This window comes from Emticicia sp. TH156, from assembly GCF_002855535.1.
GTDB lineage: Bacteria > Bacteroidota > Bacteroidia > Cytophagales > Spirosomataceae > Emticicia > Emticicia fluvialis.
Genome location: NZ_PKRS01000009.1, coordinates 1 through 57,671, shown reverse-complemented (window position 1 = coordinate 57,671; position 57,671 = coordinate 1). Strand labels below are relative to the sequence as shown.

The 57,671-nt window shown below is 41.8% G+C and carries 49 protein-coding genes; 25 read left to right on the top strand and 24 right to left on the bottom strand.

Annotated features, from left to right (window positions below; genetic code table 11):
- The first annotated feature begins 35 nt into the window (after window positions 1-35).
- Both C0V77_RS16975 and C0V77_RS16970 read left to right on the top strand, forming a co-directional pair.
- Window positions 36-593 carry a hypothetical protein gene (locus C0V77_RS16975; protein ID WP_101727554.1) on the top strand — a complete coding sequence of 186 codons (558 nt, stop codon included), beginning with the start codon at window positions 36-38 and terminating at the stop codon, window positions 591-593.
- Window positions 594-762: 169 nt separating this feature from the next.
- Window positions 763-1,818 (top strand): winged helix DNA-binding domain-containing protein, encoded by a 1,056-nt coding sequence (locus tag C0V77_RS16970; RefSeq protein ID WP_101727553.1) that lies wholly within the window; start codon window positions 763-765, stop codon window positions 1,816-1,818.
- Between the two features lie 65 nt (window positions 1,819-1,883).
- Here C0V77_RS16970 and C0V77_RS16965 read toward each other — a convergent pair whose 3' ends face one another.
- Window positions 1,884-3,872: a plastocyanin/azurin family copper-binding protein gene (locus C0V77_RS16965; RefSeq protein WP_101727552.1), complete on the bottom strand. Its 1,989-nt coding sequence runs from the start codon at window positions 3,870-3,872 to the stop codon at window positions 1,884-1,886.
- A 60-nt stretch (window positions 3,873-3,932) separates the two neighbouring features.
- Entirely contained in the window at window positions 3,933-5,636 is a 1,704-nt protein-coding gene (locus C0V77_RS16960; RefSeq protein ID WP_101727551.1) for a PA14 domain-containing protein, read from the bottom strand.
- A gap of 138 nt (window positions 5,637-5,774) precedes the next feature.
- Here C0V77_RS16960 and C0V77_RS16955 point away from each other — a divergent pair, with 138 nt between their 5' ends.
- The 9 genes from C0V77_RS16955 to C0V77_RS16910 all read left to right on the top strand — a co-directional run bounded on the left by C0V77_RS16955 (window position 5,775) and on the right by C0V77_RS16910 (window position 14,109).
- Window positions 5,775-6,671 carry a sugar phosphate nucleotidyltransferase gene (locus C0V77_RS16955; RefSeq protein ID WP_173830564.1) on the top strand — a complete coding sequence of 299 codons (897 nt, stop codon included), beginning with the start codon at window positions 5,775-5,777 and terminating at the stop codon, window positions 6,669-6,671.
- A gap of 15 nt (window positions 6,672-6,686) precedes the next feature.
- Window positions 6,687-7,157 (top strand): GNAT family N-acetyltransferase, encoded by a 471-nt coding sequence (locus C0V77_RS16950; RefSeq protein WP_101727550.1) that lies wholly within the window; start codon window positions 6,687-6,689, stop codon window positions 7,155-7,157.
- A 30-nt stretch (window positions 7,158-7,187) separates the two neighbouring features.
- Window positions 7,188-8,267, top strand: a complete 1,080-nt coding sequence (locus C0V77_RS16945) for a dipeptidase (protein WP_101727549.1) — start codon at window positions 7,188-7,190, stop codon at window positions 8,265-8,267.
- Window positions 8,268-8,385: 118 nt separating this feature from the next.
- Window positions 8,386-8,613: a putative signal transducing protein gene (locus tag C0V77_RS16940; RefSeq protein ID WP_101727548.1), complete on the top strand. Its 228-nt coding sequence runs from the start codon at window positions 8,386-8,388 to the stop codon at window positions 8,611-8,613.
- Complete coding sequence (locus C0V77_RS16935; RefSeq protein WP_101727547.1) at window positions 8,585-9,418, top strand: phosphatidate cytidylyltransferase; 834 nt, start codon at window positions 8,585-8,587, stop codon at window positions 9,416-9,418. The genes C0V77_RS16940 and C0V77_RS16935 overlap by 29 nt, the downstream gene beginning before the upstream one ends.
- A 108-nt stretch (window positions 9,419-9,526) precedes the next feature.
- Window positions 9,527-10,204: a carboxypeptidase-like regulatory domain-containing protein gene (locus C0V77_RS16930; RefSeq protein ID WP_229236305.1), complete on the top strand. Its 678-nt coding sequence runs from the start codon at window positions 9,527-9,529 to the stop codon at window positions 10,202-10,204.
- 217 nt (window positions 10,205-10,421) lie between these two features.
- Window positions 10,422-11,525: a glutamine-hydrolyzing carbamoyl-phosphate synthase small subunit gene (gene carA, locus C0V77_RS16920; protein WP_101727545.1), complete on the top strand. Its 1,104-nt coding sequence runs from the start codon at window positions 10,422-10,424 to the stop codon at window positions 11,523-11,525.
- 159 nt (window positions 11,526-11,684) lie between these two features.
- Window positions 11,685-13,004, top strand: coding sequence for a threonine synthase (gene thrC / locus C0V77_RS16915; protein ID WP_101727544.1), 1,320 nt, complete (start codon window positions 11,685-11,687; stop codon window positions 13,002-13,004).
- Between the two features lie 97 nt (window positions 13,005-13,101).
- Window positions 13,102-14,109: a Gfo/Idh/MocA family oxidoreductase gene (locus tag C0V77_RS16910; RefSeq protein ID WP_101727543.1), complete on the top strand. Its 1,008-nt coding sequence runs from the start codon at window positions 13,102-13,104 to the stop codon at window positions 14,107-14,109.
- 128 nt (window positions 14,110-14,237) lie between these two features.
- Here the strand turns inward: C0V77_RS16910 and C0V77_RS16905 are convergent, their stop codons facing one another.
- The 3 genes from C0V77_RS16905 to C0V77_RS16895 form a co-directional block, all read right to left on the bottom strand.
- Entirely contained in the window at window positions 14,238-15,281 is a 1,044-nt protein-coding gene (locus C0V77_RS16905; RefSeq protein ID WP_101727542.1) for a hypothetical protein, read from the bottom strand.
- A gap of 107 nt (window positions 15,282-15,388) precedes the next feature.
- Window positions 15,389-16,372 (bottom strand): PspA/IM30 family protein, encoded by a 984-nt coding sequence (locus C0V77_RS16900; protein WP_101727541.1) that lies wholly within the window; start codon window positions 16,370-16,372, stop codon window positions 15,389-15,391.
- 104 nt (window positions 16,373-16,476) lie between these two features.
- Complete coding sequence (locus C0V77_RS16895) at window positions 16,477-17,130, bottom strand: hypothetical protein (protein WP_101727540.1); 654 nt, start codon at window positions 17,128-17,130, stop codon at window positions 16,477-16,479.
- A gap of 465 nt (window positions 17,131-17,595) precedes the next feature.
- Between C0V77_RS16895 and C0V77_RS16890 the strand changes: the two genes are divergently transcribed.
- The 3 genes from C0V77_RS16890 to C0V77_RS16880 all read left to right on the top strand — a co-directional run bounded on the left by C0V77_RS16890 (window position 17,596) and on the right by C0V77_RS16880 (window position 22,699).
- On the top strand, window positions 17,596-20,280 hold the full coding sequence (locus C0V77_RS16890) for a DUF1553 domain-containing protein (protein WP_229236304.1): 2,685 nt from the start codon (window positions 17,596-17,598) through the stop codon (window positions 20,278-20,280).
- A gap of 147 nt (window positions 20,281-20,427) precedes the next feature.
- Window positions 20,428-20,949: a gluconate 2-dehydrogenase subunit 3 family protein gene (locus C0V77_RS16885; protein ID WP_101727538.1), complete on the top strand. Its 522-nt coding sequence runs from the start codon at window positions 20,428-20,430 to the stop codon at window positions 20,947-20,949.
- A 34-nt stretch (window positions 20,950-20,983) separates the two neighbouring features.
- Complete coding sequence (locus tag C0V77_RS16880) at window positions 20,984-22,699, top strand: GMC oxidoreductase (protein ID WP_101727537.1); 1,716 nt, start codon at window positions 20,984-20,986, stop codon at window positions 22,697-22,699.
- A gap of 73 nt (window positions 22,700-22,772) precedes the next feature.
- Here C0V77_RS16880 and C0V77_RS16875 read toward each other — a convergent pair whose 3' ends face one another.
- Window positions 22,773-24,035 carry a replication-associated recombination protein A gene (locus tag C0V77_RS16875; protein WP_173830560.1) on the bottom strand — a complete coding sequence of 421 codons (1,263 nt, stop codon included), beginning with the start codon at window positions 24,033-24,035 and terminating at the stop codon, window positions 22,773-22,775.
- A 162-nt stretch (window positions 24,036-24,197) separates the two neighbouring features.
- On the opposite strand from C0V77_RS16875, the gene glgB reads away from it, so the two are divergent.
- A complete protein-coding gene (glgB, locus tag C0V77_RS16870) occupies window positions 24,198-26,165 on the top strand; it encodes a 1,4-alpha-glucan branching protein GlgB (protein WP_101727535.1) in 1,968 nt (655 codons plus the stop codon).
- A 78-nt stretch (window positions 26,166-26,243) separates the two neighbouring features.
- On the opposite strand, the gene C0V77_RS16865 is transcribed toward glgB, so the two are convergent.
- The 6 genes from C0V77_RS16865 to C0V77_RS16840 all read right to left on the bottom strand — a co-directional run bounded on the left by C0V77_RS16865 (window position 26,244) and on the right by C0V77_RS16840 (window position 31,207).
- The gene (locus tag C0V77_RS16865) at window positions 26,244-26,909 is read right to left on the bottom strand and encodes an MCP four helix bundle domain-containing protein (protein WP_101727534.1); all 666 of its coding nucleotides are present in this window, start codon (window positions 26,907-26,909) and stop codon (window positions 26,244-26,246) included.
- Window positions 26,910-27,079: 170 nt separating this feature from the next.
- Entirely contained in the window at window positions 27,080-27,847 is a 768-nt protein-coding gene (locus C0V77_RS16860; RefSeq protein ID WP_101727533.1) for a helix-turn-helix domain-containing protein, read from the bottom strand.
- A 176-nt stretch (window positions 27,848-28,023) separates the two neighbouring features.
- Window positions 28,024-28,776, bottom strand: a complete 753-nt coding sequence (locus C0V77_RS16855; RefSeq protein ID WP_143706118.1) for an alpha/beta fold hydrolase — start codon at window positions 28,774-28,776, stop codon at window positions 28,024-28,026.
- A gap of 27 nt (window positions 28,777-28,803) precedes the next feature.
- Entirely contained in the window at window positions 28,804-29,346 is a 543-nt protein-coding gene (locus tag C0V77_RS16850; RefSeq protein WP_143706117.1) for a hypothetical protein, read from the bottom strand.
- A gap of 118 nt (window positions 29,347-29,464) precedes the next feature.
- Complete coding sequence (gene clpX / locus C0V77_RS16845) at window positions 29,465-30,724, bottom strand: ATP-dependent Clp protease ATP-binding subunit ClpX (RefSeq protein ID WP_101727530.1); 1,260 nt, start codon at window positions 30,722-30,724, stop codon at window positions 29,465-29,467.
- A gap of 123 nt (window positions 30,725-30,847) precedes the next feature.
- Window positions 30,848-31,207 carry a hypothetical protein gene (locus tag C0V77_RS16840; protein WP_101727529.1) on the bottom strand — a complete coding sequence of 120 codons (360 nt, stop codon included), beginning with the start codon at window positions 31,205-31,207 and terminating at the stop codon, window positions 30,848-30,850.
- A 256-nt stretch (window positions 31,208-31,463) separates the two neighbouring features.
- Between C0V77_RS16840 and metF the strand changes: the two genes are divergently transcribed.
- Window positions 31,464-32,423, top strand: coding sequence for a methylenetetrahydrofolate reductase [NAD(P)H] (gene metF / locus C0V77_RS16835; protein WP_101727528.1), 960 nt, complete (start codon window positions 31,464-31,466; stop codon window positions 32,421-32,423).
- Between the two features lie 68 nt (window positions 32,424-32,491).
- On the opposite strand, the gene C0V77_RS16830 is transcribed toward metF, so the two are convergent.
- From C0V77_RS16830 to C0V77_RS16810, 5 genes are all read right to left on the bottom strand, one after another.
- Complete coding sequence (locus tag C0V77_RS16830) at window positions 32,492-33,598, bottom strand: D-TA family PLP-dependent enzyme (protein ID WP_101727527.1); 1,107 nt, start codon at window positions 33,596-33,598, stop codon at window positions 32,492-32,494.
- Between the two features lie 26 nt (window positions 33,599-33,624).
- A complete protein-coding gene (locus tag C0V77_RS16825) occupies window positions 33,625-34,014 on the bottom strand; it encodes a VOC family protein (protein WP_101727526.1) in 390 nt (129 codons plus the stop codon).
- 4 nt (window positions 34,015-34,018) lie between these two features.
- Window positions 34,019-34,489 carry a RidA family protein gene (locus C0V77_RS16820; protein ID WP_101727525.1) on the bottom strand — a complete coding sequence of 157 codons (471 nt, stop codon included), beginning with the start codon at window positions 34,487-34,489 and terminating at the stop codon, window positions 34,019-34,021.
- A 6-nt stretch (window positions 34,490-34,495) separates the two neighbouring features.
- Window positions 34,496-35,803, bottom strand: a complete 1,308-nt coding sequence (locus C0V77_RS16815; RefSeq protein ID WP_101727524.1) for a gluconate:H+ symporter — start codon at window positions 35,801-35,803, stop codon at window positions 34,496-34,498.
- A gap of 76 nt (window positions 35,804-35,879) precedes the next feature.
- Window positions 35,880-37,145 (bottom strand): McrC family protein, encoded by a 1,266-nt coding sequence (locus C0V77_RS16810; protein WP_158237971.1) that lies wholly within the window; start codon window positions 37,143-37,145, stop codon window positions 35,880-35,882.
- Window positions 37,146-37,398: 253 nt separating this feature from the next.
- On the opposite strand from C0V77_RS16810, the gene C0V77_RS16805 reads away from it, so the two are divergent.
- Window positions 37,399-38,343, top strand: coding sequence for an OapA N-terminal domain-containing protein (locus C0V77_RS16805; protein ID WP_101727522.1), 945 nt, complete (start codon window positions 37,399-37,401; stop codon window positions 38,341-38,343).
- 47 nt (window positions 38,344-38,390) lie between these two features.
- Here the strand turns inward: C0V77_RS16805 and C0V77_RS16800 are convergent, their stop codons facing one another.
- The 4 genes from C0V77_RS16800 to C0V77_RS16785 all read right to left on the bottom strand — a co-directional run bounded on the left by C0V77_RS16800 (window position 38,391) and on the right by C0V77_RS16785 (window position 43,719).
- Window positions 38,391-39,914, bottom strand: coding sequence for an ATP-binding protein (locus C0V77_RS16800; RefSeq protein WP_101727521.1), 1,524 nt, complete (start codon window positions 39,912-39,914; stop codon window positions 38,391-38,393).
- A 4-nt stretch (window positions 39,915-39,918) separates the two neighbouring features.
- Window positions 39,919-41,058, bottom strand: a complete 1,140-nt coding sequence (locus C0V77_RS16795; RefSeq protein WP_101727520.1) for an FIST signal transduction protein — start codon at window positions 41,056-41,058, stop codon at window positions 39,919-39,921.
- A 198-nt stretch (window positions 41,059-41,256) separates the two neighbouring features.
- Window positions 41,257-42,330 carry a mevalonate kinase gene (locus C0V77_RS16790; protein WP_101727519.1) on the bottom strand — a complete coding sequence of 358 codons (1,074 nt, stop codon included), beginning with the start codon at window positions 42,328-42,330 and terminating at the stop codon, window positions 41,257-41,259.
- A 180-nt stretch (window positions 42,331-42,510) separates the two neighbouring features.
- A complete protein-coding gene (locus C0V77_RS16785) occupies window positions 42,511-43,719 on the bottom strand; it encodes a sugar MFS transporter (protein ID WP_101727518.1) in 1,209 nt (402 codons plus the stop codon).
- 649 nt (window positions 43,720-44,368) lie between these two features.
- Between C0V77_RS16785 and C0V77_RS16780 the strand changes: the two genes are divergently transcribed.
- The 4 genes from C0V77_RS16780 (at window position 44,369) to C0V77_RS16765 (ending at window position 47,986) form a co-directional block, all read left to right on the top strand.
- Complete coding sequence (locus C0V77_RS16780; RefSeq protein ID WP_229236303.1) at window positions 44,369-45,517, top strand: Gfo/Idh/MocA family protein; 1,149 nt, start codon at window positions 44,369-44,371, stop codon at window positions 45,515-45,517.
- Window positions 45,518-45,617: 100 nt separating this feature from the next.
- Window positions 45,618-46,013 (top strand): four helix bundle protein, encoded by a 396-nt coding sequence (locus C0V77_RS16775; RefSeq protein ID WP_229236302.1) that lies wholly within the window; start codon window positions 45,618-45,620, stop codon window positions 46,011-46,013.
- Between the two features lie 49 nt (window positions 46,014-46,062).
- Window positions 46,063-47,115 carry a sugar phosphate isomerase/epimerase gene (locus C0V77_RS16770; protein ID WP_101727517.1) on the top strand — a complete coding sequence of 351 codons (1,053 nt, stop codon included), beginning with the start codon at window positions 46,063-46,065 and terminating at the stop codon, window positions 47,113-47,115.
- Window positions 47,116-47,281: 166 nt separating this feature from the next.
- Window positions 47,282-47,986 (top strand): DUF1080 domain-containing protein, encoded by a 705-nt coding sequence (locus C0V77_RS16765; RefSeq protein ID WP_101727516.1) that lies wholly within the window; start codon window positions 47,282-47,284, stop codon window positions 47,984-47,986.
- 52 nt (window positions 47,987-48,038) lie between these two features.
- On the opposite strand, the gene C0V77_RS16760 is transcribed toward C0V77_RS16765, so the two are convergent.
- Window positions 48,039-48,401 (bottom strand): DUF4180 domain-containing protein, encoded by a 363-nt coding sequence (locus C0V77_RS16760; protein ID WP_101727515.1) that lies wholly within the window; start codon window positions 48,399-48,401, stop codon window positions 48,039-48,041.
- A gap of 313 nt (window positions 48,402-48,714) precedes the next feature.
- Between C0V77_RS16760 and C0V77_RS16755 the strand changes: the two genes are divergently transcribed.
- The 3 genes from C0V77_RS16755 to C0V77_RS16745 all read left to right on the top strand — a co-directional run bounded on the left by C0V77_RS16755 (window position 48,715) and on the right by C0V77_RS16745 (window position 52,982).
- Entirely contained in the window at window positions 48,715-49,728 is a 1,014-nt protein-coding gene (locus C0V77_RS16755) for a LacI family DNA-binding transcriptional regulator (protein WP_101727514.1), read from the top strand.
- Window positions 49,729-49,817: 89 nt separating this feature from the next.
- Window positions 49,818-51,821, top strand: a complete 2,004-nt coding sequence (locus tag C0V77_RS16750) for a M1 family metallopeptidase (protein ID WP_101727513.1) — start codon at window positions 49,818-49,820, stop codon at window positions 51,819-51,821.
- A 183-nt stretch (window positions 51,822-52,004) separates the two neighbouring features.
- The gene (locus C0V77_RS16745) at window positions 52,005-52,982 is read left to right on the top strand and encodes a ParA family protein (RefSeq protein ID WP_101727512.1); all 978 of its coding nucleotides are present in this window, start codon (window positions 52,005-52,007) and stop codon (window positions 52,980-52,982) included.
- Window positions 52,983-53,073: 91 nt separating this feature from the next.
- Here the strand turns inward: C0V77_RS16745 and C0V77_RS16740 are convergent, their stop codons facing one another.
- Both C0V77_RS16740 and C0V77_RS16735 read right to left on the bottom strand, forming a co-directional pair.
- Entirely contained in the window at window positions 53,074-55,086 is a 2,013-nt protein-coding gene (locus tag C0V77_RS16740) for a M13 family metallopeptidase (RefSeq protein ID WP_101727511.1), read from the bottom strand.
- Window positions 55,087-55,219: 133 nt separating this feature from the next.
- On the bottom strand, window positions 55,220-55,957 hold the full coding sequence (locus C0V77_RS16735; RefSeq protein ID WP_101727510.1) for a hypothetical protein: 738 nt from the start codon (window positions 55,955-55,957) through the stop codon (window positions 55,220-55,222).
- 230 nt (window positions 55,958-56,187) lie between these two features.
- Here C0V77_RS16735 and C0V77_RS16730 point away from each other — a divergent pair, with 230 nt between their 5' ends.
- The gene (locus C0V77_RS16730) at window positions 56,188-57,531 is read left to right on the top strand and encodes a neutral/alkaline non-lysosomal ceramidase N-terminal domain-containing protein (protein WP_158237970.1); all 1,344 of its coding nucleotides are present in this window, start codon (window positions 56,188-56,190) and stop codon (window positions 57,529-57,531) included.
- The last annotated feature ends 140 nt before the right edge of the window (window positions 57,532-57,671 follow it).

Here is a 57,671-nt window from a genome sequence, read left to right as displayed (position 1 = left end):
TTAGTTTATTTTATAGACTGGAATCTGCCTTGCAAATGAAAAACAGGCAAAATAAAAGCCCTAAAGCACTTGTTATTTATAACCAGCTAATCAATTTTTTCTGGTCTACACTGGCTTTTACTCCGGTTATCTATTTTTGTATCCAACATTTGCCGCTCAACGTACTTTACTGGTTTTTGCTTATCAGCTGCGCGGTCATTTTTGTTCCTACTTCATGGCTTGCCCGTATAAGACTAAGTAAAAGCCAACACTTATACAGAAAAATAGGTGTAAGATTTATTAAAAAATATACGCAGGACGGCGACCTGGTAAATAACATTGTTAAAAACAGTCACCCTGAGTACAGGTACATTGAAAGCAAACAATCTTTTAAGAAGGTTTTGGCCAAGTCTGCCATCAATGAGAAGTTCCACTACCTTGTATTTGTCTTTTTTCTTTGTTTAGGCATTTATGCGTTCTTTAAAGGGTTGATAGCATGGGGCATTTTTATATCACTTGCCAATGTTGCCTACAATATCTATCCGATTTTTTTACAACAGTATAACCGCATCAGAATTAACCTGTTGATGCTCCGTAGAAATAACATACAATAAGTTGAATAACTCTTTTGTACTTCTTATAATAAAACTCAATAGGTTTTATTAATTGACGTATCCGATAAGATAATTCCATTCTCAGCGAAACACTTTCGCAAGTACTGTTTCTCTGAAAAATCTGAAACATTTACTGTACTTTTTAAAGCAAACGGATAGTACTTAACTAATGACAAAGGCTGACATCATAACTTCGCGGCTTTATAATCAGCAACTGAGTGAGCCAGCGTTTATTACACCCGAACAGGTGGTATCATGGATGGGCGCTATGCAGTCGCAGGAATATGCGATGGCAAAATGGGCCATTGCATTAAGAGCTAACAATCTGGATGAATCAGCAATTGAACAGGCCTTTAATGAAGGCAAAATTTTGCGCACGCACCTGATGCGGCCAACCTGGCATTTTGTTTCACCAGCCGATATCAGGTGGCTTCTGGCCTTAACGGCTCCGCGCGTGCATGCTTTTAATGCCTATCAGTACAGAAAAAACGGACTTGACAACACCGTTTTCAGTAAATGCAATGCAATTATCATTCAGCAACTGGAGGGTGGTAAATTTCTTACCCGCAATGCCCTCAATGAAGCCTTTGTTGAAGCAGGAATAGTAACAGATGGTGTAGGTCTAAGCTGCCTGATGATGCAGGCTGAACTAGACGGAATTATCTGTAGCGGCCCCAGGCAGGGGAAACAATTTACTTATGCCTTACTAGATGAAAGAGTTGCCTCAACAAGGCCTTTTACGCAGGAAGAAGCATTAACTGAGTTAGTAAAAAGATATTTTACCAGCCGTGGCCCGGCAACCATGCAGGATTTTGTGTGGTGGTCTGGCCTGACAACAAAAGATGCCGCCAAAGGGGTTAATAATCTGCCATCAGACTTTGCAAAAACCAAAATTGATGGTCAGGAGTACATTTTCAAACCAGCCGGCACTAAAGATTTAATGCATCCGAACCATTCTTTCCTGATGCCGGATTATGACGAATACGGTATAGCCTATAAAAACAGAAATGCTATATTACCATCAAAAGCCCCAAATGAAGAACAAGCCGTTTTTGCCTATAACCGGATGGTGGTTATCAACGGTGTAATTGCCGGTTCATGGCAAAGGACAGTAAAAAACGGAATATTACATATCGAAGTTGTACCCGTTTACCCTCTAACTACGCAAGAAAATGAAATAATTGCCAATTCCATTGAGCGCTTCAAGGCTTTTTTGGGTGGTTAATATTACAAAAAGGGCGAAAATCAGTAAGTTGATATTCGCCCTTTTTGTACAGATATTTCATTAAATTACTTCACAACCTTTATTGTACCCTGCATAACAGTATAATGCCCCGGATAAGTACAAACGAAAGTGTAGTCACCAGGTGTGCTTGGGGCAGTAAAATAAATAGTCTCCTGTGCTTCCGGTTGCATCAGCCCTGTGTGAAACAGCACCTCACTTAAATTTGGCACATAGGCCTTGCTTTCGCCTTCCAGTCCCATTTTAAAGGCGGCTTCGCCTACTTTACCTACCGTACCAGGTTTTACAATTACCAGGTTATGGAGCATGTCATCATTATTATTGAAAACCAGACGTATTCTGGCTCCGGCTTTTACCTGCACACGGGCTATGTCAAACTTAAGCCCCGGTTTAGTACCAATGTTTATGGTCTGGTCTACTTTGCCTCCCCAATCAGCCGGTATTTCTGTCAGCCTTTTGGCACTTGCTTTTAGCTCTGTTTTAGGCGCATTGCTCATGGTATGCCCGGCGTGTTCGTCAGCAGGTTTTTTCTCGGCTACAACATATCTGGCAATATCCATTTTAGGAGCTTCATCGTTAATGTTGTTAAGTGTGTAATACCCCACGTTATGCAATAAAGGTCTGTCTTCTGCACTTCTGATACCTTCCAGGCGTAACTCATGGATATAACCCAAACGCAGCGAATCAATGGCCAGTCTTACGCTCATGCCATCTTCTGCCACCTGAATTGCCTTTATGCCTAATTTTTTGGTATTGATAATAGGGCTACCATAATTATGATGATACTTATAGGTAAAACTATTAATTCTATAAGAATCAATATCTATGGCAAGGTCTTTACTAACTGGTTGAGTAAACTCTATAAGAAACCCATCCGGCATTGATTTCACGGTTTTCATTTCAAAAGGTGTTCTGCCTGTCCATTCCAATCTTTGCAAACCAAACTCGTCTTTCCCGGTTGATGACCACCCACGGCTGGTCATACCCACAAACATGGAGTGGTCAAGCCCCCATTGCATACGCAGGATGCCCGACTGGAAGCCTTCACGGAAAGGGAAACAGATTCCCTGACTTTTACCCTTTACTTTTTCTAGAAACACGCGCATAATTTTGCTGTGCCCCTGGTCGCCTACAAAAAGCTGACCAGCAAAAGGCCCGAATTTCCCACCTGATAAATCCTCGGCAATATCAGAGGTTGAAATACCCATTAATGTATGCGGAAACCACACAGCCGGAATTTTTAAGCCGGGCAGGCGTTTGGCCACATCATACATAGGTTCACCGGTATCAGGCACATCAGATGCCTTGATTTTTAATGGCGAATCGGCCTCTGATGTCCAGACAAGACCCTCAGGGTTACCTGCAAAATCACCCGATTCCAATTGTGTCATTCTTCCTGAACCTACCCAGTCGCCCTGGTTTTCAGTATAATAAATATCTCCGTTTTTCAAAACATTAAACCCAGCCGGAGAACGCAAACCTGTTGCCCAGGGGGTCATTTTTCCATCAGGCGTTAGGCGCAACATCCAGCCTCGCCATTTAGACAAACTGGCGCCATGACCAATCCAACCCAGATTAAGCGTTATCAGCATGTCATTATTGGGCAATAGCACCGGGCCATAAGAATACTCGTGGTAATTGCCCGAAAGTGGAAATTTGTAAAATGAGGTATAATCATCTGCTACACCATCTGCATTATTATCTTTCAGAATAGTTACCTCTCCTCTCTGGGTTGCCCACAGGTTGCCATTAATATAATTAAGACCCAGTGGCTCGTGCAGGCCGCTGGCAAATCTTTTGTAGGTAGGCGCGGTTCCGTTTTTCATGTATGGGTTTGAGATAACCCATACTTCACCACGGCGTGTACAAACGCCCAATCGGCCATCAGGTAAAACAGCCAAACCGCCGACTTCCAGCTTTACACCTTCTGGAACCGGCAAGGTAACAATACGGTAAAAGTCTTCTTCCACCAACGGGCGGTTCTGGGCATAAACCCCCGTAATTGTGAATAACACTAAGATGAATATTTTTTTCATTTTCAGATTTATTTGAATGGGTTCTGGTTGTAAACCAACCTTAAATGTCTTCTTTTTGGCTTACCATAGGGTTGTAAACGAAACACTACCAGCCAGCGGAATGATAATCTCTTGTCCGTCACGTGTATTTTTTATGACCGGTTTCAGTTTAGCATCCAGCCTGATGTAGCTGTCATTACCGTTTGTTGTCTCTAAAATATAAAACCCTTTATCGAGCTGGGTTATGCTTTTGGCTTCGCCAAGTCTTGCATAAAGGCTGTTACCACCGTTAGCGCTGATGGTGGTTGTGATTCCTCCATCGGCCGATGGCTCAAATTTCTCGGTAATTTCAGCGCCCTTGTACTGGTATTTATAGGTAGGCAGGCCTTCTCCACCCAGTGCATAACCTTTAAAAATAAAGTCTTTGTAATCATCAAGCGTATCAGGAAAAGACGCATTGGCATTTGCCAGCATGGCAACACTCGTTTTGCCACTAAAGGTAGTTTTTACACCCTTTGGTTTCAGCAACTGAGGTTCGCCACGCTCATGAAACATCTCTGTTACATCAGCAAAATCACCTCTCCAGGCATAAAGCGGAGTACCCTGGTCTAAATCGAAGGTGTAATGGGTTCCGGCAGGTGTCCCAACTGAAATAGCATGTGTGCGCTTTTTGCCATTAAACATAACAAACGAGCGGATAACTTCTACATCACTCCTGGGAGTTATGTTTATTTCACCAACAGCTTGTGGCGATGGCAGTGAGGTTTCGGCATGAAGCGGATACGCTCTTACTTCAGGTCCGGCAGCAAAAAGTCCCAGTTCGGCTCTCCACCATACTTTGTTGTAACGTATCTCAATGGGGTGTTTGCCTTTTTTCAAATCCAGATATGCCGCTCTGGGTCTGCGATACGTTTCTCCGCTTTCGGTTGGTATTACTTCTTTACCATCTACTTTTACAGAGGCTTTGCCAGCATAATCAGCCACCAGTGAATAGCTTCCGTCTTTTTCTACATCCAGATTCCCCCTAAATATCAAAAGAAAACGGTTGTAACCAGCCCCAAAATCTTTGGTAAGGGCATTGGTAGTGCCTTTATCGTTGGGTGTAGTGCTTTTGGGCGCAAACTGCTGGTTCCAGTCGAACGTTTCATACATTTCGTAACTTAAGTCGCTCAGCCTTAAAGGTTTTTCTTTATTATATTTTAGATACTTCACATTTTTAATGGCAATAGTACCTGCCTTGTTTTCAAATGCCAGCGGGCCTTCGTTTATACCTTTGGCAGGTATAACATAACCCTGATGTATTACTACGTTGTTCAAGGTTACTTTTTCAATAATAAGCGCCTCGCCAAAAGGAGCATCAGAAAAAGTAACTTCAAGGGTTTGCCATAATCCAATGGCCTTACCTGCGTTTTGATTAGCCAATTGAAGGGTGCCGTCTGGTCTGATAATAGCGCCGGAAGTACCTGAATTACTCAGTATAATGCCGTGCTTGCCCTGAATATAAAATACGCCATCACTGTTTTTGCCCAGCATGAAATCAAACTTAACTTTGGCATCGGCTGTAATTAATTTAGAAGTGGTTCTGCCAGGTATGGTTGAAAACAAAATCTGGTTACCCGCCTTAAAGCCGGGTTTCTTTTTATACGGATTATCAACGCTCCCGGCGGTTTTCCAGCTACCGGTTTCCCAGTTATCAATTGGTAACTGATTCAGCGGAAATTCCTGAGCATAGGATTGAAAACAAAGCAAAGACGCCCATAAAATGGATAAGAAGCGTAGGTACATGGTTGAATCTGTTAGAGTTTTCTACAAAACTAGCCGATTAATTGTATTTTATACAATTAAAATCGGAAAAACTTTTTAAGCACTAATGAAACAGTTTTGTACTTTTGTTGAGAAATAATGAAACCAAAGCTTTTTATGTTGAAACCAACTTTACTGATTTTGGCGGCGGGTATGGGTAGCCGCTACGGAGGTGTGAAACAATTAGACAAGTTTGGCCCTAACGGCGAAACTATTATAGATTATTCAATATACGACGCTATCAAAGCCGGGTTCGGCAAAATAGTGTTTATAATCAGAGAAGAACTTAAAGCTGATTTCGAGGAAATATTCGGCCCGAAGCTGGAAGGGAAAATCGACTACGATTTTGCCATTCAGAGCGTTCAAAGCTATGTGCCTGCTGAGCTGGGTATTGTTGAGCGCACCAAGCCCTGGGGAACAGGCCATGCCGTATTGTGCGCCTGGGAACAAACCAACACGCCTTTCGCCGTTATCAACGCCGATGATTTTTACGGATATGAAGGTTTCAAAATCATGGCTGATTTCCTCTCAACCAATAAAGAAGAGACCCGCCATGCTATGGTAGGTTACCAGATAAAGAATACATTGTCTGAAAACGGTTCAGTGTCACGCGGCGTTTGTGAACTGGATGCCGACGGATTTCTGGAAGTTGTTACCGAGCGAACGAAGATTTACCGTCAGGCAGATGGCCAGATTGTTTTTGAAGAAAAAGATGAACTAACCAAGCTGGATGATAACACCATAGTTTCTATGAACTTCTGGGGTTTTATGCCCGGTGTTTTTCCGGTTATCAACGAAATGTTCAAAGACTACGCTATAAAAAACCTACACTCGCCCAAAGCAGAGTTTTATATACCAACCGTTATGACCTACCTGATTCAGAACGGGCTGGGGAAATGTAAGGTTTTCTCTAATGAGTCTGAATGGTTTGGTGTTACTTATCCGGAAGATAAACCAACTGTTACCGAAGCATTGCAGAAACTGGCCGACCAGGGCAAATATCCTGTTGTAGATTAATAAACGTCTCATCTGATGACTATTTCCTATCGAAAAGCTACCCTTGCTGATGTAAAAGAGCTGGCAAGACTAAGGGTTCAGTTTCTGAAAGAGGTGCAAAGCAATGAAACGCACCAGACTGATGAAGAGGGTCTTAGGCAGACGCTTGAAGATTATTTTCATTTACATCTTGGAAGCGGTGAAATTGTGGTCTGGCTGGCCGAAGCAGATGGAAAAATTGTTTGTACCAGTGGCCTGTGCTTTTTCAGAATCTTTCCGGGTTTTTCGTTGCCCGATGGCAGAGTTGCTTACATACTGAATGTTTATACATTGCCCCACTGGCGAAAAAAAGGACTAGGCAAAGAGATTTTCAGCCGTATTGTAGAAGAAGCCAAAAACCTTGGCTACAAACGTATACAACTGCACGCGTCAGAAGAAGGAAGACCCATTTATGAAAAATATGGTTTCAAGGCAACTAGTGACGAAATGGAACTAAGGCTTAATTAATAAAACGATTTACCACCTGTTAAACAGAATATGATTATAATTGATGCGCATCTGGACATGGCCATGAACGCCATAGAATGGAACCGTGATTACCGGCGGACAGTTGGGGAAATCAGGATGATGGAACAAACCATGACCGACAAGATTGACCGTGGAAAAGGGGTGGTTTCATTGCCTGAGCTGCGTAAGGGTAAAATAGCCATTATAGTAGCTACGCAATTGGCCAGATTTAGTGAAAACAACGGCAGTATGCCAGGTTCAGGCTGGAACTCGCCACATCAGGCATGGGCCATGACACAAGCGCAACTGGCATGGTACCAGGCAATGGTTGAAGCCGGAGAAATGGTTCAGATTACCACAAGCGCACAATTGGATAATCATATTGCTTTGTGGGAAAACCCTGCCATTGATGATTCCACAAAACCCGTTGGGTTTATTCTTAGCCTGGAAGGTGCTGATTCTTTAGTTAATTTATCCTATCTGGAAAAAGCCTACAGTTACGGCCTTAGAGCCATAGGCCCCGCACATTACGGCCCGGGCAGATATGCACCGGGCACAGGTATGACAGGCGGCCTCACAAAAGCAGGCCGGGAACTAGTAAAAGAAATGGATAAACTGGGTATGGTGCTGGATGCCACCCACTTGACGGATGAAGGCTTTGACGAAGCGCTGGATATGTTTCAGGGTCAGGTATGGGCAAGCCACCATAATTGCCGCACCTTGGTGCCACATCAACGCCAGTTGAACGATGAGCAGATTAAACGCTTAGTAGAAAGAGATGCTGTAATAGGCGGGTGCCTGGACGTATGGATGCTGAAACCGAACCTGATTCAGAGACAGATAAACCCGCGTGAAGTGGGCGCCAACCTTGAAGTACTGATTGACCACTACGACCATATTTGCCAGATAACCGGTAACAGCCTTCACATTGCTATTGGCAGCGATTTGGACGGCACATTTGGCACCGAGCAATCGCCTTATGACCTAGATACCATTGCCGACCTGCAACATTACAAACATCTGCTGGCTAAAAGAGGCTACCAACAGAGCGATATTGAGAATGTATTTCATAAAAACTGGCTGAGATTAATGCGTAAAACGCTGGCCTGATATGATAAACTCAGTTCTTATCTGAATAGCTAATGCAGATAAAATGCCATGAAAACTGTTTGAAAATACTGTTTTATAGAAATTACCATTATATTTGGTAAAATATTAAAACAAAACTATGGCTAATTGGATAAAGGTTTTTGAGTCTCCGAATGTGTACAGAGCCGAAATGCTAAAGAATGAGTTGCTGAATAAAGAAATTGCCGCTGTAGTTTTAAATAAGAAAGACAGAAACTACCTGCTGGGCTGGTGCGAAGTGCATGTGCAGGAATACCAGGAAGAAGCCGCGAAAGAGATTATTGATATATTCAACCAAAATGACGAGGAAACTAAACCAACTATCTAACCTAAACCAACGAATCATTGCTGCTGTTGTCGGGGTATCAATTATTTTAACCGGAGTACTCTACAATGAATGGACATTCTGGGTTCTGTTTCTGGTTATCAGTGTGCTTACGCAAATTGAGTTTTATAAACTATTAAAGCTTGACTCTAACCTGCCGCTTACTTTTTACGGCACTTTATGCGGAGTAATACTGAACGCTTTAACTTTTCTTATTGAAAAAGATTTTCTCCCTTTCAAGTATTACTATCTGATAGTGCCATTATTAACGGTCACGTTTTTTATTAAGCTTTATAAAAAGAAAGATACAAAACCTTTTGCCAACCTAGGCTACACTTTTCTTGGTATTTTATATGTGGCCGTTCCGTTTGCATTGATCAATGAAATGGTTCTTACCGACAGCGGATACGAACCTACGCTCTTACTGGGGTGCTTGTTTATACTATGGGGAAGCGACACCGGCGCTTATTTTGCCGGGCGTTTTCTGGGCAAGCGTAAATTGTTTGAACGGGTCTCTCCTAAAAAGACCTGGGAGGGCTTCTTCGGAGGCGCAATATTAGCCCTGTTGATAGCGTTTATTTTAACAAAGTATTTTGATTGCGTTTCTCCCTGGCAATGGTACGCAGTAGCCGTTATAATTTCAGTAACCGGCACCCTTGGCGATTTGGTAGAATCATTATTTAAACGTAGTATTGCTATCAAAGATTCTGGCAGTTTGATACCGGGTCATGGGGGATTTCTGGACAGATTTGACGGCCTGTTGCTTTCAATGCCTTTTATTTTAACATTTTTAAAGATTTTTGGTTAATCAATGCTGAGTGCACCGGTTATTAAAATTTACTGCACATTTGAAGACCATACCCTTACGGAATATACGATGAAAAGAAATCTTACATATTTACTTACATTTATTTGCTTGACAATCAGCTACTTATCTTTTGCTCAAGGCGAAATAAAATATGTTACATTTTCAGGTGTTGTGATAGACGGGCAAACAAAAGAAGCTTTGCCAGGCGCTTATATTACCATTCCACAGGCTGGCAGAGGTACCCTGTCTAATGGCAAAGGTTATTTTGCTTTATCGGTGTTTCCGGGCGATACCGTGGTATTCAGTTATCTGGGTTTTAAGAAACAGTACCATGTGATTCCACGCAAGACAGATGTTGACTATTCGGTATTTGTTGAGTTGCAGGTAGACTCTAAATTGTTAAAAGAAGTTAAAGTTTACCCTTTCAACACTGAAGAAGAATTTAAACAGGCGCTGGTTGATATGAAGTTGCCTGATGAGCGCGAAAGACAAATACTGCGTGAAACTTACAGTGCCGAAAATATAGCCAAAATGGCGGCAGTGCATGGTATGACAGCCACCGACAATTATAAATACGCCAACAACCAGTTCTTGCGGCAGATAGAAAACCGGGGGTCGGTAACTACAAACCCTCTTCTGAACCCATTCTCATGGGCTAACTTCGTAAAATCAATTAAAAGCGGTGCATGGAAAGATAAATCCTGGAAAGCAGGTGCAGATGCTGCCCCACGTGACAACGTAACCCGCGATCAGTATTTCAGAGATAACCTGAAAAAGAAAGATTAAAAGACCTTAATCTTTCTTAAATATACTTTTAATATAAATATATTTAAGTATTATTGCACTTAAGAAAGAAAAGACACCTGCTGTAACAGGTTTATTCTTTGCGTATGTGTTTTTTTTATACCTTTGTTCTCCGATACTGAACTTGAAACGAATGCCTGATGGCACCCATTCAAGCAGATTTTTGTAAATTAATCGGAAAACATTCATTCTTCTTTCAATGACTCATACACCTTCTGACGCCATTCTACTTCTAGAAGATGGCACTGTTTTCAAAGGTAAAGCTCTTGGTAAAATTGGTACTTCGGCTGGCGAAATCTGTTTTAATACCGGTATGACCGGCTATCAGGAAATTTATACAGACCCTTCGTATTTCGGCCAAATCATTGTAAACACCACCTCTCATATCGGCAACTACGGCGTAGTGCTTGACGATGAAGAGGAATCAAAGAGTGTAACAATCAGCGGTATGGTGTGTAATGCCTACGCAAACCATTATTACTCGCGTACCACTGCCAATTTTTCGCTACAGGAATACTTCGAACGCGCAGGTATTGTTGGTATTTGTGATGTAGACACCCGTCAGATTGTGAGGCACATCCGCAATGCAGGTGTGATGAACTGTATCATTTCTTCTGAAATTCTTGACTCTCAGGAACTGATGATTGAGTTGAAAAAATGCCCTTCAATGGAAGGCCTCGAGCTTTCGTCGGTTGTGAGTACACCCGTGCCCTACACCATGGGTGAAGAGGATGCCAAATATAAAGTTGCCGTGCTAGACTTTGGCGTAAAGAAGAGTATCCTGAAAAACTTTACATCAAGAGACTGCTATTGTAAGGTTTTCAATGCCAAATCGAGTTTCGAAGAAATTCAGGCCTTTAATCCAGACGGCTTCTTTCTCTCAAACGGCCCCGGCGACCCAGCCGCAATGCCTTATGCAGTAGAAACCATCAAAGACGTAGTTGACACCGGCAAACCTGTTTTTGGTATCTGCCTGGGGCATCAGTTGTTAGCCTTGGCCAGCGGTATTGAAACCTACAAGATGAAGAATGGACATCGCGGACTAAACCATCCGGTTAAAAACCTGTTAACAGGCTATTGTGAAGTTACGTCTCAGAACCATGGCTTTGCGGTAAAACCAGACCAGGTTACCAATAACGAAAATATAGAACTGACCCACGTGAACCTGAACGACCAGACCATTGAAGGTATCCGTCGCAAAGATAAGCCTGCTTTCTCGGTACAATACCACCCTGAAGCCTCACCGGGTCCGCATGATTCAAGATATCTTTTCGATAATTTTGTACAAATGCTTCAGAAATAACCGGCATTGGCACAATAACTTTCGATTCCCTAATTCAATAGGACGGTTTTGTAAATCGTCCTATATTTGTAAAAAGGGAGCTATGAACCAAGAAAATGGCGTTTTGCACACGTGTTGAGCCTACCCGAAACCTGTTAAATTTTATTTTTAGAAATTCCTATGCAGTTATACAGTACCAAAAACGAAAGCCCTGATGTAAACTTGGAAGAAGCCATTTTCAGAGGACTGCCACCTGATAATGGTTTGTATATGCCTACTGATATCCCTAAACTTCCTCAGGCTTTCTGGGACACCATTGAAAACAAGAGCCTTCAGGAAATTGCATTTGCTATTGCTCATGCCCTGATTGGAGACGATGTGCCTGCTTATGATTTAAAAGAATTAATAAACAAAGCCATTGATTTTCCGGCGCCATTGGTTGAGGTAGAAGATAACACCTATTGCCTTGAGTTGTTTCATGGGCCGTCTATGGCTTTTAAAGACTTTGGGGCGCGTTTCATGGCTGCTTTGATGTCTTATTTCTTACAGAAATCAGAAAAACAGATACATATTCTGGTAGCCACATCAGGTGACACCGGCGGTGCCGTGGCACAAGGGTTTTATCGTACGCCCAATATTGATGTTACTATTTTATATCCAAGCGGCAAAGTAAGCGACATTCAGGAAAAACAGCTGACCACCCTTGGTGAAAATGTTAAAGCGCTTGAAGTGAACGGTACTTTTGATGACTGCCAGAAACTGGTAAAACAGGCATTTCTTGATGCTGAACTGACAGCCCGGTTTTCTCTGGCATCGGCCAATTCTATAAACATTGCCAGATTAATACCGCAGGCATTTTATTACGTTAATGCCTATGCTCAGTTAAAAAAGAAAGGACAAAACAAAAAAATTGTTATTTCTGTGCCAAGCGGCAATTTTGGCAATTTAAGTGCGGGTATTATTGCCTGGCGAATGGGTTTACCTGTAAAACAGTTTATTGCTGCCACTAATGTAAATAATGTAGTGCCTCAGTACCTCAGCACGGGTGTTTATCAACCCATTAGCCCGTCTTTGTCTACCATCTCAAATGCCATGGACGTTGGTAACCCGAGTAATTTTCCGAGGATGCTGGCATTGTTTAACAATGACCTTGAGCAAATGAAAAATATGCTGACAGGCTATTTCTACTCAGATACAGAAACCAAAGATGCCATGCGCCTGGTGTACGAGCGCAATAACTATGTGATATGCCCGCATACCGCTGTAGCTTATTTGGGTTTGAAAGCGTACACAAGCCATCTTTCTGAATCAGTTTCAGGCATTTTTCTGTCTACAGCGCATTATGCCAAGTTTCTGGATGTTGTTGAAGAGGTAATTGGTTCTCAGCCAATTCCTGAAAGGCTCTCTGCCTTACTGGATAAAGAGAAACAGGCAGACAAAATAAACATAGATTACGAAGCGTTTAAACAAAAGCTGATAGAAGCATTTTCTTTGAGCTGAACCGAAAGATATCTGTAAAAATGCCTTGCTGTAATACAAAAGCAAGGCATTTTTTATAATTTAGCCCATCATTTAAAACCTTTCTTATTAGATAAATATGATTAATGTTGCACTGGTCGGTTTCGGACTTTCGGGAAGATACCTGCAAGCCCCTTTCTTTGAAGCTAACCCGAATTTCAGACTAAAAACTGTTGTTACCAATAGTCAAAATCCACAGGCCATCTTCCAGTCGGTACAGGTAGCCGGAAGTATTGATGAAGTGTTGGCTGATGATGAAATAGAACTGGTAAGTATTTGTTCGCCCAGCTCAACACATTATGAGCTGGCCATGAAAAGCCTGCAGGCCAACAAACACATTCTGGTAGAGAAGCCTTTTACTTCTACCGCAGCCGAGGCTGAGGAGATTATTGAACTGGCCAGAAAACAAAACAAAATTGTATGTGTGTTTCAGAACCGCCGTTTTGATGGAGACTTCAGAACCGTGCGAAAGGTAGTAGAAAGCGGCATCTTAGGAGAACTGATTAGTTATGAAGCACATTATGACCGCTACAAGCCTGTGCTGAACCCCAAAAGATGGAAAGAAGTGGTAAGCCCAGCCAATGGCATTTTATATGACCTTGGCGCACATATTATTGACCAGACCATTACACTTTTCGGCAAACCGCAAAGTGTTTGGGGCGAAACTTATGTGCAAAGAGAAGGTTCTGAAATTGATGACGCATTTGATATAAGGCTAGACTACGGCAAGCTGAAAGTTACCTTGAAATCGAGCCTGCTGGTGCGGGAAGAAGGCCCGAGATATGTGCTGCATGGCACCAAGGGTTCTTTTATAAAATATGGGCTTGACGTGCAGGAAGATAACCTCAAGGCCGGATTACTACCAGGCATGGAGGGTTTCGGTGTAGAATCGAAGCAGAATAGTGGTTTACTGAATGCAGAAATAAACGGTGTGTCGTTCAGAGGGCAGGTAGATACAGAGGCCGGTAACTGGGGGCTTTTATTCCAGAACCTTTACGAAGCCATTGCTGAGGGCAAAGAGCTACTCATTAAGCCTGAGGAGATACTGGAGCAGATTAAGATTATTGAGGCCGTAAAACAAGCATAATTGAGTAATGAGTGATTGAATAAATAGCAGATAAATAAGAAGATAAATTGAACCTTAGTGAGCAAACAAAAATGAGTGATTTAGTAAATTAATCACTAAATCACTCATTCGCCAAATCACTCAATATCTTAAGGCAACCCTAACAAAAAGCCAATGGTAAAGTTTGCATCCCAGTCGAAAACGAATTGCTCGCAGCCGGTGGCATCTTTAATAGCTTTGTAGATATTCACCCCAGATTTATCTTTAGCGTCAGTCAGTATTTTATAGTAGGCCGGTTCTTTCAGCACGGTATAGCGTTCTTTGCCTTCTCTTACTTTTTTTGCCATCGAGAAAGGCACCCCACCGATAATGAAACAGGTTTTGCGTTTCATACTGGGTACCGACGATGCCTTCGCTTTTACTTCGTCATATACCTTACCGTCATCAACACCATTCTGAAAATACTTGGCTCCATAGGTTTCAAGGGCTGACACACTCCCATTGGTAGACCATGAAATCTTGGTATTCCCAGAGCCGATGTCGGTTACAAAGGCCTCTTCTTCATAATCTTCAGGTAATACGCATTTTAAAGCAAGAGCGCCTTCCTGTTCAGGTGTAACCGTGTTTACAAAATAATTAAGTGTTTTCAGGTTTTTAATGATTTTCTGCGTTACATCCGCTTTTACAGCACCTGAGCTTACTACAAAATGAATATCACGGCCGCTCACGCCGAAGTCGAGCATACTGCCTATATATTTTTTCAATCCAGCTCTGATATCATCGTCTGAGGCCATGTTCTCAGTTACCAGACTGTTACCGAACTCAGCTTTCTCCAGTTTCCAGTTTTTGCTTTTATCTATTCTTACAATAAAAGAATTAAAACCACTGGCACCCAGCTCAACTACGCCCTTTAGTTTGCCGTTAATAGGTTCGCGGGCTACATAACTGAACGTAGAAGAGCCACCTCCTGTAGCTTCAGTGTTACTACCAGAAGTACCTGGTGTGCTAGCTGCAGCCGGCCCTTCTTCCGGCGCTTTGGTATTGGTTTCATCAACTTTGGTTTCATTGCTTTTATCAAGCAAAGATTTGCCCCAGCTTGTGTTATCTAAAACATATTTGCCGCCAAAGAAAAGACCTCCCAAAATGGCAAGTGTAATCAGAAACCGTGCAAATGGTGTGAGTGTTGTTTTCATTGTGTTGCTAATTAAAATCTACCGGATTTTTTGTAATTGAATAAAGTAAAAAATAAGACTCAGAAAGTATGAGCCACCCAAGGCGGCTCATACCCTAATGAAAGATTCTATTCAAAAAGTTTATCATACTGGTTGCCTGAATGCTTAGTTGTTGGCACATCTTTACCGGCAATCAGGGCTTTTTTGTCGCTTCCAAGCAACAAAGAAACGCCTTCCTGCTCCCATTTTTCAAGCATTTTCAAACCTTCTTCTTCAAATACGCCATTTTGAAGGTCAATAGAATCCATAAAGTTAGAAGACATCTCCATAAAACGCTCCATCTCCCCTACCTTCTGGCTTACGTCGTCAGCAATAGACTCCATGGCCATATCAAACATCTGGCGCTGGTCTTTGTTTCCGTTCAGAATATTCATGGCAGAGCGCATGGCTGAATGACTGGTACGGATAGCCTTACGCTCCTGTTCTTTTACAGCCACCTGATCTTTGATGTCTTCAAGCATTATCTCCGAGTTTTCGTACATTTTAGTGAGAACCCTGTAAAGAATCTCCATTTTTTTGTACAAATCTTCCAGCTTAATGTTCGACTCCTGCAAACGGCCTGCCTTGCGGGCTTTCAGCACCATCATGGCCTGTTTGTCGGTTTCTTTGGCCTTGCTAGCCAGATTTAAATCGTTCTGAATCTGCTTTCTGTTATTTTCAATGATAGTCTTCAGGTTATACATCTGGCCTTTCAGGGTAGCAATCTGCTGGTTCATTTTACCCAGATTACTCCGCAACTCGTCAATATAAGTTTTCAGAATGCCGATAGGGTCCAGTTGTATAAACATGCCGGTTATCCAGCGCATGATACTCTTATAGATGTAGAAAATCAGATTTCTCATCTTGGGGTCAAGTATCATATAAATAAGTGCCGCCAGTACAATCAGCAGGCCGGCCAGATATAGCGTATTTGAAGCCAGAGTAATCAGATAAGGCAGTGCTTTATAAAGCAGATAGCCTCCACCTAATAATAAACCTGCAGCGAAAAGAGTACCTGTTTTGCCTTCGGGGCGTTCCCAAAACGATTTGGGTCTGGTTTCTTGCATTTCCATTTTCTGTTGGGGTTATCCTCCGCCTCCCGGAGGTTTTCAAATTGTTTAGTGATAGTTTAAAGTACCGCAGAAAGCAAGGGGCTGTTTTCTGCTGATTCGGGGTTTTATTGATTCAAATATTTAGTCATATTGTCAACATCCTTGCTGATTTGTGCCGTTAACTCACTGTAAGTGGCATGAAAATCACTCAAGGTTGTTTCAATTTTAATCACCGCGTCTGAAATCTCCGCTTTCATTTTTTCCATATCTGCCTGATGTTCCTGTATCTCCAGTGTCAGTTTAGCAATCTGCTCACCTTTAGCTTTTATGGTTGCGTCCATATCTGCAATGGCTTTTTCTTTATTACCAATCTGTTTCTGACGCTGCGCATTAACCGACTCAAGAAATTTTGAATCTTCTGTCTGAAGCACTTTCAGATAAAACCCGGCTGATTCAGATAATTTCTGAGGCGTAATACCCATTGCCTGTGCTGCTGCAAAGGCAGATAGATACCGTGTCTTTTCATCCATTGGCATCTGAGCCAAAGTCTTTAAAGATTTTTTAAACTCCAGATAATCAAAACCCTCCTGGTTATTGGCTTCCATGGCGCCCAGTAAAATGTCATAAAACTTGTCAGAGGCCTTTCCCTGAGGAATCTGCACAGAGACATTCGCCGGGGGGGCTGCCTGTTTTTCCGGGGCAGTGGTATCGCTGGCGGCTTCTCCTGCCGGAGCTTCTACTACAAATATACCCTTTAATTTTTTAAGAAAATCGCTCATTTGTGGTGCTAATGCTATGTTTTTTGATTAAATTGAGTAATTTATCTCTGTTGATTTCAATCTACCGATTAAATTTGATTCAAATTTTGGGGTATTGCCTGAATTGTACAAATAATATCACATGACATAAGGGAAACCCGGTGTCGAATGGTTAAATTTAATGATGATTTTTGAAAACTTTCTAAACTTACCCGATTTTGTGTAAATATTCGATTGTATAAAAACAAGCCGGATTTTTTACAGGTTTTATCAGCCCTACTTTGGCTGATCCAAGGTTAATTCTCTTACCACAACAGTGTTTCTTAATTTGTATTTATGCCTGGGTCTGAAAATTAATTCATTTCTATTTGTACTATTTAACACAAACCCTGGTTAAATTTGTAATACCTAACGGTTGTCTAGACATCTATGAAATACTCAAGGCTTTTTATATTCTCCTGTTCCATTATTGCCATAAGCGCCATCATGGCTTTCAGCTTTAATCCTTTTTCAGACAAGGTAGATTTCAATACTGAAATAAAACCAATTCTGAACAAGCATTGTGTGTCTTGTCATGGTGGAGTAAAAAAGGCAGGAGATATCAGTTTTTTGTTTTCTCAGGAGGCTATCAATACCAAAGGGAAGTCGGGCAAGGTGGGCATTATACCCGGTGATGCCGAGCATTCAGAGTTTTACAGGCGCCTGATAAGCACAGATGAAGAAGAACGAATGCCCAAAGGCAAAGACCCGCTCAGCAAAGAAGAAATGGAGACCCTGAAAAGGTGGATTGATGAAGGGGCTCAGTGGGGCGAGCATTGGGCGTACCAAAAACCGGAAAAACCGGAAGTGCCATCAGTTGGTGGCTTTTTTGCCCGTCTGGGTCTGATAGATGATGACGAAACCCGGTTTGCCAAAAATGAGATTGACAATTTTGTGGTAGCCAAGCTGAAAGATGAAGGGCTGTCTTTTTCAAAGCAGGCAGATAAAGGTACGTTGCTACGCCGGGTTTATCTGGACTTGACAGGCCTGCCGCCAACCGAAGAACAATTGCGGGCTTTTCTGAACGATAAATCTGAAAACTCGTATGAGAAAGTAGTAGACCAACTATTGGCTTCTCCGGCATACGGAGAGCGTTGGGCAGCCATGTGGCTTGATTTGGCCCGCTATGCCGACACTAAAGGATATGAAAGAGACGTGTACCGTAATATATGGCGATACCGCGACTATGTTATCAGGGCGTTTAATGAAGATAAGCCATTCGACCAGTTTACCATTGAACAACTAGCCGGTGATTTGCTCCCGAATGCTACTAATGAACAATTGATAGCCACCGGCTTCCACCGGAATACTATGAACAATGATGAGGGTGGAACAGTGGATGAGGAGTTCAGGGTAGCGGCTAATATTGATAGGGTAAATACTACTTTTGATGTTTGGCAGGGTACAACTATGGGTTGTGTGCAATGCCATACGCACCCGTACGACCCCTTTGTACATGAAGAATACTACAAGCTGATGGCATTCTTTAACAATGCCCGCGATGAAGACGTGGTAAGTGATACGCCATATCTGAGATTCTACAAGCCTGAGGATTCAACCAAAATAGAAGAATTGAAGAGCTGGATTCTGGCGAAAGGAAGAAATGGGAAAGACTTTGAAAAGTTTGTAAAAATACTGGAGCCTAAATTCAATTCGCATGATGTTGAGCCTTTATCGGCAGGCACATCCTCATTGTTAGATGCCAAATATCTTGGTTTACAGCATACAGGCTACAGCCGATTGAAAGGGGTAACCCTGACGGGGAAGAACAGATTGGTAATGAATTTCAATACCGGCACTGAAAAAGGCGTACTGCACATCAGAGACGGTAAGCTCGACGGGAATATCATTCTAACCATCCCAATCCCTCCGGCACGAGATACTGTTATGTTTTATGCACTTCCGAAACTAGAAGGCAAGCATGACCTTTACTTCACCTTTACGAATCCTAAAAAACCAAAAGACTGGCTGCAGATAAAATGGTTGTCGTTCCAGAGTACTTTTGGCGAAGGCAAAGAATATGAAAAAATTGAAGCCGGATATAAAGAGGTTCTGAATGCCAGTGCGGATTTTACCCCGATTATGAGCGATGGCGAAGGCGATCTGGCACGCAAGCAGCACATTTTTGAACGAGGCAACTGGCTGGTACATGGTAAAGAGGTAAAGCCCGAGGTGCCTAAGTATCTGTCTGAAATGCCAAAGGATTACCCGGCCAACAGGCTCGGGCTGGCTAAATGGCTGGTTAATGGAAACAATCCTTTAACAGCCCGCGTAGCCGTAAACCGCTTCTGGGAGCAGATATTTGGTGTGGGCATAGTAGAAACAGTAGAAGACTTCGGCACGCAGGGTTTCAGCGCTTCGCATCCTGAATTGCTGGATTACCTGGCTGTTACTTTTCAGAATGATATGCACTGGAGCGTAAAAAAACTCCTGAAAATGATTGTTACCTCGGGTACGTACCGTCAATCGTCAGAAGTAAATAATGAACTGCTTGAAAAAGACCCTTACAATAGGTTTCTGGCACGCGGGCCAAGAATCAGGCTAACGGCAGAACAGGTAAGAGACCAGGCATTGCTGGTGAGTGGGCTGCTGTCGAAAAAAATGTATGGCAAAAGCGTAATGCCGTATCAACCTGACGGCCTTTGGCAATCTCCCTGGAATGGAGAGTCGTGGAAACTGTCACATGGAGAAGATAAATACCGCAGGGCCATTTATACATTCTGGAAGCGCACCGCTCCGTATCCGTCGATGATGTCGTTCGATGCCCCAAGCAGGGAATTCTGCCAGCTAAGACGGCTCAGAACAAATACCCCATTACAGGCATTAGTAACCCTCAATGACCCAACCTATGTTGAAGCCGCACAACAACTGGCCAGAAACATGATGAAAAAAGGTAAAAACCCCGAACAACAGATTCAGGCAGGTTTCAACCTCATTATGATGCGCAATATAGATGACAAAAAACTAAAAGTGCTTACCAAGCTTTACAGGCAAACCGAGCAGGAATATACCAGAAACCCCGTTGAGGCCTATAAGTTTTTCGGCAAGTCTGATGTAACCCCAAAAATGGCAGCACTGGCTGTTACAGCCAATGCCATGCTGAATCTTGACGAGATTGTAACAAAAGAATAAGGTCAGCTAAACCAGTGATTGACACCGTAAAAACCTTCATTTATTTAACACCACATATAATTTTAAGCGCTTTCATCAGGTTTAATTTATTGGCTGTTAAGATTACTTTTAAAGCCTTTATTTTTGAAAATTTTATCTAATTGAATAATGCAACGTAGAGCAGCTCTCAGAACATTTGCACTCAGCATAGGAAGCACCCTTGTATTGCCGTCATGGGCCAATGCCTGGAGTAAAGAAACCCTTCATCAGTCAAATCTGATTCTTTCTTCTTCACAAGAAGCCTTATTGGCCGAAATAGTGGAGACAATCATCCCTAAAACTGATACCCCCGGCGCCAAAGAACTGAATTTAAACAAATTTGTTACACTAATGGTAGCCGACTGTTTTGACGCCAACGCACAGGATACCTTTAACAAGGGTCTGCAAAAAGTAGATACCCTGGCAGCAAGCGAGTACTCAAAACCGTTTATTGAGGCCGACACCAAACTAAGACTGGCAGTTTTGAACAAAATGGCAGTATCGGACAACGAAACGGACAAAGGCTTTATCAGACTGGTGAAAAATTTGACTATTCAGGGCTACCTAAACTCTGAATATGTAATGACCAACCTGCGCGTGCATGAATTTATTCCGGGGCGTTATCATGGTTGTGTGCCGGTAAAATCATAATTCTTTTTAACTCAATTTGAAACGCACTGTTATTATGTCATATTTTAATATTGATTCAGTAAAAGCACAAACATTTGATGCCATCGTTATCGGTTCTGGTATCAGCGGCGGATGGGCAGCCAAAGAATTAACAGGCAAGGGTTTGAGAACCCTGGTGCTGGAACGTGGCCGTGAGGTAAAACACGTAACCGATTACCCAACCACCATGATGCAACCGTGGGAGTTTGAGCATCGCGGTCAGTTGAAAAAAGAGGTACGAGACGCCAACCCCATTGTAAGTAAATGCTATGCTTTTTATGAAGGCACCGAACAGTTTTTTGTAAAAGATGCTGAGCATCCTTATGTACAGGAAAAACCTTTTGATTGGATTCGCGGATACCAGACGGGTGGTAAGTCATTGCTATGGGCGCGCCAGACACAACGCTGGTCGAAATACGATTTTGAAGGCCCCGGCCGTGATGGCTTTGCCGTAGAATGGCCTATTGGGTATGAAGATATAGCTCCGTGGTACAGCTATGTAGAGAAGTTTGCAGGTATATCGGGCAATAAAGACGGCTTGGCCAGCTTACCAGACGGTGAGTTTCTGCCACCGCATGAGATGAACTGCGTAGAGAAGTATTTCAGCCAGCAGATTGCCAAAAATTATAACGACCGCCATATTATTATGGGCCGTTGTGCACATATTACCGAGCCTAAAAAGATACACCTGGCCCAGGGCAGGGCCAAATGCCAGCACCGTACCATCTGTGAGCGTGGTTGTCCTTTCGGTGGTTATTTCAGCAGCAATGCTTCTACCTTACCCTGGGCTGCCAAAACAGGCAAAATGACTTTACGCCCCGATTCGGTTGTACATTCAATTATTTATGATGAGACAAAAGGCAAAGCAACCGGTGTTAGAGTGATTGATGCGAACACGAAACAAATGACCGAGTACTATTCCCGTATCATTTTTGTAAATGCTGCTGCCCTGAACTCAAATCTAATATTGTTGAACTCAATATCCGGCCGTTTCCCAAATGGATTAGGTAATGACAATGGCTTGTTGGGTAAATACATTGCTTTTCATAATTACACGGCCACTATCAATGCTGATTATGAGGGTTTTCTGAACTCTACAACAGATGGTCGGCGGCCAAACTCTCCTTATATCCCTCGTTTCCGTAATGTATTCAAGCAGGAGACAGACTTTCTGCGTGGCTACGCCTCTGGTTTTCAGGCGGGTCGATACATGCGTGACGACAGAAGTGGTATGGGAGAAGACCTGAAAAAAGGCTTGTTGAATCCGTACCTGAACAACGTATGGAGTGTAGGTTCACACATGATGGGTGAGACCATACCCAAAGAGAGCAACTATGTTAAATTAGATAAATCGAAGCTTGACCCCTGGGGTATCCCTCAATTAAGTATTTCTGTAGATTATGACGACAACGACCGCAAAATGGTGAAAGATTTCTTCGAGCAATTAACAGAAATGTACACCAAAGCAGGTTTCAAGAATATCCGAACCAACGATTCAAACCGGACACCGGGGCTGGACATCCACGAAATGGGTGGTGTAAGAATGGGTAAAGATCCAAAAACGTCACTCCTGAACAAGTGGAATGCTCTGCATGAGTGCAAAAACGTATTTGTGACTGACGGCGCCTGTATGACCTCAACCTCAACCCAAAACCCATCACTTACTTATATGGCCTTGACAGCAAGAGCGGCCGATTATGCTGTGAAGGAATTGAAGAAAGGGAATTTGTAAAGAGTTGCTATATTAATAATAAAAAGCCTGGTCTATGTAAATGGACAAGGCTTTTTATCTATTGTTGGCAATTTCAATACCCATACCACTCAGCCCACCATGCTTGCAATTGCCTTCGTATCTCGTTTTCTCTGGCATTGTTGCTTGGTTCATAAAGTTTGGTACCTTTCAGTTCATCAGGCAAGAAATTCAGCTTTGTAAAATTCCCTTCATAGTTGTGTGCATATTTATAGTTTCTGCCATAACCAATCTGCTTCATCAGTTTGGTTGGGGCATTGCGTAAGGCTAAAGGCACGGGTAGGTGAGCCGTTTTCTCGGCCAGTGCAATGGCATTTTCAATAGCCATGTAAGAAGCATTAGACTTAGGCGATGTAGCCAGATAAATAGCCGTTTGTGAAAGGATGATCCTACACTCAGGGTAACCGACAGTCTTTACGGCCTGCATGCAGTTATTGGCCATAATAACAGCCGTTGGGTTAGCATTGCCAATATCCTCCGATGCCAGAATCAACATACGGCGGGCAATGAATTCAGGGTCTTCTCCGGCCACAATCATGCGAGCCATCCAGTAAACGGCTGCATTCGGGTCTGAGCCCCGCATTGATTTTATGAAAGCCGAGATAATATCATAATGCTGCTCACCTGACTTATCATAACGGGCAATATTGCGTTGGGCTACTTCTTCTACCAAGTCATCAGTAATCACGATGGGCGTATCAACAGGAAAAGAAAAACTGATTATTTCAATCAGATTCAATAGTTTTCGCCCGTCACCTCCGGATATACGCATCAGCGCATCGTAAGACTCCACTTTTATATCTCTTTCTTTCAGAATCACATCTTCATGTATGGCTCTGTCGGTCAGCGCTTTTAGTTCATCTTCACCGAAAGACTCTAATATATAAACCTGGCAACGTGACAGCACCGCACTGTTTAATTCAAACGAAGGGTTTTCGGTAGTAGCGCCAATCAGGGTAATCTGTCCTTTCTCAACGGCCAGCAACAGAGAATCCTGCTGTGATTTATTATAGCGGTGAATCTCATCAATAAACACAATGGGGGGAAACAAGCCTGTTGCCCGGCCGATTACCTCGCGCAATTCTTTTACACCCGAACTAACCGCATTTAACTGATGAAACTGCCTTTTGGTGGTTTCGGCTATCAGCAAAGCCAATGTGGTTTTGCCTGTACCCGGCGGGCCCCATAAAATCATGGATGGCACCAGATTGGCCTCAATGGCATTACGGAGGGGTTTGTTTTTCCCTAAAATATGTTCCTGCCCCAGGTAATCTTCCAGTTTTTTTGGACGCAGGCGCTCAGCTAATGGTGCAGCCATACAATATATTATTAAGAGATTTATGTATCCGGATTAGCAGCGTTCATCCTTTTTTTCACTAAATAAGATTTACAAGACAAATATACTTCGCTTCTTGGAATTGTAGAACCACTGCTCTATTTTTACCTATTGGAAAAAACAAAACCTCATTGGCTTTAACCTATGGCAAAGAAAAAGACTTCTACACCGAATACAGAAGAATCTAACCCGGAAACCCCCAGTTTCAAGAACGTTGAATCATTCAGTTTGTTTACAGATTTTGACATTAATCTTTTCAAGGCGGGCAAGCATTATCGTTTGTATGAAAAAATGGGGTCGCACGTGATTGAAAACCAGGGTGTGGTGGGCACATACTTTGCTGTCTGGGCTCCTAATGCCCGGTACGTGTCGGTTATTGGTGGCTTTAATGGTTGGGAGCGTGGCTCACACCCGCTGGCATCGCGTTGGGACAGCTCAGGCATTTGGGAAGGATGGATACCCAACGTTGGCAATGGTGAGGTTTACAAATATTTTATTTCGTCGAATACAGGTGAAGACCTTGAAAAAGGAGACCCTTATGCCCTGCATTGGGAAATACCCCCAAAAACCGCTTCTGTAGTATGGGACACCTGGTATGAATGGCAGGACAAAGACTGGATGCAGACACGGCATCGTAACAATGCGCTGAACGCCCCCATATCGGTTTATGAGCTTCATCTGGGCTCATGGCAGCGTGACCCGAGCGACCCGGAACGCCGGCTCAGTTATAGAGAAATTGCTAATTCGCTAGTACCTTATATGAAAGACATGGGTTTTACGCACGTAGAGTTCATGCCTGTAATGCAACACCCCTATGAGCCTTCGTGGGGGTATCAGATTACCGGATACTTTGCCACCAGCAGCCGCTTTGGTACTCCGCAAGACTTTATGTATCTGGTAGAACAACTGCACATCAACGATATCGGGGTTCTGCTAGACTGGGTGCCGTCTCATTATCCCAGCGACGCACATGGGATTTACCGTTTTGACGGCACCTCGCTGTATGAGCATGAAGACCCACGCCAGGGCTATCACCCAGACTGGAAGAGTTACATTTTTAATTACGGACGCTTTGAAGTACGTTCATTCTTAATCAGCAATGCTTTATTCTGGCTCGACAGATTTCATGTTGATGGCCTGAGGGTTGATGCCGTAGCATCTATGCTTTACCGTGACTACTCACGTAAAGCCGGAGAATGGGTACCTAATATTTTTGGAGGCCGCGAGAACCTCGAAGTGATATCGTTACTGAAAGAGCTAAATGAAGAGATTTACAGGAGTTTCCCTGATGTGCAGACCGTTGCTGAAGAGTCTACGGCTTTCCCGGGTGTTTCAAGACCGGTATATAACGGCGGGCTGGGTTTTGGCATGAAATGGATGATGGGCTGGATGCACGATACCCTGCGCTATTTTGCTAAAGACCCTATGTTCAGAAAATGGCATCAGAATGATATTACTTTCAGCCTTGTATATTCTTTTACTGAAAACTTTATGCTGCCGCTTTCGCATGATGAGGTGGTATATGGCAAAGGGTCATTGATTGAGAAAATGCCTGGCGACCAATGGAGAAAATTTGCAAACCTTCGCTTATTGTTTACTTATATGTTTACACACCCCGGGGCAAAACTGCTCTTTATGGGTGGCGAATTTGCCCAATATGCCGAATGGAACTACGCCAAAAGCCTTGACTGGCATCTGTTAGAAAACCAACCCAATAAAGGTATAAAAGAGCTGGTAAAAGACCTGAACGGTTTGTATAGAGGAGAAGTAGCCTTGTTTGAAAAGCAGTTTTCGCCGGATGGTTTTGAATGGCTTGATACCAGCGACCGCGAAAATGCCGTGATTGTGTATGCCCGTAAAGGTTTGCATGAGAAAGATACTGTAATTGTAGTACTCAACTTCACGCCTGTACCTCGTTCTCCATATCGGATTGGCGTGCCTGAAACGGGTATTTATGAAGAAGTCTTTAATAGCGATAACCAGAAGTACTGGGGCACCGGTTTACTAAACGGTAGTGTTAATACCGAAGCAATACCTTTGCATGGTAAAGATAACTCTATTGAAATATCATTGCCGCCCTTGGGTGGAGTAGTGTTCAGATTGAAAGCATAAGTTCTATCAACCAGAGGAACCAACTTGTTAAAAAGGCCCGGCGCTCTTATGAACACCGGGCTTTTATTTAAGCCTGGCTTAGTTTAAAGATGGATTCTGAGGTGTTTTAGGCATAGCAGACCTGGATGAAAATATAAGCGTAAGAATGATGGTACCCAGAACAATCAGCAGCGTTAGCTCAAACTGGGTATCTGATGCTGAGCCTAACACTATTCTTTGCGATGTTTTATTCAGCTTCTCCCCTTCTGTAATCTGGATATTAGATAAGTGGTTAAGCGTATTCAGTGCACCGTAAAATGCTTCATCCAGTATGTGTTTCACGTTTTCTGAATTGTAAACACCTGCCCGATAAATATGCTTTTGCTCAAGCGCAATTCCATGCGCTATTTTCTTTTTAAAATCCTTGAAAAGTACCTCTTCTGTTGCCGTTAATTTCGTCTTTCCGTAAGACACTATCAAGGCACTTATAGACTCGTTGTACTCTTTTATTTTATCTTTTATCTGTACTATTTCTTCTTTGGTGTTACAGTCATCGACCAGTAATTTCTTTCTGGAAAGGAGATTAGATAGCTCATAGATATAGCTTTCAGCCATAAGCCGGTCTTCATACACTGCAGAGAAGCTATCGCCTAATTCATTAAAATGATGTTTATCTGAAACATTTTTGATAAACAAAAAAACAAAAATGACTGTCAGCCCCATAGCGGCTTTTATCTTTTGTTCGATACTATAAGCCCATTTCATATAATTTGTGGTTAACTGGTTCAGTTATAAAAACGACTATATACAAATATAAGTAAAAATAACTATATTTTAATTTACCAATACCCCCGTAGAAAGGCCATTTAAACAAAAAGGAACCTTTTGGAGGCTCCTCCAGATTTATTGGCAGAGTAGAAATGAATTACGAAAGATTATTTGTTGTGCTGAAAATAAGCTTCGGGGGTTTCGCCTGTAAATGCTTTGAAATCATGAATAAAATGAGCCTGATCAAAATAACCTGCCTCTAAACCCAATTCGGTTAGCGTTTTTTGGTCAGAATAATTTTTGAGCAAGGCATTGAAACGAACAATACCTGCAAATTTTTTAGGAGACGCGCCTACCGTTTTTCTGAACCGTTTTTCAAGAGGGCTTTTGCTGGTAAACAACAGCTTTGCAAGGTCAATGATTCTGATATTGCCCTTGGCCTGCTGTATGTGCACAATAGCCGCCAGCACCAGTTTGTCGGTATCAACAGGCTGAATACGATTAATCAAAAACTGTTCAATAATGGCAATGCGCCGGGTATGAGACTGCGCTTCTGACAGCCGGTCTTCAATCTCATTGAGTTCTGAGCTATTTACGAAGTTATCTAAACCCACACTTTCATCAAAAAGCTCATTCATGGGCGCTTTAAAGAAGTAGGCAGCGCCGGTTTCGTTAAAATATACCAGCACCGTGCCAATATTCTTTGAGTTCTTAAAGTATCTGAATTTATCTTGCAGGCCGCTTATACCGGCAGAGTTTAGCTTTATTTCGGTTCCGTCTTCAATGGCTACCAGATTGCCCCTGTATTGAAACCCCATTACCATGCTTGTACCCGGCAATACCTTATAGGCAGACTCTTCTACGGCTTCTGATATTGCCAGTAGTCTTACATAAGGTTTCAGGGTGTCGCAGGGTATGTAGGTGCTAAAGCTCATTTTCTAATCAGTTTAACAATGATTACAAATGCAAATGATACCATAAAAGTACAATAAATACTGATTGCAAGTATGAATAAAGTACACAGGCGCGAGAACTAATCAGTATTATATTTTAATAAAGTACCTTTGACGCGCAAAAGAGACCAGTAAGGTGAAGATTTACCAGTTGATTATCATTGGCCGCCTCTGCCATAGCGTGTGTCTACCTCAGCACATGCGGTTAGAAATTCAGCGACTATCCTGGCGCATTCTTCGGGTCTTTCAAACATTCCGGCATGAGCTACTCCACCCAGTATACCTGTGAAACCCATCCTTAGAAGTTTTATTTGCTCCTCAGCAGCCGAAACCGTTACAAACTTATCCTCTTCACCTGCAATAATCATGGTGGGGTATCCGGCATCTTTCAGAATTGCCGTTGTATCGCGGCGATTCCGCATGGCCATCTGTGCGTTTGTCATGGCCTTTTCCGGAATTGAACTGTAACGTTCCATCTGACTATCAATCAGGGTTTTACTTTTTTTCTTGAATTCATCCGTAAACATTTTCGGATAAAAATCTTTGATAAACTCGGCTGAGCCGTGTTTTTCAATAAAATCAATGGTCTTTAATCTGGTTACTTTTCGTTCTTCATCATCCGGGTAAGCAGATGAATGAAACAGCCCCAGACCTTGCAACCACTCCGGGTATTTTTCAGCAAAAGCCAGTGCTATGTACCCACCCATTGAATGCCCAATTAACACGCATTTTTCTTCTTTGCGTTCATCCAGCACATCTTTCAGCCAGTCTGCATAATCGTCAATAGAAATACAATTGGTAAGTTTGCTGTAATCTGGTGTTACATAAGTGTATGTGCGTGGAAGCAGGCTGATAAACTTGTTCCAGATGATGTGGTCTTCGCCAAAGCCATGAATCAGAATAACATTCATATTTTCCGGTTTTTTAGTTTTACTCAATTAAAACAGTTTCCGCAATGCGCGTATGATCATAAATGCAGACAACAAGCCGAAAACTATGGCTAGTATATTGATGTGCAACAACGCAAAAATAACGGCAAAGCCCAGTAACACCAGCCCAATCTCAAGCCGCACAAATGCTTTATGGCTTAACCCTCCCCTTTTCTTCTTTGATTTCTTCTTCTGAAATATGCCCTTTTTTTCAGGCTTCTGAATAAGACGTGGTTTCTGGCGTTCATCTGTTTTACTGTTCTTCTTCAATAACCCCTTTGGCAACCAATCTGTTTTATGGTTTACTTCATTTTTTATGGTAGGCACGATCGGGGTATTATTAGCTGTTAAATTTTCAATGGCTGGCGCGGGCATCGGAGCCATTGCCTCCATTTCTTGAGGTGCATGAGTATCAGACTTAAAAGCTGACGTGGCATTCTGTTTTTCCGGCTTCAGATAATAATCCGGAATTGAGTTCTGAAAACGGGCGTATTCTCGTTTGCAACCCAACAAAAGCAGCAAAACCAGTACAAATAGAAGTGTTCTTAACATAGTATAATAGCTTTTGAAGAAAAAAATCAGGGCAGTGGCAGCCAAAATTACCAGGCATCAAAAAACCCTGTAAAGCGAAATGACCGGCTTTACAGGGTTTGATGAAATATCCCAAAAATTACGCTACCAGTTTCAATTGATAGAACGCCGAGCGCTCAAATTTATTTTGCGCGTATTCTAGCGTAATTGTGAAGTTCTTTACCTCTTTGTTTGATGGAATCTCAAACATGATGTCTGTCATGATTGCCTCACAGATAGAGCGTAATCCTCTAGCTCCCAGCTTATATTCCATAGCTTTACCGACAATGAAATCCAGCGCCTCCGGTGCAAACTCAAGGGCAACATCTTCCATTGCAAATAGCTTCTTATATTGCTTGGTCAAAGCATTTTTAGGTTCTATCAGAATACGGCTCAAGGCCTCCTTGTCGAGCGGGTTCAGATATGTCAACAAAGGCAAACGACCAATCAATTCAGGTATAAGACCAAAAGATTTTAAATCCTGTTGTGTAACAAAACGCAACAAGCTGGTGCTCTCCAGCAATTCCAGGCGTTTGGCATCATTAGAGAACCCAATCGGGTGGGTATTAATACGCTTGGCTATGTGGCGGTCTATACCATCAAAAGCCCCGCCGCAGATAAACAGTATGTTCTCGGTGTTTATCTGCACCATCTTTTGCTCCGGGTGCTTTCTTCCACCTTCCGGCGGAACACTTACAACTGAGCCTTCCAGCAATTTCAGCAAGCCCTGCTGCACACCTTCACCGCTTACATCACGCGTAATAGACGGGTTGTCACTTTTACGGGCTATTTTATCAATCTCATCAATATAAACTATTCCTCTTTCGGCCAGTTCAACGTTATAATCGGCGGCCTGTAAAAGTCTGCTCAAAATACTTTCTACGTCTTCGCCCACGTAACCAGCCTCGGTAAGCACAGTGGCGTCAGCAATGGCAAAAGGTACCTGTAATACTTTGGCAATATTACGTGCCAGGTAGGTCTTGCCGGTTCCGGTCTCGCCTACCATAATAATGTTCGACTTCTCAATCATTACATCATCATCACGTCTGTTTTGCATCAGGCGTTTATAATGATTATAAACCGCTACGCTTAAAACCTTTTTGGCTTCATCCTGCCCAATTACGTATTGGTCAAGATGCTTTTTCAGTTCTATGGGGGGCTTAAGGTCAAATTTAGGCGAGTCTGCAGACTTCTTTTTCTTTTCTTTCTTCACAACTCCGTGCAATTCCTGTTGCACAAGCTGGTGCCCCTGCTCTACACAAAAATTGCAGATATTGGCTTCGGTGCCAGATATTAAGAGTTCAACTTCGCTTTTTCCTCTACCGCAGAAAGAGCAATAAGGTTGCTGTCCATATTCCATTGAGTATCCTTTGTCTTATTTATCTACAAAAATAAGAAAAATGTTTGAGTATGTAATTAAAAAGCCTGAGACCATAGAAATGGCTCTCAGGCTTTAACGTAAGTATGGCATTTAAAATTTCACTCAGGGCTGTTTATCTCCCTCCAAGGTAGACCCCTGAATAGTCAGCTTTATTTTGGTAACTATTTTTGAGTCATTTTTAACAAACTCCAGTTTTCCATCGTAGCCAACTACTTCAAAAACATCGGGTTCTTTGGTAGGCGCCAGGTCTGCCACGCCTTGCCCAACGGCTTCACCAATAAGCTTGCCGTCTTTCAGCGTTACAATTATTTCTTCAAAAGGAGCATCTTTCATTTTATATTTACCTACATAACTTTTGGCCGCCACGGTGTCAAGCGCAGCAGCGGTTGTAGTTGTTTGTGCAGAAACATCAAAAGAAATGGCAAAAATGCCAACAATCAGTAGTGTTAATAGTCTTTTCATCTTAAAAAAATTAGTTTTTGAAAATTGTAAAAAATATAAAATTAGCAATGCAAGATACTTATTTTGCTAAACATCAGAAACAAAACCTGTTTAGCTTTTAATTAAAATTGTAACTACCATGAGAATTAACATACAAATACGATATAAAAACTACCAACCACAGTCAATTAAGATAATTTAACTGAAATAATTTGTTTCAATAAATAATATATCTATTTTTGCCTCAAATAAAAGATATATTCTCAAATTAAGAACAATGGCTAAGGTAATAGAACATTTAAACAACGCAACGGACAAACCCGTTTTTTCAATTGAAATCATTCCGCCGGTAAAAGGCAGCAATATTGATGATTTGCTGAAATCAATTGAGCCAATGATGGAACTGAAGCCACCGTTTATTGACGTTACCTACCACAGGGAAGAATATATTTTCAAGCCTCAGCCGGACGGACAACTTAAGGAAATAAAAGTGCGTAAAAGACCCGGCACGGTAGGTATTTGTGCTTCTATTATGCACAAGTTCAACATTGACCCCGTGCCTCATGTATTATGTGGGGGCTTCAGTAAAGATGAAACCGAAGACCTGCTGATAGACCTTAATTACCTGGGCATTGAAAACGTACTGGCATTGAGAGGTGATTTTGCTAAACCATATACCTCATTTATTGCCAAGGAAGATGGCCACTTATATGCCAATGAACTGGTAACACAAATTAAAGACATGAATCAGGGGAAGTACCTGCATGACGAGTCAGAATACCTGAGCGCCAGCAGCTTCTGTATTGGTGTGGCGGCTTACCCCGAAAAACACTTTGAGGCCGAGACGCTGGAACAAGACATTGAAAATCTGAAGCGTAAGATAGCCGCAGGAGCCGACTACGTGGTTACCCAGATGTTTTTTGATAACCAGAAATATTTTGACTTTGTAAATCGTTGCCGTGCAGAAGGTATTACCATACCAATTATACCTGGCTTGAAGGTATTATCTACCAAAAAACAATTAGATGTATTGCCAAAGTTGTTTTTTCTAGATATGCCCGAGGCGTTCAGAAAAGAAATAGCAGCCTGCGAGAACGATAAACAAGCCAAACAAATAGGGATTGAGTGGTGTACCCAACAATGCCGTGAGCTGATGAATTTCGGTGTACCTGCGCTGCACTTTTATACCATGAGCAAATCTGACACAACTTTAGCAGTGGCAAGGCAGATTTTCTGATGTACCACAACAATAAAGAGTGGGCAACATTGAAACGGCTTACTCTTTATTGTTATGTTACGCGGAGTTTAAACAGTTACTTTTCTGCGTCTGCCCAGCACCTGCCAGACATCATTTACCTGCTGGTTTGCCACCACATAGGCTTCATCGTACAGGTTCACTGTCGGGCAAACATGATACGGAACGCCATACAGCACATCACCTACTTTTATAGAATTCCAGTTTTTTACTTTCAGAACGCCGTGTTCTTCGCTCTGGCCTGTGAGTTCGTAATCTGTCAGATTCAGGAATCTGACACGTTTATCAATAGGATTTTCGGCAGATATGGCTTTATGCCCCATATCTATGGTTACAATGCCTTTTTGTGGTTTAGAAATCACCCTTGTAAGCACAAGCGCAGCGTATTCAAAAGGCTGCTCGGTTAATTTATCGCCATAGCCCCAGTCCCACAAAACACAGGTACCCGGGCTGCAAAAGGTTTCGGCACGCAAAGCATGAGAAGTAAAGGCCGGAGTACCACCCGCTATTACCATTGGCTTGGGCAACCCCTTCTCTTCAATGGCCTCCAGAAAGTGTTTTACATCTACAAAACCTGCATCAATTTCATGCTTGCGTTCTTCAAAATCATCTGCCCGAAGGTGACCATCATAAATATGCAAGCCAAGCAGTTTTATGTGGGATTGCGAAGCCAGAAACGTATACAAGTCGAGAATTTTGTCATCCAGCAAATGCCCGGACCTATCCATACCATTGTTCACATCCAGAAATACGTTTGATACCAACCCTGCTTCTTCAAATACTTCATTGTGTTGTTTTGCCACATCTAACGAATCTATTAAAGAAGCAAAAACCACATCAGGATACAAGCGGCTCAACTGTACTAATCGCCCGATTTTAGGGCCAACCAACTGGTGGGCAATAACTACCATTCCGGCACCTGCCATGGCAGTTATTTCTGCTTCGGCAATGGTAGCACATTTAAATTTACTAATACCCTGCGCTATCATCAATTTCACAATCTCGGGCATTTTGTTGGTTTTCACGTGTGTAAACAGCCGGTCGGCATTACCGGCAATGTCGATCATTTTCCGGACATTCTCCTGAACACGCTCTTTATATATCAACAATGAGGGAGAATCCAATTCTCCCTCATTGTTTACTTTGTACCAATCCATAGTTTATTTTTTATTCGCAATTAGTATTATTGCTCGTATATCTCAAGTGGTAAGTCATCGGGGTCGGCAAAGAAAGCAAACTTTTTACCAGTGTGTTCATCAATTCTGATGGGTTCAACCGCAACACCTTTTTGTTCTAAGGCCGCTTTTGCTTCTTCAACACTCGGCACTTCAAAAGCCAGATGTCTTAAACCGCAAGACTCAGGACGAGACGGCCGCGGCGGCGAACTTGGGAACGAGAATAATTCAATTACATAATTATGGCCAATGGCCAAATCAAGTTTGTATGACTGCCGGGCTTCCCGATAAATTTCCTGAACGATTTTCAAGCCTAAAACTTCGGTATAGAAATGCTTCGATACCTTGTAGTCAGAACAGATAATAGCAATGTGATGAACTTTATTGATAGTAAGCATTTTATTAATCTTGATTTAACTCAAAAATGACTTCAATTTCAACGGGAATATTTTCAGGCAATGAGCCCATACCAACTGCCGAGCGTACACCTATGCCGTTTTCAGTGCCCCAAATATCGGCAAACAATTCGCTGCAACCATTAATTACATACGGGTGACTTCCGAAATCGCCGGTACAATTAACCATGCCTAATATTTTCACTACCCTTTTAATTTTATTAAGGCTGCCTAAAGCAGTTTTCAATGTAGCCAGAATGGTAAGCCCTACCTGGCGTGCCGCCAATTTGCCGCCTTCCATGTCTACATCCTCACCAACGCGACCAAAAATAAGGGTGCCGTTTGTTTGAACCGGGCCATGCCCAGACACATATATAAAATTATCAACTATTAAAGCAGGTTTATAAACGCCTTTTGGCGCGGGTGGCGGTGGTAATTCCACATTCAGTCTTGCCAGATTTTCTTCGGGTGTCATCATACTGTTTTATACAAAAAGATTTAAAATTAATACGCCGAGTAAGCCTACTACCGACACGATGGTTTCCATAACCGACCAGGTTTTGATAGTATCTTTTATTGATAAATTGAAGTATTCTTTAAAAAGCCAGAAGCCCCCATCATTGAGATGCGAAAACAGCAAACTTCCCGCACCAATAGAAAGCACCATCAGCTCGGGCTTTACACCTGTCTGGTTCTGAATCAGCGGAGCCAATATACCTACTGCCGTTAACCCGGCTACCGTAGCAGAACCCACACAAAGGCGTAATACGGCCGCGATTGTCCAGCCCAATATCAAAGGGTTAATATCAAAACCTTGTAATTGTGCGCCAATGTAATCGCTGGTACCACTGTCTTTCAGTATCTGTTTCAAAGCGCCAGCACCGGCTATGATGAGTAATATTCCAGCACAGCTTTTAAAAGCTTCTTCCAGTTGCTTACTTACTACTTTTATGCTATGGCCTTGTTTAATACCCAGCAAATACATGGCCAATAATAAGGATAGTAACATACCCACATAAGGCTCAGCTATTAAGAGTACTATCTGGTTGTTGGGGGCAAAGCCTTTAATGAACGACGTTAAGGTCAGTAAGAAAACAGGCATCAGTGCCACTACAAGACTTTCAAACAAACTGGGTTGTTTTTCTTTAGGTACGGGTTTCAGGCTGAATAAAGTGGTATCAATCTCAGGTTTATACTTTTTTAGTGTACGTCCAAAAATCGGTCCGGCTATAGCAATGGCCGGAATAGCCACAATAATACCATAAATAAGGGTCTGCCCTACATTGGCGTTCAATTGAGATGCAATAGCCGCCGGTGAAGGGTGCGGGGGTAGATAACCATGTGCTACTGACAAAGCCGAAAGCATAGGAATACCCACATATAAAATCGGCATCTTGGTTGAAGCCGCTATGGAAAAGATAAGAGGTATTACTATAATAAAACCTGCATTATAGAACAAAGGAATACCGATAATAAACCCTGCCAGTGCCAAACCCCATTGCAGGTACTTTTTACCAAAAATGCTAATAAGTGTATCGGTTATGCGTTGGGCTGCTCCACTCTCTGCCACCAGCTTACCCAGCATGGCACCAAAGCCGATAATCAAAATAAGCTCTCCCAGTGTACCGCCAATACCCGTCTGAATTGCTTTACCTATGGCTGGCACATTCATGCCTGTTGCCAAACCCAGTGAAATAGCTATTAATATAAATGAAATGAAGGTGTCAAGCTTTACGAAAGCTACCAGAACCACAAGAGCAATGATAGCCAGCAAGGTAAGTAAAATAGGCATCGTTCAAATTAGGTTGATTGTTTCATTGCAAGATATTAAAATTCTGGTTTAAAAGCACCTGTGTACCAATAACTTATTATAGCATAAGTTTCCTTACTTCGTCGCTTCCAACATTCATTAAGTTGAAAGGTATTACGTGCAGTACCAGGTCTTCATCGTAGTCAAATACCTCCAGTGGTTCTCTGAAATTTTCGTTGGCCGGGTAAATAAGAAAGAGTTTCCGGGCATTGTATTTTTTACCGTAGGCATACATCTGGTATAAATCGGCCTGCTCTATGCCGTAGTTATGTTTGTTTTTAGAAGCATCAATCAGCTTCCACTTGGTATCAAAAATCATGGCCTCCCCTACTTCGTTTTCTATCACAATATCGGGTATCAGTCTGAACCTCGCATTTTCTTTGTGCTTCATTACCAGATGCTTGCGTCTGTCTTGTAGCTTCACCCGGTAAGTATCCGGAATATATTTACAGAATAAGCTACCGATGTAGTTCTCAAACAGCACTTCCATAGGAAACAACAATGATAGCTGGTTATAATTGCCTGAAAAAGGCAGAAATGACTGCCTTGCTAACAAAACACCTGCCCAATGCAACAAATGCTGGTACCGCTCAAAATGAGGGTTCGGCACATGGCTTTTAATAAAGTCGCGGTGCAGGTTATCTGACAAGTTGATACCTTCAAAAACCGAAAGATTCTGCCAGATTCTTTGTCTGGTAAGGCTACTGAAAGCCATAGCCTTCAAGCGGAACAAGCAGGTTTTCAGGATTCTGTTCTGTGGTATATTATCAACAAAATCATCGTAAGACACATAGAATGTGTGCTGTTTCATCAGGTTTTGCCTCATGTTTTCCGCAATCAGCACTTTACCTTTTATAAACGTTTCGTTGGTTTCTGTTTTTTCATAGTTTCTACCAAGCCCGGTTCGCAAGAGTTTCTCCAGTTCGTCCAGAAAAACCACTGCATAGATTTCAAGCAAAGGCAAATGACTGGCCGCTACGTGTGCTTTTGACAATACCTGATAAGACGGTATCCTTTGGAGCATTTTTAACAATATCTGCCGGGATTCTTTGGTTGAACCGGCCGCGGTTTTCGGAAGAATTTCTATCTGAACAGACTCTGATATGGGTATAAGCCCCACATAGTTTTTCACCCGCAATTGTTCTTTGCCTCGCTGGGCAGCATAAGTAAAAAGGAGATCGTTGGCGCAGGAGAAAACAAAGGATTTTATCTGGAGAAATACCTTATCAGAAACAAAAACCTCAGAAAAGGAATCAACAGGCAAGTGAAAATCACTTGCTTTTCTGATTACCCCAAACTCTGCAATAACAATGGTTTGTGTCACAATTTATCCTTCAAAATGGCCTCTGTGCCACTAATTTACAAAATAGTTGGCAATTTACAGTTAAACTGAATTACTTCGTCGCTTTTTGCTTCTCATATTACATGAAGATTTATAAAAAGAGTTTATAGATAAGTAATCTTTTTTTCACAAAGCCTACTTCGTATATTGACGAAAGTTTTGCTGATGGCTCATCCTGCCAATTAATACAGCTATCGCATCCTCTTTTAAGGTACCCTAAACTCTATAACAATTTATGCAATTACCTAAAAAATACAAGCGCCTTATAATCGCTGTTAGTTTACTTCTTTTAATACTGATATTTCCCCCTATTTACTTGTATGAGTTTTACCCCTATATAACCTCTATCCCTATCGGGATAACTTTAGGATATATGATACCAACTGGTATAAGGCGTATGCTTTACTCTATTAATGAGGATGAAGAAGAGACTTTGCCACCCGAAAGTGATTTTTTTATTGTAATTGTTATACTCTCAGTGATTGGCACAGGTTTACTATTTTCATTCTGGTGTAGGTACAGGATAGACTCTGCCTTTAGAAACACAGGAATTCTCGTAAAAGATGCGATAGTTACAGATGGTAAGAGTATAACTGGTGGTAGAAAACCAAAGTATTATGATTTACAATTATCATATAAACTTAAAAGTGGCACTAAATATCATGCCGTTGTACCTGTTAAATCTGATGTTTTTAATAATGTATATAAAGATCAGACAGTAGACATCTTATATTTACCCTCACACGTAGATATGGTAAGAGTGCTCATAGGCGAAAATGTCAGCAAATATCTGAAAAGACCCAACAGGGACATAAAGCCCACTGACATAGATAGCATCTTTAAATATAACGATACAGAACTTTTAAAATTTCTGGACCGTACCAGCTATAGATGGCAAGCAGAAACTTCTGAAGGGAGCACACTTAACTCCAACCATTTAACTTTAGAGAGTGTGGTAAAGCTCCCAAATATGGTGGTTTATGGCTATGGTGGTTATTTAAACGGAGAACTTTATTTAGCGCCTTTAAAAATAGAAGGGAAATCAAAGTCGGGAGATGATAATTCAACTATATACTTCACCAAAAAATATAAAATTGTTAAGAAAAGTATTATAAATCAGCTTGACACTAAGGAAGATGATATAACAACTATATTTACTTATGAAAAAAGGGTTGAGTAGAGGTAGGTTTTAGATACGGCGCAATGAAATTATAATATAGCGGCAGATTAAATTCTGCCGCTATATTTTGCTATTTTATGATAAAGCTCTTTCGGATTGAACGGCTTCGTTACGTAGTCATTCATACCTACGGAGAAGGCTCTGTCCTGATTATTCATGGTGGCAGATGCCGTCAGGGCTATAATAGGTATCTCGGTTCCTGTTTCTCTTATTTTCTCTGCGGCAGTGTAGCCGTCCATTTCAGGCATCAGAATATCCATCAGAATGAGGTCATACTCATTGTTTCTGAACTTATCAAGCGCTACAAGGCCGTTATCTGCTGTATCGAAAGTAACTTTCCATTTTTCTAGGAATTTAGATGCTACTCTGATATTTACAAAGTAATCGTCAACCAGTAAGAGTTTCACGCCTTCCAGACTTACATCGTTGTCATCATCTGTCAGTGCAGATGTTATCTGCTGCTTAAGGGTAGTACCAATACGAAGGTCAATCGTAAACCAGAATTTGGTTCCTTTACCTACCTCACTTTCCAGATTAATGTCGCTGTTATGCAACTGCACCAGTTTTTTGCTGATTACCAGCCCCAGACCCGTTCCACCGAATTTGCGGGTGGTTTCTGAGTTAGCCTGTGCGAATCGCTCAAAAATCAGTTTCTGTTTATCTGACGGAATACCAATGCCCGTATCTGTTACAGAGAAATAGATGCTTGCTTTTTCTTCGTCTTTTTTTACCACCGAAACCTCAATGGTTACACTACCATTCAAGGTAAACTTTACGGCATTTGACACCAGATTTGTCAATACCTGCCCTATTCTTAACGAATCGCCGATTAAAGTGGCCGGTATATCATCATCCAACATCAGTTTTATTTTGTTGCCTTTTTCTTCAGCCTTTACCTGATTGGCTTTTTTAATGTTTGATACCAGCAGTTTCAAATCAAAAGGCATTTCTTCTAAATCCACCTTACCTGCTTCAATCTTGCTGAAATCGAGAATATCGTTAATGAGCAAGTGTAAATTTTCGGCTGAGAACTGTAAGGTTTTCAGGTTTTCCATTACAGACGGAGTCTGCTCTTCCTGTTGCATCAGGTAGGTGAGCCCGATAATGGCATTCAGGGGAGTTCTGATTTCATGACTCATCATCGACAAAAACTCCGATTTTGCCTGTGTGGCGGTTTCGGCCACTTCTTTGGCATTAATTAATTCGGCCTCAATATGTTTTCTGATATGAATCTGTCTTTGGAGGAGGTCAACCAGCGACGATAAATTATTGTCGTCAATCTTTGATGCGTCGCTTTCAGGGGTTTCAAGCAAATTAATGGCTTCAATCAATTTCTGAACCGATTCTTTTCTTTGAAGAATCTCATTTTTCAGTTTTTGATTAATTTCATAGAACTCTTTCTCGTTGAGCAGTGCCGAGTGTTCTGAAAGTTCTTTATCTCTGTCAAAACCATGATAGGAATCATTAACAGCATTTATGAAATTCTGAAAGGCGGGATTCTTCAGACAATCGTCTGACAAATGTTTTTTTATCTGTTTCGCTAGCAGTCTATGTATATTATCCAACTCCATTCTATTAATTTTCTGAAAAAGTGGTAATGGTCATGGTTTGATTATGCAATTCGCATTGCGCATTGGGTGTCAACGGCGAAATTTCTCCGTAAGAATAAAAGCCCGTGACAACGGTTGTGTCGCCAAAAATATCTCTGGCTGCCTCTACCTCTTCATCAATTCTTTGTCCCAATACCAATTTACGGCCTACGCAACTAATTAAAAGGGCCAATTCAGGTTTGTTACCGATGCTTTTAACTGAAGATTGCGCAGCAGAAGCGGATGCATCAACCAGATGGTCAAAATTGGCCTTCATAAACCTTACCATAGCGCCTTTGGGTAATTCGCCGGCAAATGTCATACTTTTCTTTTCTTCATCTATGGTAAGAATGGTTCTTACAATAGGCTCAGAGTCGGGTTTTACCCGAATCGATAACGGAAACAGCAGTGCTGCACCTGGTAAATCTTTGGCATACTTGCCCAGGTAATCTTTGTACAAGTCAAGAGCTGCGCTCTCTCCAATTTTATATAAGACGTTATATTCAGACTCTGTAACTTCTCTTTCGGGGCCAAATACATCCCAGCCACCTTTTGTTCCATGCCCAACTTTCAGGTCTTTACCATACAGGCCAATGCCTACAATTCTGCCTTCGGTTGGTTTTTCGTTTAATCCCACCAGTGTTTTTTCAAACCTGCCTGCATCTCCGGCCAAGCCTCCTGAAATAGATACGCCCGTATCAACCGCCAGATTCAAGGCTTCAATTAACTTGCTACCGTTTACCTTGCCCCCATCCGAAATCACGATAATTGCGGCCAGGTCATCTTCTTTCAGACACTGTGCAATGGTCTCGCCGGCATTAAAACTCTCGGAATGGTCTGCAATATCAATTTTTACGGTTTTTACCCTGGTTTTTTCAAATTCAATCGCAGTTACAATGATTGTATCATCATGAACACTGTTTTCGTAGATTTCACCTGAAGTTGAATTAATTATTATTTCTGCAGCCGGAAACTCCTGCTGAAGAAAAGAGAAAGCATTATAACTATCTAACAGTATTCTTTCGCCAAATGCAAGAACAAGCCCGGCTTTTTGATTTGAAAAACCTTCATGCTTCAAAATTTCTTTCCAGGTATTATCAACAAACTTTGTCTGACGTATTTTCATTGGTTGTTATGTTCCAGGATAGTTAGGGAAAAACTATATTGAAATTCAATAATTCAAATTTAAAATGGCAAGTTCTGCAGATGAGGTGTACCTTAAAAACAGGCAAGGCAACAATTTGAAAACAAAAATAATTATTAAACGGATATAATAAGAACATTTAGAAGAAAAAAATCACAGGCTTTTATGATTCTTATCATTTCATGAAATATGAACTGTAGTTCCGCGGTCAATTCTAATTATGTAGCTTCTACCGCCTACTGCATTCATAGCGTCTGCCACTTTCTCTGGTTCATGTGGTGCATATACGAACATACATCCGCCACCGCCAGAGCCATTAATCTTACCGCCCAGGGCCCCTGCCGCCAAAGCTGCCGACATCATTGCCTCAATTTTAGGCGTTGAAATCTGCAGTAAGTCTCTTAAAATACCATGATGCTCTATCAGTAATTGCCCGAGTTTCTCGTTGGACATTTCACCCGACTCAAATAATGCCAGCGCTTCTCTTAAAATATCTCTGTTACGCAATGTGCCTCCCAGCAAGGCATACTCATCGTTCGTTAACAGCTTTTTGAGGTCTTCCTGACCGGAGGTATTGAAATCATGCAAAGAAAATGAGGGAAGAGTCTGCCTGATTTTCTGTATGAGTTCTAACCTGGCAAACTTGGCCCGCTTTAAAACACCAATGGTGTCTTTGGGCTCTCGTGAATCGGCCAATACGAAAGTACCCAGATTCGGTTTTAACTCTCTTACAACTACTTTGGGTTCAAACTGAAGGTAAACTGCATTACCTATGGCAGTAGATAACTGATCCATCATACCTCCGGGTTCGTTAAACTCTACAATCTCGGCAATGTAGGCCAGTTCTCCAAGTTCCTGCGATGTAAAATGACGTGGAACATCTGCCATTTTTGACAGGAAATGAATCCAGGTAACCAAAAGTGCCGACGAACTGGAGGTACCCGAATTGATAGGTATATTACCATTTACCGTACACTCTATGCCTTTAGAGAACTTCAGCCCTTTGTCAATCAAAACGTTATAACCACTTCTGAAATAATCTCGTTTTTCCCGATACGGCATTCTGGTTGCAAAAACTTCCATCTGCAATTCAGAGCCGATATCCGGCAGATGTATAATGATTTTGTTATCGCTGCGATGTTGACCTGTCATCTGTACTCTGCGTGAAATTGCAGCGGCAATAACGGGTAGGCCGAGGTAATCCTGATGTTCGCCGAAAAGGCAAATCCTGCCTGGGGTAGAAATAGTTAGCATTGTTAATAGTATTGAAGCATAGGCAACCCTTTGGCGGTTTCGTTACATAAGAGGCAAGAAAACTCAAAGCCGGTTGCTTTATTAGCCAGGTTAAAATTGAATTGGCAGCAAAAATAACAAAAAAGCCTTGCTAAACGAATTAACAAGGCTTTCCTGAAAATATGTTGATTAATGTCTAAATTAAGCAATCTTTTTTCTGTTTTTCATAAAGAAAAACAAACCAATAAATGCAACAATTAGTATAAGTGGGAATAATACCATGGTGCTAAGGGTGGCTTGTCCTGCTGCAAGTTCCAGTGCGTCGCCAGTTAACCCCGTGGCTGCTTTTTCAGCATGCGCTTCATCAATCCAACGACCAATGATTGGCTGGAAAATCGAACTTGAAAACATACCTACACCACCAATAATTGACATTCCCAATGCCCCGCTGGCCGGAATTTTGTCTGCTACAAAACCCACCATATTTGGCCAGAAATAAGCAATACCACAGGCATAAACTATAGCTGCAAAATAAAGAACATCGCCCGTTAATGAACTATACATGTATAACCCGATGGCTGCCAAAACTGCTGATATTAATAATACACCTGTCTGGTCAATTTTATGAATAATTGGCCCGGCAAAGAATCTTGCCACTGCCATGGTACCGGTAGTTAAGGCTAAAAGTACCATAGGGTTTGCACCGCTGCTACCTAAAATCAGGTCAATCCACTGTTGTGGACCAAACTCAGAGATTGACGTTAAGGCCATACAAAGAAACATGAAAATGAAAAGCGGACTGGCCATGGCCTTCAGGTTTTCTTTTATAGATGCAGCCTCCTGAACTTTTGGCTTAGGAAACATCTGACCCCAAAACAATACAACATAGATAACAGTTGGAACCAAAATAACACAAATCTGTGTCTGCCAGTTAAAGCCTGCAATTGTCATGAAATAAGATATTAAGGAACCAATAACGATACCACCAGGGAACCACATGTGGAAACGGTTAAGCATGGTACTCATCTTATTTCCTTCATAAGCATCGGCAATCATCGGGTTACAAGCGGCCTCAGTACAGCCATTGCCCAAACCAATAAAAAGTGTTGAAATCAATAACACTGTGTAGCTGCCTCCTGAAAAAATAGTAAGCAAAATACCTAATGTGTGTGAAAGAAAAGCAAACTGCATAATTTTTTTACCCCCTATTGAGTTGTAGATTAGCCCTCCTACAATCATTGAGATGGGGAAGCCCAGAAACCACATTTGGTTTATGGTACCAAGTTGCTCTGCAGTAAAGCCATATTCTGCCCCTAATTGTTTAAGAATACCTGCACGAATACTGAATGAAAAAGCTGTAGTAATCAAGGCGAAACAGCTCCCTAGAAATAAACGCGACTGATTAACCATAAGAGTTTGTAGTTTTTTAGGGTTTAATAAATTTTTATGAGCGTAAAAGTAGCTTTTTTTGCATTGTTTCAAAAGAAAATGATATTAATAATTGTAATCTTTACAATTATAGGGCAATTTGAAACGTAATTCTAAGCAAATGAAATTCGCATTTATGCCGAATAATATTCTGTTTAATAAGACTAGATAAAATTCAGACAAACTGCTAATAAACCAGATAATTAACAATATTGTAATTATGCGATGAACTGACCATTTCTGCCTACGATTAATGGAATATCCATCATAATAGCCATTTTTTTCTGCTAATTGAGGCTTGTTTTCTTTAAAAACAGCCGAAAATCAAAGAAATAAAAAGAAATCTTAATTGTAAAATCAGATTAAACGCTTTTATTTTACACCATGATAATTATTTCAGATTTTTAAGAAAATTTTGGCCTTTAATGAGGCTGTAAATCGTTTTTAATACTAAAACAAATTTAACTGAAGCAAAAAAATTAAATTCTGATACAATAAAATCACTTTGTCACAATTTGAGACAATAATAATCAATTTTTTAATTCCGAAATCGTTTTTCCAAATTAACTTACAGAAAAATGATGATTTATATAATGGTTTCATTTAAAATTTCAACCCACTAGTTTACAATATGCAACGAAAAATCCGAATGGGAATGGTTGGTGGTGGTCGTGGTGCGTTTATTGGTGCCGTTCACCGCACTGCTGCAGCCATTGATGGCGAAATTGAATTAGTATGCGGGGCATTCAGCTCTACAGCAGAGAAATCAAAGGCGTCAGGAGAAGACCTGATGCTAGCACCTGAAAGATGCTATGGCGATTTCAAAGAAATGATTCAGAAAGAGAAACGCCGCAAAGACCGCATGGATGCTGTGTCTATCGTTACTCCTAACCACATGCACTTTGCACCTGCAAAAATGGCCCTTGAGAACGGGTTTCATGTTATTTGCGACAAACCTGTAACATTTACACTACCGGAAGCAAAAAAACTGAAAGACATTATTGAAAAAACCGGATTGACATTTGCGCTTACGCACAACTACACCGGGTACCCCATGGTAAAACAGGCACGCCATTTGGTTCAAAGTGGTGCACTGGGTAAAATCCGTAAGGTAGTAGTGGAATATCCGCAGGGATGGCTGGCTTTTCTGGAAGAAAAACGCGGATACAAACAGGCTGAATGGCGCACAGACCCTAAGCGTTCGGGTATTGCCGGAGCCGTAGGAGATATAGGAACCCACGCTGAAAATCTTGCAGAGTATATTACAGGTTTGAAAATTACCGAAATGTGTGCCGATGTAAGCACATTTGTGGATGGCCGCCTGCTTGATGACGATGCCAACGTGTTGCTACACTTTGAGGGCGGAGCCAAAGGATTATTGCATTGCAGTCAGATAGCTAACGGCGACGAGAACAACCTGAACATCAGAGTTTACGGTGAACTTGGCAGCGTAACCTGGTTTCAGCAAGAACCTAATAGCTTGATTCATAAATCGCAGGAGTTCCAAAAGATTTACCGCCCTTCTGTAGGCAATCTTTGCCCGGAGGCTAAGGCCAATATTCGCCTTCCATCGGGCCATCCGGAAGGATACCTCGAAGCTTTTGCCAATATCTACCGCAATTTTGCCCGTACAGTTCGCAAAAGAATGAACGGAGAAACGCCAACCGAAATCGAACTGGATTTCCCGACAATCGATGATGGTATCAGGGGTATGCAATTCGTAGAAACGGTTATCGCCTCAGGCAAAAGCAACTCTAAGTGGGTGAAGTTTAAGGGATAAAATTTAATTTAGTGAGTTAGTGAATGAGTGTTTTAGTGATTAACCATTGGTTTAATTAATTAAAATTGAAAACCTGGCATTTCTTAACTTATATAATTGAATGAGTTTTTTTCTTGAAGAGGCTCAGGCGGCATATTTGCCCAAAGAAGAATTTGCAGAATTAATGATGAAGCGAATTAAATCTTTTGCAATCAGAAGCATTAAGGTTTCTGAGTCTCTTCCGGCTAAAATAGAAGCTAATGTTTTCAAAACTCAGTTAGTGAGGTCTGCTTCATCTGCGGCGGCAAATTATAGAGCTGTCAGAAGAGCAAGAAGCCGGAATGAGTTTTTTTCAAAAGTATCTATAGTTATTGAAGAATTAGACGAGTCTTTATTTTGGCTGGAAATGATTATTGATGTAGGTTTTCAAACCTTAGAAAGATTACAGGAATTAATCAAAGAAGGTTATGAGCTATTATCTATTCTAGCAAAAGCCAGAAAAAGCACAAAACAATAATCACTCAATCACTAACTCACACAATCACTCAATATAAAAAAATATAATTATGAAAACCATCAAAGGACCAGCCATATTTTTAGCGCAGTTCATGGGCGATGAAGCCCCTTTTAACTCATTAGATACCATTGCCGACTACATGGCAGGCTTAGGCTACAAAGGTATTCAGTTACCAACCTGGGATAGCCGCGTGATTGACCTGCAAAAAGCAGCGGAGTCACAAACGTATGCCGACGAACTAAAAGGCAAACTGGCCGATAAAGGTCTTGCCATTACGGAATTATCAACCCACTTACAAGGCCAATTAATAGCGTCTCACCCAGCGTATAACGCTATGTATGATGCGTTTGCCCCTGCCTCTGTGCATGGAAACGAAAAAGCGCGCCGCAAATGGGCAGAACAACAATTACTTTGGGCAGCTAAGGCATCGCAGAATCTTGGGCTGACATCGCACGTTGGTTTCTCAGGTGCTTTGGCATGGCCATTTCTTTACCCATGGCCGCAACGCCCTGCCGGCTTGATTGAAACGGCTTTTAAAGAACTGGCACGCCGCTGGAAACCAATCCTGAATGCTTTTGACGAAAACGGAGTGGATTATTGCTACGAGCTTCACCCGGGAGAAGACCTTTTTGATGGTTCAACTTTCGAAATGTTTGTTGATTATCTGAAAGGCCATAAACGCGCTTGTATCAATTATGACCCAAGCCATTTTGTATTACAACAACTGGATTACCTGGCATTTATTGATTTATATCACGACCGCATCAAGGCATTCCATGTAAAAGATGCTGAGTTCAATCCATCGGGTCGCCAGGGCGTTTATAGCGGTTATGCCGGGTGGGCAGACCGCGCCGGTCGTTTCCGCTCTTTGGGCGATGGCCAGGTAGATTTTTCCAGCATTTTCAGCAAGTTGTCACAATACAATTACGACAGCTGGGCTGTACTTGAATGGGAATGCTGCATTAAATCGTCAGAGCAGGGTGCCGCAGAAGGCGCACCTTTCATCGCCAGCCATATCATTCAGGTGGCCACCCGCGCCTTTGATGATTTTGCCGCTACCGGAGCCGACGAGAAAGTAAACCGTAAGGCATTAGGTATTTAATAGCATTTAAAATCTCATGCCGGGGGTGCTTTGCGCCCTCGGTATTGTTTTTGAAAACAGAATTTTTGCTAATAAAAGCTTAATGAAGAATATTATTATCTCATTTGGTTTGCACCTGTTTTATTATGTACTTTTGAAGCAAAATCAACCTTAAGCGAATATTTAAATGAAAAAAATTAAATTGGGTGGCATTGCCCTGATGACACTATTGATGGCTTGCGCAACTACCTCTTTTGCGCAGAAAAAAGGAAAATGGGTATCTATTTTTAATGGAAAAGATTTTACCGGCTGGCACGCTTTTAACAAAACCGAGCCTGTTTCAGACAAATGGAAAATAGAAGACGGCGCCATGGTATTAACAGCCAAAGGCGGCGGAGACATGGTAACTGATAAAGAATATGAAAGCTTTGAGCTGGAATTAGAGTGGAAAATAGCCGAAGGCGGCAACAGCGGTATAATGTGGGGTGTGGTAGAAGACAAAAAATACTGCTGCCCTTATGTAACCGGCCCTGAAATGCAGGTATTGGACGACCAACGCCACTCTGATGCCAAAGCCGGTAAAAACGGTAATCATAAGGCTGGTTCGTTGTATGATTTAATACCTCCGTCTACATTTGAGGCAGTAAAACCTGCTGGCGAATGGAACGTGGCTAAAATGAGAATTGACCGCAAAGCCAATAAAGGCACTTTCTGGCTGAATGGCAAACAAACCGTTGAATTTGATTTGTCGGGCCCGGCTTGGGATAGCATGGTTGCTAACAGCAAGTTTAAATCGTGGGAAGGCTTTGGTAAATTTGCCAAAGGTAAAATTGCTATCCAGGACCACGGCGATAAAGTGTGGTACAAAAACATTAAAATAAAAGAGCTATAAGCCATTAACCGGCCAGCTTTTAAAAGCCTGTATCTACACAGATGTAGGCTTTTTATTTCTTCACCAGTTTCTCTATTGCCTCTTCCACACTGCTCACAAAATTTACCCTTCCGCCTTTATTACTTTCATACATAAAATCTGTCAGGCTTTTGCTTTTGTACTGGCTGTAGTGGCCCACTATTGCAAGCGGCATATTGTAGTTAGAAAACTTCTGTAGTATTTCGCCTGCAAGTTTTGTCTTCAAATCAAAAAAATCAGGGGTAATGTTCTTTGCATGTAAAATCATCTTATCGGCGCCCGCATAACCGGCATTGGCCAATGCATCTAGGGCATCCTGCACATTGTTAATTACAACCCCTTCTGCTTTTAACTCCGCTACTGATACGTGGTTAATCTGGTTTATTTCTATATTCATGGTAAAAACTGATAAAAAATTACTTCTCAAAGTTACATATTCAGCTGTAAAAAATAGGGTCGAAAAGCAAAAACCGGATTTAAAAATATTCCTCTGCGCGTTTAAAACCCACAAATTTCACTTCAAAACCTTGAACAGAGATTCATCAATCAAAAATCGGGTTTCCACCTTTTAAAGATTCATGTATTTATTTTCTCCGGTTTTCAGAACTTATTACGTAAACCTGCTATATCAAAAGCAGCAGGTAAAAGGTGAAAAACCTGAAAATATCCGATAATTGTTTTATTTTTGAGAATAATTTATATCACCACCCTTGAAAAAAAGAAAGTCAATTTACGACGTAGCACAAGAGCTACAGGTCTCTGTTACAACGCTCTCGTTTGTTCTGAACGGTAAAGGTCAGGAAAAACGTATCAGCAAAGAAGTTATCCGGAAAATCGAGACCTATATTAAAGAAATTGGCTATCAACCTAATCATTTAGGCCGCAGCCTGAGTACCGGTAAAAGCCGTACTATAGGCATGATAGTGGGCGACATCGACAACCCCTTCTTCTCTGAAGTAGCTAGTGGCATAGAAAAAATAGCACTAAAAGCCGGATATACTCTCATTGTAGCCAGCTCAAACAACGAACTGAACCAGATGAAATCGGTTATTAAACTGCTGCACGACCGCAACGTAGATGGCTTTATTATCTCTCCCATTGCAGGTATTGAAGAAGTAATTGAAGACCTGCGCAAAGAAGGCAAACCCCTCATTATTTACAACTGCCATTTCCCCGAAATCAATACATTTAACATAGTAGTTGATAACAAAACCGGGGCTTATGAAGCTACCCGACATTTATATGAAAACGGGTTCAGAAACATTGGCTTTATAACACTTGATTTATACAGCCAGGTAGAGCGTATAGACGGGTACCAGCAATTTATTGAGTCGGTAGATTTAAAACCGCATTTACTCAAATTGCCGTATGAGCTTAATTACGAAGAAATTACCAATAAAATATCTCAGTTTCTGTTGGCCAATGAAGCGTTGGACTCAGTATTTTTCAGTACCAATTTCCTTACGTTGGGCGGCCTGAAAGCCATCAATAAACTGGGCGGCAAATATGCACAACTGGGGCTGGTGAGTTTTGATGACCACCTGCTGTATGATGTGCTTACCCCCGCCATAACAGCCGTGAGCCAGCCTGTCAAGCAAATTGCTTCTTCTATCATTAATCACCTTCTGGAAATGCTCAATGCCCCTGCCGACACCGCTATAGAGGCAAAGACCATCGTTTTTCCGGTAGAATTGAAAGTGAGGGCATCTTCTTTTAAAAGGTGAGGCGCTAAACCGGCCAACCCGTTGCCTTTACACCAAATATTACTAAATTAGCAATCTATATTAGCAAACTCTTAACAGCCTCTCTAATTATGATTGCCCGAATTACCCTCATTACACTACTGATAGCCCAAACCTTGGTATCAGCGCAACAAACACCCCCTCCCGTCTACACAAACACTGAAACTTCTAAGCGGACAATCAGGCTTGGTGTTCCTATGACCAACTCTATCCGGAAGGCATTTGCTGCCGGTACCCGTGATTTCTCAGGTAAGCCCGGCCCTAATTACTGGCAACTGGAAACTGACTTTACCATTCATGCAAGCCTCGACCCTGCCACCCAAACCATAACCGGTTCGGAGAAAATTACAGTGCATAATAACAGCAAGGATGATTTGAAAACGATTGTGCTTCGCCTTGACCATAACCTTTTCCGTCCCGAAATTCAGCGCGGGGCATCTGTACCAGCTGAATCAACAGAAGGTATGATTGTAACCAGCCTGAAAGTTGACGGACAAACCGTAGACCTGACACCTCCCCCGCCGATGGGTCGTGGAGGTAGTATGGCAAGTGGTAAATTGCAGGTATATGGCCTTAAGCAGACTATAGCTACTATCACCCTTGCTAATCCTGTAAAAGCCGGAGCCACCGCCGTGCTGGATATTGACTGGCACACCAAACTGCCGGGTGGGTCGCAGGGATTAGGTCACCGCATGACCCAGCGTTTTGATAGCAAGTTGTTTCAACCTACGCAGTGGTTCCCTCGTCTGGCTAAATATGATGACCTACGCGGTTGGGAAACCAGCCCTTATCTCGGGCCTGCAGAGTTCTATAATAATTTTGGAAAATATGATGTGTACATAACCGTACCCGGCGGCTGGATTGTGAGTGGCACGGGCGTACTGCAAAACCCGAACGAGGTGTTGACCCCAACCGCCAGACAACGACTGGCAACGGTGCTTAACTCAAACGATGAAGTAACCATTGTGAGCGAGACTGAAACAGGCTCCGGAAAAGCCACAGCAGCGGGCGACAAACTTACCTGGCATTTTGCTGCCGACAAGGTGAATGACTTTGCCTGGGCAACCGCCGAAAACTTTGTATGGAGAGCCACACGCGCCAACATACCGGGCAAAGGCCCCATTCCAATCCACATGGTTTACCTGCCTGAAAGAGCCAAATTGTTTGAAAAAGCGGGTGTGATTACCCGCCATGCCTTGGAGTTCTATTCAAAACTATGGGCACCTTATCCGTTTCCTCAGATGACCTTGCAGGACGGCCCGAGTGCAGGTATGGAATACCCGATGGTTATTAACTCAAACCAAGGTGCGGCTGACCATGAAACCGGACACCAATGGTGGCCGATGGTGGTGGGCAACAATGAAACCCGCTACGGCTGGATGGACGAGGGCTTTAACCAGTATATGAACATACTATCTAATGCTGATATGGCCGGAAGACCTTACAAATTGGACGGATTGGGACAAAGCTATGGCCGGGTAACGGGCGATGAAAGCGAAGCCCCTCTGATGTGGAGCGCCAATGATGCGGGCAGCGGTTACCGCTTCCAGACGTATGGTAAAACGCCTTTGATGTTATCTATGTTGGGTGGCATTGTGGGAGACACCGCCGTAATGAACGCCATGAAAAAATATACCACTACCTGGAGCTACAAGCACCCGTCTCCGTGGGATTATATCTTCTTTATGAACAATGAGTTGAAACAGGATTTGAACTGGTTCTGGTACTACTGGCTATGGACAACCGAAACCGTTGAAAGCTCGATACAAGAGGTAAAAACTGCTAACGGCAAAACAACTGTTACGGTGCATCAGGCGGGGCAAATGCCGTCTCCTGTAGTGCTGAAAGTAGAGTTTGAAGCAGAAGGCCCGGCCATTAAAGCCATGCCTAACGCCAAAATGATTGATGCCACCACTGCCGAAGTTACCTGGCCTGCCTCAGTATGGTTTAACGGCAACCGTACATACAATGCCGTTATGGACTTTGGCAAGCGCAAAATCAAGAAAATAACTTTTGACCCTCACGGCCGTTTCCCGGACTCAACCGCATCTGACAACGTTTGGCCGAAGGAGTAGTCTTTATATTTATTATTTTATGCAGCCCTGAGACTTTGGTTTTGGGGCTGTTTTTGTTTTAGAGGTGCCGGATAATAACTATTTCTTGTCAAGTCAAAGGTTTTAAATTATTATTGCGAAACTCTATGAGAGTGATTAATGTTTATCATAACGAATATACAATTTTAATAATCTTGAAATAATTTGAAAACAATAGCATTTTTTAATAATAAAGGAGGAGTTGGTAAAACAACATTCACTTATCATTTAGGATATTCATTAGAAACATTAGGTAAACGAGTTTTATTTGTAGATCTAGATCCCCAATGCAACTTGACTGCACATATATTTGATGACAATGAAATTAATCAATCTTGGGGGCCGGGTGGAAATAGTATTCATAAAGCTGTGGAACCAATTATTTCTGGAGCAGGAGATTTTAAAACCATTCCTCCACATAAAGTATCCAATAGAAATATATGGGTATTTATGGGCGATTTATTGTTAACCGATTTTGATGGAGAATTGTCAAGCGCTTGGACGCAAATATTAGCTGGGCAAGAAAGAGGTTTTAGAGTCACTTCGGCGATATATCGATTGATAAATGAATTTGCCACAAAAAATAATATTGACTACGTCTTGATTGACCTAGGTCCAAATTTAGGTTCATTAAATAGAGCCATACTTCTTGGTTGCGACAACTTTATAGTACCTATGATACCAGATTTATTTTCTCTTAGAGGTTCTCAAAATCTAGGAAGAGTTTTCGCAGATTGGATTAAAAATTATGAATTAGCAAAAGCAAGAATTGGTTCTGTACCGTTTAACATACAAAATGGTAAACCAATATTCTCCGGATATGTTCTACAGCAATTTAACGTTTATAGAAATAGGAAAACAAAAGCATACGCACACTGGGGTTCACAAATACCACATTACGTTCAACAATATGTTGTTAATCCATTAGTTGCAATTGACCCTAACTTAGCACTTAATTTGCAAAATTTCCAAGTTGCAGAGTTTAAGAATTATCACACTCTTCTTCCAATGGCTCAAGAATCTTTAAAACCAATTTTTGAACTAACTAGCCAAGATGGTGTTGTCGGTGGTCACTTCCAATATGTTGATGATTGTAAGGCAGAATTTCGACAAATTGGAAAAAAAATAATTACACTAATATAAAAATCACAATAATTCAATAGTTCTATTGAACCAACCAAAAAAGACCGTAACCACCAGCGCAGTTACGGTCTTTTTATTCTCTCCCCATCCCCTACCAAACAGTAATGCGTTCGCTTTCGGGTTTGTACATTTTGTCGCCGGGTTGTACGTTAAATGCTTTATAGAAAGGTGTAAAGTTCATCAATGGGCCGTTCACGCGCCATTTGGCCGGTGAGTGAGGGTTGGTGTTTACGTAGGTGCGCATATAGGCGTCTTTGGTTTTTACACGCCATATTCTGGCAATAGAAATAAAGAATCGCTGCTCAGGCGTAAACCCGTCTATTTTTTCACCACGCTTGTATTGCTCTGTCATTTTAAAGGCATCAAAAGCAATGGCTATTCCGGCAATGTCTGCCGTGTTTTCACCTACTGTCAGGGCGCCTTTTATATGTACCGAATCTAATACGGTATATTGGTTATACTGGTCTATTACCTGCTGGGTTCTGGCTTTAAACTTCTTGAAATCATCGGCTTTCCACCAGTTTTTCACATTACCTACTTTATCAAATTGCGCGCCCTGATCATCAAATGAATGGGTAATCTCATGACCAATCACCATGCCTATGCCACCGTAATTAAGGGCATCATCGGCATTCAAATCAAAGTATGGTGGTTGCAGAATACCTGCCGGAAACACAATTTCATTCAGCGGAGGGTTGTTGTAGGCCGTCACTGTCGGCGGAGTAGTGCCCCATTCGGTGCGGTCAACAGGTTTGCCCACTTTGGCTATTGAATAATTAAAATCGTTCTGACTGGTAGCCAGACGGTTTTCAAAGTAAGTAGCCCTGTTGATTTTTACAGAAGAGTAGTCTCTCCATTTATCCGGATAACCAATTTTCTCACTAAATGCATATAGTTTTTCTTTGGCCTTGGCTTTGGTAGAATCGCTCATCCAGTCCAGTTGGGTAATGCGGTTTTCAAAAGCCGTTTTCAGGTTATCTACCAACACACGCATACGTTTTTTGGCTTCTTCAGGGAAATACTTTTTTACATACAATTGTGCCAAGCCATGCCCAAGCGAGCGGTCAACAGCCTCTGTAATCTCTTCTCCGCGAGGCTTTTGCGTAGCCTGCCCCGACAACTTCTTCGAATATTCAAAAGATGCCTTTGAGAAAGGCTCACTCAGAAAATCCGCATAGGCCGTCAATGTTCTGGCTTTCAGGTAAGCTTTCCAGTCGTCTATTGACACAGAAGTCAACAATGCATTCAGGCGGTCATAGTAAGCCGGTTGCTGCACATTTAATGAGTCTATCTTCACACCCAATCCACTGAAATAAGTCGACCAGCCAATATTTGGTTGTTTTTTGGCGATATCTGCCACGGCCAGTTTGTTGTAATTGGCCTGCACGTTTCTACGCTCAATATTAGTTTTGTGCGATGCCGCCAGTTCTTTCTCAATGCCATATACGGCAGTAGCCATTTTAGCAGCAGCCGACGCCTCCGTGCCAGATAGCGTGAACAAGGTAGTTAGGTAGGCAATATAAGCCTTCTGGATGCCAATGGTTGAAGAATCGGTTCTGAAATAATAATCTCTTTCAGGTAAGCCGATACCGGTTTGTGCTAAATTGACAATGTTGATAGCGCTATTCTTGATGTCAGGCCCTACACGGAACCCGATAATAGAATAGTTGTTAAACTTTTGCTGTTCAACTACAAATTTCATCACCGAAGCCACATCTTTTATGCCGTCAATGCGTTTCAGAATAGGCTTTAGTGGCTCATACCCTCTTTTGTTGATAGTGGCGACGTCCATACCCGAGGCATAAAAATCACCTACTTTCTGTTCGATACTTCCTGCCGCATTTTTAGCAGCAGAAACACTGTCGAGAATGCCCTGCATACGGATACGCTGTGGAAAATTGAGGAACGAATAAGACCCCACCCCCGATTGCGTAGACGGAATCTCAACAGAATTATACCATTTGCCGTTGACATACATAAAGAAATCGTCGCCGGGTTTTACGGAAGGGTCAATGTCGGTAATATGTACTTTCTGTGCCAGCGAGGGCTGTAAATACCCCAAAGCCACCGCTAGGACTAAAGATAAAGAGAAGCGTTTTTTCATGTCTTATTTCAGGATGTTGAATAAAGATGTTTTATGATGGGAAAGTACGAAAAATGTTTTTGGAAGCAAAAAGTGAAATTACATTTTAGTGGTAGTTTTGATTTAAAAGCTGAATCGATTGATTAAACATAAATCATATTAAATCTTTTTTTTGAAGGCTATTTTTATAATTCAAGTATTTCTTTGCTGAAAAAAGCCTTCTTAACTCTTCGTTTGACAATTTTAAATAATTATCATGGCAGTAACAGCTTTCTTTTTTACATTCTTGTAATTTAAACTTGTCGTAATAACCTTTTTCAACTAAAAGATTTCTTAATATTTGCCTCATATTTTTAAAAATCTCAGAATTTTCAAAAATGTGAGGTCTATCTATATAAGCATAATCTAAGTAATCAAATAAAATCGATTGATTAGTATTACGGATAGTTACCATCATTTTCTGTTGTTCATATTTCTCCCATTTAACTCTTAATTCAGAAACATTTTGAAAGTATTTCAAATTATCAGAAAGATTAGGGGTATTTATCCAATACCAAGGGTTATTTTTTGTAATCCAAATTTCATAATCTTCTTTTAACAGAAATTCTATATTAAAGCAAAATAATACAGGTCCATAAAAATTTTGTCTTGGAAATTTTCCGTGAAGGTTAGTAGTATCCAAAAAAATATCGTCCCACACTCCAACCACTTTATCATCATTATCAGATGTTTGAGGAGTTTGATAAAATCCTTTTTTTTCAACCAACCCCCTTGATAAAAGCCCTCTTTGCTCTAAATAAGTCATTGTAGTTGAAACAGTATTAGCATGATATAAAAAAGTAATACCTTTTTCCCTAAAGAATTCATATAGTTCTTTGTTATTTAATCTCATTTTTAGTCAATTTTTTTTATGCATAACTACAAAAAATCCCAATAAATAATTCATTTGTACTTCTGATTTTTTCTAAACTATTTTGTTTTTTCTTAGAATTTCCAATATGTTTAAACTAAAACTAAGAGAAAGAATTGCGGAGGAACATGGGCACAAATAAAGTATTACGATCATGCTCATAATAAGTTACTTAAATTTACCCCAGGCAAATAACAAAACCCAAACCCCTTTTGAAAAAACTCATTAAAATACTCACCTGGTTTATTGTTGTGTTGGCAGTATTGGCTGTTAGCGTGTTCACTTTCAATGATAACCGCCCCCTAGAAGAGACCGACTATTATGCAACAACCAAAAAGAAGCTCAACGCACTCAAAATTGATGGCGGGTACGGGACAACCCTGAAAGGCGGGTGGAGTAAAGAAAATATTACGGCAAATGCTGAAACCTATATTGCAGGCTATGGCCTGCGCGACAGTCCGGCGTCGGCGGTGCATGATAGTATTTATGTGCGGTCTATTGTTTTAGACAACGGCCAACAAAAGGTAGCCATGATTACCATGGACCTCCTGATTGCGCCTCCGTTGGTGGCAGCACAGGTTATCTCTTCACTCGGTAAACTTGGTTTTGGCAGGGGGAATATTTATTTTGGGGCTACACATACCCACAGTAGTGCAGGTGGCTGGGCAGGTGGCCCCGGAGGCCGGGCAATGGCCGGACCAAAGAATGAGCAGATGATAAAAACCATTGCTGATGCAATAGTAAGAAGTGTAAAAAAGGCCGAAGCCAGTGCTTCTGAATGTAAAATCGGCTTTCAGAAATTCAACGCCGGTAACTATGTAAGTAACCGTTTGTTCGGAGAGACGGCCACCGAAGACCCCTGGCTGCGTGTGATGAAAATAGAAAAGGCCACTAAAGAATCGGCTTTGGTGCTTACGTATGCTGCCCATGCGACGGATATTCCGAAAGATGATAACCGGATAAGTGCCGACTACCCGGGTATGCTGGTTACCAGCCTTGAGCAATCGGGTGTATGCAATTTTGCTGCTTTTTTTGCCGGGGCAGTAGGCAGCATGAACCCCACAGATAATGGTGTGGAATCGTACCAAAAAGCTGAAATGATTGCATCTAATCTCGCCAATCTTGTTAAAGCTGGAACAAGCACGTTAAAAACAGATACTACCTCCCTTATACGAAGCGTTTATTTCCCACTGGCCTTGCGCGACCCTCAGTTGCGATTAAGCAAGCATATCCGTCTCCGCCCTTGGGTATTTAATTGGCTGATGGGAGAACAACAAGTAGGCATCAATGCCTTACGAATCGGCGATATGGTCTGGATAGGCACTCCCTGCGATTACTCAGGGATGCTATACAGCCCGTCAGACTTGGCAGCACAACAACTAGGCAAAGACTTGATAATTACCTCATTTAACGGCGGATACGTGGGCTATATAACCCCCGACGAGTATTACAACGAACCCAAAGCCGAAACTCAGGAAATGAACTGGTTCGGGCCGTATAATGGCCGGTATTTCAGAGAGGTGATAGATGGATTGGTGGCGGAGGTGGGGAGGTGAAATAAAAATCAAACCTACTATTTGTTTTTTAAATTCGCCAAAGAGGGAAACCTTATGAGAGATAAGTAATTAAATATCAGCGTATTACATAAAAAAACAACCCCGAAAACTGCCAATTTCTTGGAATTTCGGGGTTTTTG

Excerpts from the sequence above, each read along its gene's own strand:
- C0V77_RS16975 (WP_101727554.1), top strand. The coding sequence starts at position 36 with ATGAAAAACAGGCAAAATAAAAGCCCTAAAGCACTTGTTATTTATAAC.
- C0V77_RS16970 (WP_101727553.1), top strand. The coding sequence starts at position 763 with ATGACAAAGGCTGACATCATAACTTCGCGGCTTTATAATCAGCAACTG.
- C0V77_RS16965 (WP_101727552.1), bottom strand. The coding sequence starts at position 3,872 with ATGAAAAAAATATTCATCTTAGTGTTATTCACAATTACGGGGGTTTAT.
- C0V77_RS16960 (WP_101727551.1), bottom strand. The coding sequence starts at position 5,636 with ATGTACCTACGCTTCTTATCCATTTTATGGGCGTCTTTGCTTTGTTTT.
- C0V77_RS16950 (WP_101727550.1), top strand. The coding sequence starts at position 6,687 with ATGACTATTTCCTATCGAAAAGCTACCCTTGCTGATGTAAAAGAGCTG.
- C0V77_RS16945 (WP_101727549.1), top strand. The coding sequence starts at position 7,188 with ATGATTATAATTGATGCGCATCTGGACATGGCCATGAACGCCATAGAA.
- C0V77_RS16940 (WP_101727548.1), top strand. The coding sequence starts at position 8,386 with ATGGCTAATTGGATAAAGGTTTTTGAGTCTCCGAATGTGTACAGAGCC.
- C0V77_RS16935 (WP_101727547.1), top strand. The coding sequence starts at position 8,585 with ATGACGAGGAAACTAAACCAACTATCTAACCTAAACCAACGAATCATT.
- carA (WP_101727545.1), top strand. The coding sequence starts at position 10,422 with ATGACTCATACACCTTCTGACGCCATTCTACTTCTAGAAGATGGCACT.
- thrC (WP_101727544.1), top strand. The coding sequence starts at position 11,685 with ATGCAGTTATACAGTACCAAAAACGAAAGCCCTGATGTAAACTTGGAA.
- C0V77_RS16910 (WP_101727543.1), top strand. The coding sequence starts at position 13,102 with ATGATTAATGTTGCACTGGTCGGTTTCGGACTTTCGGGAAGATACCTG.
- C0V77_RS16905 (WP_101727542.1), bottom strand. The coding sequence starts at position 15,281 with ATGAAAACAACACTCACACCATTTGCACGGTTTCTGATTACACTTGCC.
- C0V77_RS16900 (WP_101727541.1), bottom strand. The coding sequence starts at position 16,372 with ATGGAAATGCAAGAAACCAGACCCAAATCGTTTTGGGAACGCCCCGAA.
- C0V77_RS16895 (WP_101727540.1), bottom strand. The coding sequence starts at position 17,130 with ATGAGCGATTTTCTTAAAAAATTAAAGGGTATATTTGTAGTAGAAGCT.
- C0V77_RS16890 (WP_229236304.1), top strand. The coding sequence starts at position 17,596 with ATGGCTTTCAGCTTTAATCCTTTTTCAGACAAGGTAGATTTCAATACT.
- C0V77_RS16885 (WP_101727538.1), top strand. The coding sequence starts at position 20,428 with ATGCAACGTAGAGCAGCTCTCAGAACATTTGCACTCAGCATAGGAAGC.
- C0V77_RS16880 (WP_101727537.1), top strand. The coding sequence starts at position 20,984 with ATGTCATATTTTAATATTGATTCAGTAAAAGCACAAACATTTGATGCC.
- C0V77_RS16875 (WP_173830560.1), bottom strand. The coding sequence starts at position 24,035 with ATGGCTGCACCATTAGCTGAGCGCCTGCGTCCAAAAAAACTGGAAGAT.
- glgB (WP_101727535.1), top strand. The coding sequence starts at position 24,198 with ATGGCAAAGAAAAAGACTTCTACACCGAATACAGAAGAATCTAACCCG.
- C0V77_RS16865 (WP_101727534.1), bottom strand. The coding sequence starts at position 26,909 with ATGAAATGGGCTTATAGTATCGAACAAAAGATAAAAGCCGCTATGGGG.
- C0V77_RS16860 (WP_101727533.1), bottom strand. The coding sequence starts at position 27,847 with ATGAGCTTTAGCACCTACATACCCTGCGACACCCTGAAACCTTATGTA.
- C0V77_RS16855 (WP_143706118.1), bottom strand. The coding sequence starts at position 28,776 with ATGAATGTTATTCTGATTCATGGCTTTGGCGAAGACCACATCATCTGG.
- C0V77_RS16850 (WP_143706117.1), bottom strand. The coding sequence starts at position 29,346 with ATGTTAAGAACACTTCTATTTGTACTGGTTTTGCTGCTTTTGTTGGGT.
- clpX (WP_101727530.1), bottom strand. The coding sequence starts at position 30,724 with ATGGAATATGGACAGCAACCTTATTGCTCTTTCTGCGGTAGAGGAAAA.
- C0V77_RS16840 (WP_101727529.1), bottom strand. The coding sequence starts at position 31,207 with ATGAAAAGACTATTAACACTACTGATTGTTGGCATTTTTGCCATTTCT.
- metF (WP_101727528.1), top strand. The coding sequence starts at position 31,464 with ATGGCTAAGGTAATAGAACATTTAAACAACGCAACGGACAAACCCGTT.
- C0V77_RS16830 (WP_101727527.1), bottom strand. The coding sequence starts at position 33,598 with ATGGATTGGTACAAAGTAAACAATGAGGGAGAATTGGATTCTCCCTCA.
- C0V77_RS16825 (WP_101727526.1), bottom strand. The coding sequence starts at position 34,014 with ATGCTTACTATCAATAAAGTTCATCACATTGCTATTATCTGTTCTGAC.
- C0V77_RS16820 (WP_101727525.1), bottom strand. The coding sequence starts at position 34,489 with ATGATGACACCCGAAGAAAATCTGGCAAGACTGAATGTGGAATTACCA.
- C0V77_RS16815 (WP_101727524.1), bottom strand. The coding sequence starts at position 35,803 with ATGCCTATTTTACTTACCTTGCTGGCTATCATTGCTCTTGTGGTTCTG.
- C0V77_RS16805 (WP_101727522.1), top strand. The coding sequence starts at position 37,399 with ATGCAATTACCTAAAAAATACAAGCGCCTTATAATCGCTGTTAGTTTA.
- C0V77_RS16800 (WP_101727521.1), bottom strand. The coding sequence starts at position 39,914 with ATGGAGTTGGATAATATACATAGACTGCTAGCGAAACAGATAAAAAAA.
- C0V77_RS16795 (WP_101727520.1), bottom strand. The coding sequence starts at position 41,058 with ATGAAAATACGTCAGACAAAGTTTGTTGATAATACCTGGAAAGAAATT.
- C0V77_RS16790 (WP_101727519.1), bottom strand. The coding sequence starts at position 42,330 with ATGCTAACTATTTCTACCCCAGGCAGGATTTGCCTTTTCGGCGAACAT.
- C0V77_RS16785 (WP_101727518.1), bottom strand. The coding sequence starts at position 43,719 with ATGGTTAATCAGTCGCGTTTATTTCTAGGGAGCTGTTTCGCCTTGATT.
- C0V77_RS16780 (WP_229236303.1), top strand. The coding sequence starts at position 44,369 with ATGCAACGAAAAATCCGAATGGGAATGGTTGGTGGTGGTCGTGGTGCG.
- C0V77_RS16775 (WP_229236302.1), top strand. The coding sequence starts at position 45,618 with ATGAGTTTTTTTCTTGAAGAGGCTCAGGCGGCATATTTGCCCAAAGAA.
- C0V77_RS16770 (WP_101727517.1), top strand. The coding sequence starts at position 46,063 with ATGAAAACCATCAAAGGACCAGCCATATTTTTAGCGCAGTTCATGGGC.
- C0V77_RS16765 (WP_101727516.1), top strand. The coding sequence starts at position 47,282 with ATGAAAAAAATTAAATTGGGTGGCATTGCCCTGATGACACTATTGATG.
- C0V77_RS16760 (WP_101727515.1), bottom strand. The coding sequence starts at position 48,401 with ATGAATATAGAAATAAACCAGATTAACCACGTATCAGTAGCGGAGTTA.
- C0V77_RS16750 (WP_101727513.1), top strand. The coding sequence starts at position 49,818 with ATGATTGCCCGAATTACCCTCATTACACTACTGATAGCCCAAACCTTG.
- C0V77_RS16740 (WP_101727511.1), bottom strand. The coding sequence starts at position 55,086 with ATGAAAAAACGCTTCTCTTTATCTTTAGTCCTAGCGGTGGCTTTGGGG.
- C0V77_RS16735 (WP_101727510.1), bottom strand. The coding sequence starts at position 55,957 with ATGAGATTAAATAACAAAGAACTATATGAATTCTTTAGGGAAAAAGGT.